Source organism: Coleofasciculaceae cyanobacterium (genome assembly GCA_036703275.1).
GTDB lineage: Bacteria > Cyanobacteriota > Cyanobacteriia > Cyanobacteriales > Xenococcaceae > Waterburya.
This window is the reverse complement of sequence record DATNPK010000070.1, coordinates 115,343-170,073: the sequence shown is the minus strand read 5'-3', so window position 1 is coordinate 170,073 and position 54,731 is coordinate 115,343. Positions and strand designations below refer to the sequence as shown.

General features: G+C 38.6%; 46 protein-coding genes (1 of these 46 cut by a window edge). 19 read left to right on the top strand and 27 right to left on the bottom strand.

Annotated elements, in window-relative coordinates:
* Positions 1-380: 380 nt before the first annotated feature.
* Complete coding sequence (locus V6C71_13300) at positions 381-647, top strand: hypothetical protein (GenBank protein ID HEY9769449.1); 267 nt, start codon at positions 381-383, stop codon at positions 645-647.
* Positions 648-803: 156 nt separating this feature from the next.
* On the opposite strand, the gene V6C71_13295 is transcribed toward V6C71_13300, so the two are convergent.
* The gene (locus V6C71_13295) at positions 804-2,798 is read right to left on the bottom strand and encodes a DNA sulfur modification protein DndB (GenBank protein ID HEY9769448.1); all 1,995 of its coding nucleotides are present in this window, start codon (positions 2,796-2,798) and stop codon (positions 804-806) included.
* A 6-nt stretch (positions 2,799-2,804) separates the two neighbouring features.
* Positions 2,805-3,473: a hypothetical protein gene (locus tag V6C71_13290; protein HEY9769447.1), complete on the bottom strand. Its 669-nt coding sequence runs from the start codon at positions 3,471-3,473 to the stop codon at positions 2,805-2,807.
* A gap of 159 nt (positions 3,474-3,632) precedes the next feature.
* On the opposite strand from V6C71_13290, the gene dndC reads away from it, so the two are divergent.
* From dndC to V6C71_13270, 4 genes are all read left to right on the top strand, one after another.
* Entirely contained in the window at positions 3,633-5,258 is a 1,626-nt protein-coding gene (dndC, locus tag V6C71_13285; protein ID HEY9769446.1) for a DNA phosphorothioation system sulfurtransferase DndC, read from the top strand.
* Positions 5,259-5,280: 22 nt separating this feature from the next.
* Complete coding sequence (gene dndD, locus V6C71_13280; GenBank protein ID HEY9769445.1) at positions 5,281-7,275, top strand: DNA sulfur modification protein DndD; 1,995 nt, start codon at positions 5,281-5,283, stop codon at positions 7,273-7,275.
* Between the two features lie 336 nt (positions 7,276-7,611).
* Complete coding sequence (locus V6C71_13275) at positions 7,612-8,514, top strand: bestrophin family ion channel (GenBank protein HEY9769444.1); 903 nt, start codon at positions 7,612-7,614, stop codon at positions 8,512-8,514.
* Positions 8,515-8,903: 389 nt separating this feature from the next.
* The gene (locus V6C71_13270) at positions 8,904-10,364 is read left to right on the top strand and encodes a pitrilysin family protein (GenBank protein HEY9769443.1); all 1,461 of its coding nucleotides are present in this window, start codon (positions 8,904-8,906) and stop codon (positions 10,362-10,364) included.
* A gap of 129 nt (positions 10,365-10,493) precedes the next feature.
* Here V6C71_13270 and V6C71_13265 read toward each other — a convergent pair whose 3' ends face one another.
* Entirely contained in the window at positions 10,494-11,339 is an 846-nt protein-coding gene (locus tag V6C71_13265; GenBank protein ID HEY9769442.1) for a mechanosensitive ion channel family protein, read from the bottom strand.
* Positions 11,340-11,745: 406 nt separating this feature from the next.
* Here V6C71_13265 and V6C71_13260 point away from each other — a divergent pair, with 406 nt between their 5' ends.
* Positions 11,746-12,021, top strand: a complete 276-nt coding sequence (locus V6C71_13260; GenBank protein ID HEY9769441.1) for a hypothetical protein — start codon at positions 11,746-11,748, stop codon at positions 12,019-12,021.
* A 416-nt stretch (positions 12,022-12,437) separates the two neighbouring features.
* Here the strand turns inward: V6C71_13260 and V6C71_13255 are convergent, their stop codons facing one another.
* From V6C71_13255 to V6C71_13220, 8 genes are all read right to left on the bottom strand, one after another.
* Positions 12,438-15,557 carry a tetratricopeptide repeat protein gene (locus V6C71_13255; GenBank protein ID HEY9769440.1) on the bottom strand — a complete coding sequence of 1,040 codons (3,120 nt, stop codon included), beginning with the start codon at positions 15,555-15,557 and terminating at the stop codon, positions 12,438-12,440.
* Positions 15,558-15,744: 187 nt separating this feature from the next.
* Positions 15,745-16,959 carry a putative peptidoglycan glycosyltransferase FtsW gene (locus tag V6C71_13250; protein ID HEY9769439.1) on the bottom strand — a complete coding sequence of 405 codons (1,215 nt, stop codon included), beginning with the start codon at positions 16,957-16,959 and terminating at the stop codon, positions 15,745-15,747.
* A gap of 171 nt (positions 16,960-17,130) precedes the next feature.
* A complete protein-coding gene (locus tag V6C71_13245; protein ID HEY9769438.1) occupies positions 17,131-17,334 on the bottom strand; it encodes a phycobilisome linker polypeptide in 204 nt (67 codons plus the stop codon).
* A gap of 284 nt (positions 17,335-17,618) precedes the next feature.
* Positions 17,619-18,104, bottom strand: a complete 486-nt coding sequence (gene apcB, locus V6C71_13240; protein ID HEY9769437.1) for an allophycocyanin subunit beta — start codon at positions 18,102-18,104, stop codon at positions 17,619-17,621.
* Between the two features lie 107 nt (positions 18,105-18,211).
* A complete protein-coding gene (locus V6C71_13235) occupies positions 18,212-18,697 on the bottom strand; it encodes an allophycocyanin (protein HEY9769436.1) in 486 nt (161 codons plus the stop codon).
* 648 nt (positions 18,698-19,345) lie between these two features.
* Positions 19,346-22,051 carry a phycobilisome rod-core linker polypeptide gene (locus V6C71_13230; GenBank protein ID HEY9769435.1) on the bottom strand — a complete coding sequence of 902 codons (2,706 nt, stop codon included), beginning with the start codon at positions 22,049-22,051 and terminating at the stop codon, positions 19,346-19,348.
* A 338-nt stretch (positions 22,052-22,389) separates the two neighbouring features.
* Positions 22,390-23,376 (bottom strand): apocytochrome f, encoded by a 987-nt coding sequence (petA, locus tag V6C71_13225; protein ID HEY9769434.1) that lies wholly within the window; start codon positions 23,374-23,376, stop codon positions 22,390-22,392.
* Between the two features lie 139 nt (positions 23,377-23,515).
* Complete coding sequence (locus tag V6C71_13220) at positions 23,516-24,073, bottom strand: cytochrome b6-f complex iron-sulfur subunit (GenBank protein HEY9769433.1); 558 nt, start codon at positions 24,071-24,073, stop codon at positions 23,516-23,518.
* A gap of 268 nt (positions 24,074-24,341) precedes the next feature.
* On the opposite strand from V6C71_13220, the gene V6C71_13215 reads away from it, so the two are divergent.
* From V6C71_13215 to V6C71_13185, 7 genes are all read left to right on the top strand, one after another.
* Positions 24,342-24,662 (top strand): DUF3067 family protein, encoded by a 321-nt coding sequence (locus V6C71_13215; GenBank protein ID HEY9769432.1) that lies wholly within the window; start codon positions 24,342-24,344, stop codon positions 24,660-24,662.
* 187 nt (positions 24,663-24,849) lie between these two features.
* On the top strand, positions 24,850-25,977 hold the full coding sequence (locus V6C71_13210) for a 5-(carboxyamino)imidazole ribonucleotide synthase (protein ID HEY9769431.1): 1,128 nt from the start codon (positions 24,850-24,852) through the stop codon (positions 25,975-25,977).
* A 39-nt stretch (positions 25,978-26,016) separates the two neighbouring features.
* Positions 26,017-26,952 carry a chromate resistance protein ChrB domain-containing protein gene (locus V6C71_13205; GenBank protein HEY9769430.1) on the top strand — a complete coding sequence of 312 codons (936 nt, stop codon included), beginning with the start codon at positions 26,017-26,019 and terminating at the stop codon, positions 26,950-26,952.
* 74 nt (positions 26,953-27,026) lie between these two features.
* Positions 27,027-28,229: a chromate transporter gene (locus V6C71_13200; GenBank protein HEY9769429.1), complete on the top strand. Its 1,203-nt coding sequence runs from the start codon at positions 27,027-27,029 to the stop codon at positions 28,227-28,229.
* A 190-nt stretch (positions 28,230-28,419) separates the two neighbouring features.
* Complete coding sequence (pds, locus tag V6C71_13195) at positions 28,420-29,838, top strand: 15-cis-phytoene desaturase (GenBank protein HEY9769428.1); 1,419 nt, start codon at positions 28,420-28,422, stop codon at positions 29,836-29,838.
* Positions 29,839-29,963: 125 nt separating this feature from the next.
* Positions 29,964-30,893 (top strand): phytoene synthase, encoded by a 930-nt coding sequence (locus V6C71_13190; protein HEY9769427.1) that lies wholly within the window; start codon positions 29,964-29,966, stop codon positions 30,891-30,893.
* Between the two features lie 80 nt (positions 30,894-30,973).
* Positions 30,974-31,432 (top strand): hypothetical protein, encoded by a 459-nt coding sequence (locus V6C71_13185; protein HEY9769426.1) that lies wholly within the window; start codon positions 30,974-30,976, stop codon positions 31,430-31,432.
* A 2-nt stretch (positions 31,433-31,434) separates the two neighbouring features.
* Here V6C71_13185 and V6C71_13180 read toward each other — a convergent pair whose 3' ends face one another.
* From V6C71_13180 to V6C71_13170, 3 genes are all read right to left on the bottom strand, one after another.
* The gene (locus V6C71_13180) at positions 31,435-31,713 is read right to left on the bottom strand and encodes a YggT family protein (GenBank protein ID HEY9769425.1); all 279 of its coding nucleotides are present in this window, start codon (positions 31,711-31,713) and stop codon (positions 31,435-31,437) included.
* 260 nt (positions 31,714-31,973) lie between these two features.
* On the bottom strand, positions 31,974-33,308 hold the full coding sequence (locus V6C71_13175) for an FAD-binding oxidoreductase (GenBank protein ID HEY9769424.1): 1,335 nt from the start codon (positions 33,306-33,308) through the stop codon (positions 31,974-31,976).
* A 58-nt stretch (positions 33,309-33,366) separates the two neighbouring features.
* Entirely contained in the window at positions 33,367-34,599 is a 1,233-nt protein-coding gene (locus V6C71_13170) for a serine/threonine-protein kinase (protein HEY9769423.1), read from the bottom strand.
* 168 nt (positions 34,600-34,767) lie between these two features.
* On the opposite strand from V6C71_13170, the gene V6C71_13165 reads away from it, so the two are divergent.
* The 3 genes from V6C71_13165 to V6C71_13155 all read left to right on the top strand — a co-directional run bounded on the left by V6C71_13165 (position 34,768) and on the right by V6C71_13155 (position 36,450).
* Complete coding sequence (locus tag V6C71_13165; protein ID HEY9769422.1) at positions 34,768-34,923, top strand: hypothetical protein; 156 nt, start codon at positions 34,768-34,770, stop codon at positions 34,921-34,923.
* Positions 34,924-35,199: 276 nt separating this feature from the next.
* Positions 35,200-35,709: a DUF192 domain-containing protein gene (locus V6C71_13160; GenBank protein ID HEY9769421.1), complete on the top strand. Its 510-nt coding sequence runs from the start codon at positions 35,200-35,202 to the stop codon at positions 35,707-35,709.
* Positions 35,710-36,240: 531 nt separating this feature from the next.
* Positions 36,241-36,450, top strand: coding sequence for a DUF2949 domain-containing protein (locus V6C71_13155; protein HEY9769420.1), 210 nt, complete (start codon positions 36,241-36,243; stop codon positions 36,448-36,450).
* 204 nt (positions 36,451-36,654) lie between these two features.
* Here the strand turns inward: V6C71_13155 and V6C71_13150 are convergent, their stop codons facing one another.
* The 4 genes from V6C71_13150 to V6C71_13135 all read right to left on the bottom strand — a co-directional run bounded on the left by V6C71_13150 (position 36,655) and on the right by V6C71_13135 (position 41,404).
* On the bottom strand, positions 36,655-38,073 hold the full coding sequence (locus V6C71_13150) for a hypothetical protein (protein ID HEY9769419.1): 1,419 nt from the start codon (positions 38,071-38,073) through the stop codon (positions 36,655-36,657).
* Between the two features lie 146 nt (positions 38,074-38,219).
* On the bottom strand, positions 38,220-38,672 hold the full coding sequence (locus tag V6C71_13145; GenBank protein HEY9769418.1) for an EamA family transporter: 453 nt from the start codon (positions 38,670-38,672) through the stop codon (positions 38,220-38,222).
* Between the two features lie 393 nt (positions 38,673-39,065).
* Positions 39,066-39,962 carry a CoA-binding protein gene (locus V6C71_13140; protein HEY9769417.1) on the bottom strand — a complete coding sequence of 299 codons (897 nt, stop codon included), beginning with the start codon at positions 39,960-39,962 and terminating at the stop codon, positions 39,066-39,068.
* Positions 39,963-40,120: 158 nt separating this feature from the next.
* Positions 40,121-41,404 (bottom strand): ATP-grasp domain-containing protein, encoded by a 1,284-nt coding sequence (locus V6C71_13135; protein ID HEY9769416.1) that lies wholly within the window; start codon positions 41,402-41,404, stop codon positions 40,121-40,123.
* Between the two features lie 609 nt (positions 41,405-42,013).
* Here V6C71_13135 and V6C71_13130 point away from each other — a divergent pair.
* On the top strand, positions 42,014-42,766 hold the full coding sequence (locus V6C71_13130) for a hypothetical protein (GenBank protein HEY9769415.1): 753 nt from the start codon (positions 42,014-42,016) through the stop codon (positions 42,764-42,766).
* A 90-nt stretch (positions 42,767-42,856) separates the two neighbouring features.
* Here the strand turns inward: V6C71_13130 and ruvX are convergent, their stop codons facing one another.
* From ruvX to V6C71_13110, 4 genes are all read right to left on the bottom strand, one after another.
* Positions 42,857-43,300: a Holliday junction resolvase RuvX gene (gene ruvX, locus V6C71_13125; GenBank protein ID HEY9769414.1), complete on the bottom strand. Its 444-nt coding sequence runs from the start codon at positions 43,298-43,300 to the stop codon at positions 42,857-42,859.
* A 121-nt stretch (positions 43,301-43,421) separates the two neighbouring features.
* Positions 43,422-44,717, bottom strand: coding sequence for a GNAT family N-acetyltransferase (locus V6C71_13120; GenBank protein HEY9769413.1), 1,296 nt, complete (start codon positions 44,715-44,717; stop codon positions 43,422-43,424).
* 10 nt (positions 44,718-44,727) lie between these two features.
* Positions 44,728-45,003 (bottom strand): hypothetical protein, encoded by a 276-nt coding sequence (locus tag V6C71_13115; protein HEY9769412.1) that lies wholly within the window; start codon positions 45,001-45,003, stop codon positions 44,728-44,730.
* Positions 45,004-45,104: 101 nt separating this feature from the next.
* A complete protein-coding gene (locus V6C71_13110; GenBank protein HEY9769411.1) occupies positions 45,105-46,514 on the bottom strand; it encodes a tetratricopeptide repeat protein in 1,410 nt (469 codons plus the stop codon).
* 121 nt (positions 46,515-46,635) lie between these two features.
* On the opposite strand from V6C71_13110, the gene V6C71_13105 reads away from it, so the two are divergent.
* Positions 46,636-48,849: a DNA polymerase III subunit gamma/tau gene (locus V6C71_13105; GenBank protein HEY9769410.1), complete on the top strand. Its 2,214-nt coding sequence runs from the start codon at positions 46,636-46,638 to the stop codon at positions 48,847-48,849.
* Positions 48,850-48,868: 19 nt separating this feature from the next.
* Here V6C71_13105 and V6C71_13100 read toward each other — a convergent pair whose 3' ends face one another.
* Positions 48,869-50,059, bottom strand: a complete 1,191-nt coding sequence (locus V6C71_13100) for an LL-diaminopimelate aminotransferase (GenBank protein ID HEY9769409.1) — start codon at positions 50,057-50,059, stop codon at positions 48,869-48,871.
* Between the two features lie 907 nt (positions 50,060-50,966).
* Here V6C71_13100 and V6C71_13095 point away from each other — a divergent pair.
* Positions 50,967-51,770, top strand: a complete 804-nt coding sequence (locus V6C71_13095) for an MOSC N-terminal beta barrel domain-containing protein (protein ID HEY9769408.1) — start codon at positions 50,967-50,969, stop codon at positions 51,768-51,770.
* A 159-nt stretch (positions 51,771-51,929) separates the two neighbouring features.
* On the opposite strand, the gene V6C71_13090 is transcribed toward V6C71_13095, so the two are convergent.
* The 4 genes from V6C71_13090 to V6C71_13075 all read right to left on the bottom strand — a co-directional run.
* Positions 51,930-52,181 carry a hypothetical protein gene (locus V6C71_13090; GenBank protein HEY9769407.1) on the bottom strand — a complete coding sequence of 84 codons (252 nt, stop codon included), beginning with the start codon at positions 52,179-52,181 and terminating at the stop codon, positions 51,930-51,932.
* 360 nt (positions 52,182-52,541) lie between these two features.
* Positions 52,542-54,098 carry a metallophosphoesterase gene (locus V6C71_13085; protein HEY9769406.1) on the bottom strand — a complete coding sequence of 519 codons (1,557 nt, stop codon included), beginning with the start codon at positions 54,096-54,098 and terminating at the stop codon, positions 52,542-52,544.
* Positions 54,099-54,223: 125 nt separating this feature from the next.
* Positions 54,224-54,493 carry a hypothetical protein gene (locus tag V6C71_13080; GenBank protein ID HEY9769405.1) on the bottom strand — a complete coding sequence of 90 codons (270 nt, stop codon included), beginning with the start codon at positions 54,491-54,493 and terminating at the stop codon, positions 54,224-54,226.
* A gap of 86 nt (positions 54,494-54,579) precedes the next feature.
* Positions 54,580-54,731, bottom strand: partial view of a TspO/MBR family protein gene (locus V6C71_13075; protein ID HEY9769404.1) — the 3' end only. 325 nt of this gene lie beyond the right edge of the window; only the last 152 of its 477 coding nucleotides appear in the window; its start codon lies beyond the right edge, outside the window — the gene reads right to left on this strand; the stop codon is at positions 54,580-54,582.

Genomic DNA, 54,731 nt, shown 5'->3' with positions numbered 1-54,731 from the left:
CCTGACAAGGATGGATGTAATGTCTGAAATATGCGCTCCGTGCAGCCCTGAGTCTGACTAGGGAAATAAGTAGTTCTTAATGACTAATACAGCTTGCCTGTGGTTTATAGAACGAAATACAAAGTACCGAAAAGCCAGGAGGAGCCGTGTGCGGTGAAAGTCGCCAGCACGGTTTTGTATGGGAGTGTCGAGGAGCGATCCTCGGCTCGACCCCTAACTAGCTATTACTTATAATTGATTTAAAAGGCGATCGCCTTTTCGCTTTCTCATGCCAAGACATTTATCCCACTTAGTTTGAGACGCAAAGTGTAATTGCAGTTAGTTTTGATAAATTATTTGGGCAATCTATAATTAGACTTAATCAAAGAAATATTAGGAGATTGCTAGCTAGATTAATTGGTTTAGGTTTATTATTATTAGGAATTTACTTTTTAGGACAAAATATTTACTTTGCTAATAATGTTTATCCTTATTGGTGGCGTGGTGTGGCAGCCGATACTTCTATTTTGTTTTTAACCGCAGGAGTATTAATGTTTTTTGTTTTACCTCGTGGTAATAAAAGTCTAGCAGTAATAGCGATCGCTCTTGGTATTGTTGCGGCTTTTGTGAGTAGTAGAGCGATTCTTCAAGCTACTAGTTTTTGGTAATTTATGCTTTCTTTGGCTAGTTTTGTTGAAGGCTGTCAATTGTTTACTACAGGAAGACTCAATATTTAATTATTTATTGGAATTTTAAAAATTGAATTTAAAAAATATAGATATTAAAGATCATTATCGTAGCGATCGCAATATAGAAATCAAACTTTAATCTAATTCCTCATCTTCTAAAGAAGCTTCATCAACTTTATTAGCTAACTCTGGAATTCCAGCAGCTAATACTTTAGAAAAATGCTCTCTAATTAATTGCTTTTGTTTATCTTCAAATAATTCGTTTTTGTCTTGTCCGTATAAGTCATAAAAATTTTTTCCGCTAAATCCTTTTTCAATGGCATTATAAGCATCAGTACAACCAGGCCATTCAGCTTTGTTGATTTGTCCTCTGAAAAACACTAGCAATTTTCGACTGCTAGATATTGAGTTATTTTGTTTTTTCTCTTGTTGTAATTTACGACTTCCATAGTACCAGAGTAACAATATAGAAAAAATTCTATCTTCTACGGGTTTACTAACTTTGATTTTTTGATCGCCTCGATTTAAAGCAATAAAAGTCCATAAACTTGATTTTAAATTTGATATTTCTCGTCGAACTTCCAAGATTCTTTGATCGTATAGGTGATCTAAAAACGATAAAATATTTTCAATATTACCTAAATTTTCATCTTCACCATTGTATTCAAATTCTACAATTTTACCCAAACGTACTATGGCTTTTTGAAAAATTGCTTTAAATGCCCACTGATTGTCTTTCATTGCATAAATATGCTTTTCTGGTGTAACTATCTCTCTTTTAAACCAGTCACTATCTACTGCAATTTTCTCTCTTTTAATCATAGTTTTATGTTTAGTTGTTTGTGCTTGAAACTGACCAAAAGTCCCTTCAATTAGATTATTTTCTCTTGCATATTTTAATAAATTACGATAAGGTTTAAAATCTATTAATAATTTAATTAACCAAGGACTAAAATTATTCTCAAAACCCTTGATTGCTGAGCCGAGATAATATTCTGGTAACCTTGAAAAAGGTGTTTCTGGATTACCATCTTCATCACGACAATCTTCTTCGTAATATTGAGTTAACGTACGTCCTTCATATTCAACTTCTTTTCCGTCAATGCCAAGGGTTTGATTAATATCTTTTATATAATTTTTAATCTGCTTTTCTTCCATTGGATCTTTTGGTTCATTTAAATCTAATAATGCTTTAACCAAGAGATCTAAATGAACTAAAGAATTTAGATAGTAAGAGTTATCAAATTTATTAACATCATCTTGCCAACGTACTAGAGATAAAGGAAGCTGATTTTGTATGTCTTTACTTGTACTGTCTGTTAATAAAGTTCTAACGCATCTGGCATGAATGCTTTTATCATCTAATATAAGTTCTCTTGCCCTGTCAACAGTTTTGGCATTTTTATTTAAATCTGTAAAAAGCTCACGAGAAATACTTCTAATAGAGTGATTTACTTGATCTTGTTCATTAATAAAACCAGCTTTCGAGTGAAGCAATATAAATATCACGGGAATTCGCGTCTTTGTTTCAGCTTCTCTCAGTACACCATTACGAAACTCTTCATTTTCTCTAAAAGTACGTAATGCCCATAGACGGTGCTGCCCATCAACAGCAACAGCCAAGATTTTATTTGCATCCCAACGCAAACGAGCTTGTTCTCCTATATGAACAAATTGCACGCCACCGAAATCAGCTTTCTTAGCTTCTGGGCAATCCCATTGTGCATCTTCTGTATCACTACCATCCCAAGGAATAGGTGGTGGATTTTCTTCTTCAGTATCTTGGAACTGATCCTGAATTTTTTCATCTTTTCCTATTGGCATTAGAACAATCGTAATAGCATTAAAAAACTTTAACTTCTTACTATCTAACAAATAGCTTTTTATAATGTCATTTTTAACTCTGTCTTCGTCAATTTCTCTCTGAAAAAGTTCTTTAAGTGACCATTCTGCTTCCAAAGAAGCTGGAACTTGTTCCGCAATTTTTAATTCATTAATAACTCTTTCTATAGGCATATTACATAAAAAATAAGGTAGAGATACACCTTCTGCTAAAGTATATTGACCCTTTAATCCGATTAAAGGTTTATTGAATTTATTTTTGCTTTCTCCACTTGAAATAATAAGCATAGTCAATTATCCATATTTGTTAGTAAAAGATGGTAAAAATAATCTAGATAAAATATCTTCGATCAAAGCTTCTGGCTCTAGTTGAGGAAATTCACTTTCATTGTTTTGTTCAGCTTCAATATCTTCTGAACTACAGTAATTTAAGTTTTCTGAACAACTTAAGATTAATAACCTACATTGTTCCAAATTGTGTTCTGCATCTTTTAATCTTTCTCTCAAAACACTTTCTACACCGAGATGATTACGAATTCTATTTTTTAAGTTGCTAGCTTTTCCTATATATAAAGGTTGCTGAAATAATAGACAGTTATTTAGCAGCGTGATCAAAAGCTCTCGAAACAAATCATTATTGGCATAATCTTTCAAAGCTTTTTGTTTATGTTCAGAAAAGATTGTTTCTGGCTTAACTATCAATCTATGAGATGGAGGAAGGCGAGTTTCTCTGGTAACACCATGAGGTTTGTATAATTCTTGAAGAATACTTGATACAAACACTTCTGGATTGTTTATCGCGGAATCATCTATTTTAAAATTACGATACCAAGCATATACCCCTGACATATTATCTGGAATACGGTTTAGGATAGCTGAAACACCACGAATTTTTGATAAATCATATAAGAAAGCATTCTCTCCTAGCCGCTGCACTACATCATTTCCGTAAAGCCATGACACTAATACATTCTCCTTTTTGAAATATTGTTGCACACACTAAATAATAGTATTCCCATCAAGAGTATTAAAGTTAAAGTTCTTTGAAAGATATGTTTAATTATCGTTAGGATATTGTAGTGTTATAACTACCTATGCTTCAGCACTTAGAAGGGAATGAGCTTGGCAAAACAAACAAAAAATAAATTAAATAAGCGCGATACCCCTGAATTTATAGAAAGTATCGGATTTCTTACTGCTGAAATTCAAGAGTTGTACTGTCAAGATGAAATCCCCTGGATAATTGGTGTTTCTTGGGGAAAAGACAGTAGTTGTGTGTTGCAATTAATTTGGAATGCGATCGCAGCGTTACCATTAGAAAAGCGCAGCAAAACTGTTTATGTTATCTCTACTGATACTCTTGTAGAAAACCCTATTGTTTCGGCTTGGGTAAGAAATTCGATAAAGAAACTAGATGAAGCAGCAATAAAACAAAAAATGCCGTTTATGGCAAATTTACTTAATCCAGAGGTGAAAAATTCTTTTTGGGTTTGTTTGATGGGAAAAGGTTATCCTGCCCCGAGAAATCAGTTTCGTTGGTGTACGGAGAGAATGAAAATCAAGCCAGCAAATCAATTTATCAGACAAACGGTTCGTTCTCATGGCGAGACAATATTAGTATTAGGTACTCGCAAAGCTGAAAGTGCTAAGCGTGCTGCAACAATGAAAAAGCACGAGCAAAAAAGAGTACGCGATCGCCTTAGTCCAAATGCTAGTTTACCTAATTCATTAGTATACACTCCAATTGAAGAGTGGACTACTAACGAAGTTTGGATGTATCTTATGCAGTGGGATAATCCTTGGGGAGGAAATAATAACGATTTATTTACTATGTATCGTGGTGCAACTGCTGATAACGAATGTCCAATGGTAGTTGACACATCTACGCCTAGTTGCGGAGATTCTAGATTTGGCTGTTGGGTATGCACTATGGTAAATAAAGATAAGTCGATGGAGGCAATGATTCAAAATGATGAAGAAAAAGAATGGTTACAGCCTCTATTAGATATTCGTAACGATTTGGATATGAGAAACGATCGCCATCGGCGCGATTTTCGTCGTCTCCGTGGTAACGTGCAGTTGTTTGAACGTAACCAAGATGGAGAAACTTCGATTGAACCTATCCCTGGCCCTTATACTAAGAAATGGCGAGAAACTTGGTTAAGACGGGTATTATCGGCACAAGTCGAAGTTAGGCAGAATGCGCCTGAAGAATTTAAGGATATTAGTTTAATTACTTCTGAAGAGTTGAGCGAAATCAGAAGAATTTGGCTAGAAGAGAAACACGAATTTGATGATAGTTTACCCCGCATTTATCAAGAAGTAACAGGGGAAGTATTTAAAGATATCAGAATTGGTGCTGATGAAAAGTTATTAGGTAATGATGAATGGGAAACTTTGGCGGAAATATGTGATGATGAGATGCAGTTGGAATTGATGTCGAAGCTGTTAGATACAGAAAGGCAATTTTATACTAAAAATCGCCGTACGGGTATTTATGATAGTTTGGCAAAATGCTTTGATACTAGTTCTAGAAGCAAGGAAGAAGCGATCGCAAATGCACATCAAAAGTACGATCTAAAAACTGCTGTTGAACAAGGTGATATTGAAGCGGTAAGGGAACAAGTAGAACAATTAAACAAGCCAGGTAATAACTTAGAAGAAGAGAATCAAGCTAATTGGGGAAGTATTAAATTTGCTAGTCACTCCGTTGAAGGAAGTGGCGAGGTTGCTGCTAATAACAAATAAATATTCAATGATCAATGTTTAAATGATTTTTACCGAGTTAGTTATCGAGAACTTTGGTGCGTATGCAGGCAAACATACGATTAATTTACGCCCCGAAAATAATGGTATCATTCAACCAATTATCTTGTTGGGAGGGATGAATGGTGGTGGAAAAACTACTTTGATGGATGCAATTCGTTTGGCTTTATATGGACAACGGGCTAAATGTTCGACGCGGGGTAATTTAGGGTATGCTGATTTCTTATCTCAGTCGGTAAACAGTCAAGCAACTTCGGCAGATCTGACACAAATACAGTTATCTTTTGAGTATATTTTTGAAGGTCATTGGCAACAGTTTAAAATTATTCGTGCGTGGCAAAAACCACCTAAAGACGGCAAGGATAGTCTTAGTATTGAAAGAGAAAACCAATTTGATCGCAATTTGGAAGAAAATTGGGATGAGTATATTGAAAATATTCTACCATTAGGTATTTCTAGTCTATTTTTATTTGATGGTGAACAGGTCAAAGAGTTAGCTGAATTGGATACACCTCCTCCTGCTGTCGTGGAAGCAATTAATAATTTATTAGGCTTAGAATTAGCCGAAAAGCTAGCTATAGATTTGACAGTATTAGTAAATCGCAAGCGAAAAGCGATCGCTAGTAAAACTCAGTTATTAACCATAGAAGAAATCGAAAATAAGTTGGCAGCTAAAAAAGCTGAAAAAGCCAAGGTTAATCAGGAAATAGCCGAACTACAGCAGAAGTTAAAGCAAGCTAATCAAGAATGCGATCGCGCCCGTCAAAAGTTTAATCAAGAAGGTGGTAAAATTGCTAGCAAAAGGGAAGAAATTGAAACCAAACTTAAAGAGCTAAATATTCAACTAGAAGCGAAAAGACAAGAGTTAATTATTTTAGCTAGTGAGAGTTTACCGTTACAGTTAATTACCCCTTTATTATCCGCAGCAGCTACTCAGTCTAGGCAAGAAATTAAAATTCAACAGTTTAAACAAGCTCAAGGGGTTTTGCAAGCTAGAGATAAGAAATTATTAGATTATTTAAATAGCATCTGTTTATCAGCCGAATCAATTAGTAAAGTTAATTTTTTTATTGAGCAAGAAAATCAAGCGATCGCCGATTCAATTGAAAACGAACCAAATAGTTTTCTGCATTTAACTGAATCTCAATTACAGCAGTTAATTAGTATTTCTCAAGTTCGTTTACCTTTTCAAGTTAAGCAAGTTCAAAATATTATTGAATGGATCGATCGGCTAGAAACAGAAATAAATAATACTGAATCTCAGTTAGCGCTCGCAGCATCCCCTGAAGATTATCAGCAACTAGTCTTAGCAGTTGAGGATACACAACAAGAAGTAAGTAACTGCAAGGCCTTATATAAAATTAAACAGGAAAAAGCTGAAAGTTTAGCCAAGGAAATTGAACGTATCCAACAAGAATTAAACCGTAAGCTAAAAAACTTTAGCGAGGATGCGATTGTCAATATTAATGATGAACATATTATTAAATCGGTCGATCGGGTACAAAAAACTCTCAAGCTTTTTAAAGAAAAACTTACTCTTAAAAAACTTAATAAGTTAGAAACAGAAGTCAAAGATTGCTTTTTATATCTTTTACATAAATCTAATTTAATTAACCGCATCACTATTGATAGCGATCGCTTTAAACTGGCTTTGTACGACACTGATGGTCAACCTTTCCCGAAACAGCGTTTATCCGCAGGGGAAAAACAACTACTGGCGATCGCTTTTTTATGGGGGCTTGCTAGAGTATCTGGTCGTAACTTACCGATCGCGATCGATACCCCTTTAGGTAGGCTAGATTCTTCCCACCGTAATAATTTAGTTGAGCGATATTTCCCCACCGCATCTCATCAGGTAATATTGCTTTCTACTGATACGGAAATAGGCGAAAAAGAAATAACCCTGTTAAGAGAGCAAGAAGCAATTTCCGCCGAATACTTGCTTAAATATAATGCCAATAGCCGTCAAACCACGATAGAAAAAGGCTATTTTTGGTAAATTATCTTGCCAGAAACTCGTGCCTTACTGTCTGGCTATTTTTTTGCTCGCAACTATAATTACTGGACTCAGGTTCGCATTGCGCACTATTTTCGACTATGTATAGAATATCATGTCAAGCACTATTTGATCGAGATTTTTTATTTAATTATTTCTGATTACACCTGGAGATAAAAAACCCAACTAAAAAATTGAAATTGTAAGATATACAGAATCTAAGTTTTGAAAGAATTTGATAGACAATACATTTTGATGGCGAGCCACGGTCGGGAAACCCGACCATGTGGAATCGCCATGTTGATAAAATTATAAGTTTAAGTTATTTGGATGTTTTAAATGTCTACAGAACGAAAGTTAAGCTGGTTGGAAATCACATTTCAATTAGAAGGTTCGGTAATTAAAACTATTTTGCCGCGAATTTTGATGTTCACTATTTTTGCTGCTTCTATATGTTTGTTGCCCTACTGGAAAGAACAACCATTTATTTTACATATTGGGGAGCTAACTAATAATGTTGTTTACAATTTAGTTTTAGGTTTACTATTAGTGTTTCGTACTAACACTTCTTACGAACGATTTTGGGATGGTCGAAAATCTTTAGGAATGCTGGTGGTTAATATTCGCAATTTAGCTCGTTTTATCCGTTTGAGTGTACCTGAAAAAGACGAAGAAGATCGAGCAAAAAAAGCTGCGATTTTAAAACTTTTAGCTGCTTTTGCGGTTGCTACTAAATTACAGTTAAGAAATGAGCCAGTTAATGAAGAACTTAAAGCCTTACTAAGTAAAAAACAAGCTGTAGAAATAAATAATGCTAAACGCTTATCGTTACAAATTGCTTTATGGATCGGCGAATATTTGCAACAACAGCTTAAATTGGGGACAATTGATAGCTCTCAAATAGTTGAGATGAATAGTATGCTCAACAATATGGTAGAAGGACTTAGTAGTTGTGAGCGTATTTCCCAAACACCACTACCAATTGCCTACCGTATTTATCTAAAACGATTAATTTTAATTTACTGTCTGGGTCTACCATTTAACTTGATTCAAAAAATGGGATGGTGGGCAATACCAGTAGTTGCTATTGTTAGCTTTATTTTGTTAGGGCTAGAAGAAGTAGGCAAAGAGCTAGAAAACCCTTTTCTTTACGGTGTTAACGATCTACCAGTAAATGACCTTTGTAACAAGATTATTAACGATGTGGAGAGTATTGCTATATTTCTCTTGCCAAGAGTTTGAACCCTTAATGTCCAGAAAATACGCTTCGCCATAGCTGGAATTTTGGATTAATAAGCTATCTAGTTAATCTAATGCCAAGGCGCGATTACCCTTCGGGTACCCTAAAGGATTAGCCCTAAAGGATTCCCGTGCATGGTATATCCGCAAGTGTATCCGCACAGAGACACCTTCGGACGATGCGAAGCGAGTCCTAAAGGATACCGCTTCGCATATGCTTTAGTATAAGCTTCGCCCTAAAGGATTCCCTAAAGGGTACACCTTCGGATAAGCTTTGCGTCCGTCCTTCGCGATCGCCATAAAGACTAGATCATAAACAGCCGTCCGTCTGCTTTGAGCAAGCTCAATTGCTGATAGATAGAATAGTAAAGCTTCTTTCGATGTAGATATAAATGAGTAGAAAAATATTTTCTTGGTTAAGTTTGGTCTTATTTACAGTTTTATTATCATTTACGGTTCGGCTAACTGCGGCAGCTGATACTCCTAAACACTATACAGAATTGGACTTTGAGCCTCTGCCAGAAATTCAGCTACCTGAATATGAAAGGTATGAACTAGAGAATGGCATGGTAGTATACCTTCTAGAAGATCGAGATTTACCACTGATTAGCGGTACGGCGATAATTCGGACTGGTTCGCGTTATGAACCTGCTAACAAAGTTGGTTTGGCTGAGTTAACAGGAAGACTGATGCGTAGTGGCGGAACCGAAAATCACCCCGCAGACGAGTTGAATTCAATCTTGGAACAAAAAGCGGCCAGTGTAGAAACCAGTATTGATAATACTTCTGGCAATGCTAGCTTTGATACTCTTAGCGAAGACTTAAATACGGTATTTCCTCTATTTACGGAAGTACTTCGTCAGCCAGCTTTTGCTCCTGAAAAATTGGCGATCGCGCTTAAGCAGCAACAGGGAGCAATTGCTCGTCGTAATGACGATCCCAATGATATTGCCAATCGTGAATTTAATAAGGTTATTTACGGTGAAACTAGTCCTTATGCTCGGACGATTGAATATAACACCTTAGATAACATTTCGCGTCAAGATGTTACCGACTTTTATCAAACCTATGTTCGTCCTGAAAACATAATTCTGGGTATAGTTGGTGATTTTGAGACTGATGCCATGATCGAGCGGGTACAGGATGCCTTTGGCGATTGGCAAGCAGATACTTCCCTACCGGCTTTAGAAACACCAGCAGCGAGTCAAAAATACGAGCAAGGAATCTTTGCCATCGATCGTCCCCAGCTGACTCAGAGCAATATTCTCTTGGGTCACATTGGCGGTCAGTTTGATAGTCCCGATTACCCAACCCTTAGTGTTCTTAACGGCGTTTTAAACGGTTTTGGCGGACGTTTGTTTAACGAAGTGCGATCGCGTCAGGGTCTAGCCTATAGCGTATATGGCTCTTGGAGTCCTAGCTATGACTTTGATGGAATGTTTATCGCGGGGGGACAAACTCAAACTAATAATACCGTTCCTTTTATTAGATCGACTATTAATGAGATTAAAAAACTGCGCACCAAACTTGTGTCTAAGCAAGAGCTAGACAATGCCAAAGAATCAATTCTCAACTCATTTGTCTTTAATTTTCAAGACCCCAGTCAAACCCTATCTCGACTAATGCGTTATGAATACTTTGACTATCCTGAAGATTTTATCTTTGAATATCAAGAGCAAGTCCAAAATACAACCAGAGAAGATATTTTAGATGTTGCACAAGAATATCTTCAGCCAGATCGGTTGGTTACCCTGGTTGTGGGTAACGTTCAGACCATGAATCCTCCTCTAAACAGTCTGAAGCAAGAAATTAATCTGGTTGATGTTTCTCTGACTGAACCAGGAAGAGGCTAATTAGTCTTATTTTGGCGTTGCTGAATTGGGGTATGAAATGTAAAAGTTGCGGTTGAGTATACTTGTTTAAAAGCTATTAGCTATAAACCGTAATATTTTATATTACATCATACTTAAAATTAGCAACGCCTATTTTTCTCGCTCATAGTAGTAGAGAGTCCGAATGGGGTAAGGGATGCTGATATTTGCACCATCCAAAGCTTTTTTAATCGCAATAATGGCTTTAGTTTGCACATTACGTATCTGTTTTTGCGATGAATCACTCCAATAGCGAACCACAAAATCGATTGAACTCTCGCCAAAGTTCACTACGTCAATTTCTGGAACTGGTTCGGTCATTACTCCAGAAACACTGGCAATAGTTTGTGCTAAAAGTTTCTTAGCTTGTGGCAAAGAAGTATTGTAATCTACACCTACACCCAAATCCGTCCGCCGATAGTCATAAGCGGTGACTACCTTTACGGCATCGGTAAAGACAGTAGAGTTAGGTAACAATACTCTCTCTCCTTTATAGGTACGAATTTTAGTGGTACGAATGCTAATATTTTCAACCTTACCCTCATAGTCACCAATTACCACTTCATCGCCAATCCGAAATGGCTCTTCGACTAACAAAATAATTCCTGCTAAAAAGTTTTTAAATATATCTTGGAACGCAAAACCAATTGCTACAGAACCGACACCGAGAGTAGCAATAATATCTCCCAGTTCAAATCCCGGGAACGCCAAAACGCAAGCGAACAAAATTCCTATTGTCCAGACACCAATTCGACAAACTTTTGTTAGTAGGAGCTTTAGGGAATTGCTCTTAATAGCACGCCTTCCTGTTTCATCAGCAATTTTCAGCACTATTTGTGCTGCATACCTAGTTAAAAACAGCACTACTAAAGCAGACAGCAAACTAGGAAGTGCTTTTATTGATTGAGCAAGTAATTCTAGCAGTACTTTGCTGATAGTGTTAATAATTTCATTCATAGTTTATCTGCAAATTGTGAAATTCAAATATATGTTCTAACATTCTTAATCGCAAATATTGCAGCCTATAAGTACTAAAAATTGAGCCGATCTTACGCAAGAACATTGTTTTTGTAGTTTGATATATTTCCTTAGCTGAAATTGACTAGAAAATAATCATGAAAATTTGGGATTTCAGCTTGTAAAATATAAATAAGCTGGCTTATAGAGAATATATTCTGAGGCAAAGTTACTGCTGCGACTAGTTTTGGGGAGTTTGATGGACAAATTTACATATTGTTTATATAAATACTCCAACAATTACGCAAACTTTATACCATGACCTCATATTCACGGATATACTTGGTTTAAGAAATAAAAACAAGCGCAGTTATTCTGTCATATTAGTCAACATATCAGTAAATTCATGGAAGATATTAATAACTACATCGCATCTATTCAGCAAGAGATTGTTGCTGAAGAAAAAACAGTAAAGGTTGCCAGATTAATTATTCTATTAATTAAAATTGAAAAAGAATTAGCCACTGTCAAAGAAACTTTAGCTAAACTACAAAAACACCAGCAAAAATACAATAAAGATTCTCAGTTATCAGGACAAATAGAAGAAAAAATTGCTACGGTTAATCGCCTTTCGGCTAAGATAAGCAAAGCAAGACTAAATTTGAACTATTACTTTATTTAACGTTTAAATCTAAGCTGAATTTAATTACTCATTAAATTTTTATCGCTAATTAGACTTCGCAAATTGCTAAATAAACTTTTAGAAAACTAAAAAGCTAGTTGATTAAATTATTTTAGATATTAGTTAGCTAATATGCGTATTATTAATACTCTTACTAAATATTATAAGCAGGATGACTTTTAAAAAATAAGCCAAATAATCATAATTGAAAGCAGATAACTTAGCGTATTTGTTTGGGGTTGGAGATACCAACCCTTAGTTATTTGATAGAAAACAAATGAAAGGCTTAACCATCAAATCAAGCTCGAGTAAAATTTAACTATCTCTGCAATATACTGGCTCAAAAATGCGCACCCAAATGGAAAGAAAGGATTTTGCTTGTCGCTTGAAACGCCGTTAGACTAAACACGTAAGCATTAATCCATTCTGCATCCTAATTCCATCATAGAATTAATAATTGCGGAAGAATCAGCAGTAGCTTGGCGAGATTGGCGATATGTGTCGCAAGCTTCATTATATTGACCATTTATGCTATAAATTAGACCTTTTTGACTCCAGAAACGAGAATTTTGAGGTCTGAGTTCAATAGCGCGATTGATAGCAGATAAAGCTTTTTGATTTTGATCCATAGCAGACCAGGCTTCCGCTAATCCCTGCCAAGTACTAGCATCATAGGGCGTAAGATTACTAGCCGTGGTTAGAGATTCAATGGCTTGAATGTATTTTGTTTGTTGATTTAAAGCCAATCCCTGATCGCGCCACAAAGGAGCATAGTTAGGATTAATCTCGATGGCTCGATCGTAGTTGGCGATCGCCTCGGTCAGATTACTTTGATTTTGATACACAGAGCCTTTAGCCTGTAGAGCCAAATAAGATTGACTGCGGATTTGTAAAGCTTTATCCAAGGCGTTTAAAGCTGCTTGATCTTGACCTAACAGTGTCAAAGTTTTTCCTTTGGCTAGCCAAGCTTCATACATATTCGGCTTTAGCTCAATTGCCTGATTATAAGACTCAAGTGCCTTTTGATTCATTCCAGCAGCGGTGAAAAAATCTCCTTGCTCTAGCCAGTGCTGTTTATTGCGGGGTTGCTGTTGCAGCAGTTGAATATAGTTATTATTAACTTCTCGCTGAACTCGTTCTGCTTCTTGAGGGCGATTTAACGCTTTTAATACCAAAAACTTATTCTGCCACAGCTTTAAATTTAATGGTTCAATTGCCTGAACTCGGTTAAACACAGTCAGAGCATCATAATATTCTCCTAACTGTACTAAATTCTGAGCGCGATCGCTCAAAAATTGCGCATCAAGCCGATCTATTTCCAAGGCAGCCTTCTGCATCGTTAAAGCAGCCTGGTATTGCTGAAGTTGATACAAAGCTTTACCTTTGAGATTATAAAGCGAGGCATTTTCTGGTTCTAACTCTAAAGCGCGGTTATAAGCCGCGATCGCTTCGGTAAATCTTTCTAAGCGATATAAAGTATTGCCTTGTTTTTGCCAAATTTCAGCCTTGTTTGGATTTAGCTTTGTTGCCTCAACATATGCTTCTAAAGCTTGAGGATAACGTTCTAGAACATACAAAGCATCTCCTCTACCAGACCAGGCCAGCCAACTTTGAGGTTTTAAATCAATCGCTTTAATAAAAGAGTTAAGCGCAGTTTGAGGTTGCTCTGGTAGTAATTTTTTACCCTGATACCAATAATAAACTGGTCTAACTGTAGGAAAAGCAAATTCTATGCTGCCTAATAAACAGCCTATACCCAACAAACCGACTAAGATCGGTAAAATGCTTATTTTAGTAGCAAATGTCCTTTGCTTGGCCTGAAATGTCACTGGTTGCAGGCGACTCAAAGAATTGTAATTATTGATTCTTTGAAGATCGTGGAGAATTTTCTCGGCAGACTGATAACGCCGTCCTAAATCTAGCTGAACCATTTTGTTGATGATTTTAATCAAACGGCGATCTAGGTCAATATTTTGGCTCCACACCAGCTCTCCTGTCTGTTCTTTTCGGCTCAGAGTAACTGGTTTGGCTTTAGTTAAAGCTTCAATTACCGTCATGCCTAGAGCATAAATATCGCTGGTAATAGTAGGTCTGCCAGCAATTTGTTCGGGAGACCAATAGTTTTGTTTATTCTGATTCTGGCTATAGCCCCTGGTATTAGGCAAAGCCTTGATATCGGCTAAAATACCAAAGTCGGTTAAGATTATTTGCCCATCTTGGTCACGAATTATCAGATTAGAAGGCTTGATATTGCGGTGAATAATGCGATTTTGATGAATAAACCTCAAAATAGACAAAGCACTGACTAAAATTTGAATTATTTGTGAAGTTGATATATTATTCTGCGCTATTTTTTGGGCTAAATTGTCGCCGCGAATATATTCTTGAACCAGATAAAATTCGTCGTTTTCTTGAAAATGATCCCATAGTTGAGGAATTTGCTCATGATATCCTAATCTTTCTAAAACTGATAGTTCTTCAGCAAAATGCCGTTCAATTTTGACTTTGCCACCACCATCTGCCTGGGGCAGTTCAATTTGCTTGAGTAAACAAGGAGATTGATATTGGCGATGCAGGTTATCAGCTAGATAAGTTTCAATTTCCCCGTCTCCACCTAAATAGCGAGTAATTAAATAACGTCCCCCTACTACTTGTCTAATTTTAAGTAATGGTCGCAAATCATACAGCACTTCCAAAGCAGAGCCATAGCGTTGTTCTACGACTGGTGACATCATCTTGAGTAAAATCGCCTCTAATTTAAGACTGATTTGACACTGCTGTTGCCAATTTAGGTTGGTTTGCTCTAGTTCCTGTGGCGATCGCCCTGTTACAGCATATATAGCAGTTCGAGCCAAAGCATAAATATCACTATTAAAGTGAGACTTTCCTGTTTTCTGTTCTGGTGCTATGTAAGACCAATTGTCCAAAGAATTATCAAAAATCAGCTCACCTTGCAGATTTATTTTCGTCGATTCAATCTCACCAATAGCAGCAAAATCAATTAAAACAAATGTATTATCTTGCTTGCGCCTAATCAAGTGAATTGGTTGAATATCGCGATGAATCACATTTGTTTTGTGAATAAAATCGAGGATTCTCAGAACATCTTGAATTAAGTAAATTACATCTGCTTCATCAAATATTTTACGGGTAACTTCCTGCTCTAAATTATCCCCATCAATATATTCACGAACCAAATAAAATTGTCGCTCGTCAACAAAATAATTGTAAAACTGGGGAATTTGTGGATGATCTCCTATTCTCTTTAATACCGCTACTTCATTTTCCAGATGCTGTTGAATTATCTGCCAATTTGCCTCATTATCACAGTTAGGACTTAACCGCTCCACCACGCATCTAGGATCGACCGTAGTCTGCAAATCTTTTGCCAGGTAGGTTTTCCCTTTTTCTAACCTACCTAACTCTTGAATAATTTGATAGCGATTACCAACAACTGAGCCAGGAACGTGCATTATTTTTTTAGAGTTAGTAACTTTGGGGACAGAATTAAGTAGATCCCGCTTGGAAGTAGGCATAATCGATCATGGGTTCAAAAACAAACTAGCAATTTTTGGCAAGATTTAGTTCAGCAACTAGTTTAATTATGAATTCTAAACAGTTCAATCTCACATAAATACCGAACTAGTTCCTAGAACCAAAGATCTTTAATCAAGTGAACGGTACTACGCCTGACGCGGTCATTTTAAATGCCCTATTGTACGATCATTTTTTATTTCCTGGGGAGAAAGTCTGTCCATAATTAGATATCTGCTTGAGAGAAATTACTCTGGTGGTGTTGCTTTCTCTGGCAACTCGTACTAAAAATCCTGCTAATAGCAAAGAAGCAATAATTGAATTAATTCCGTAACTAAAGAAAGGTAATGGTAAGCCTGTTGTTGGCAGAGAACCTGTTGCTACACCAATATTAATTAATGATTGTCCGACCAGAAAAACCATTGCACCTACAGCAACTAACCGAGGAACATTGTGACTGCATTTAATTGCGACTCTCAAAGCTAAAGTGCCGTAGCCGATAATCAACAATAGCAGCAGCAGACATCCTACAAAGCCAAATTCTTCGGCGTAAACTGCAAAAATAAAGTCTGTCGAACTAATTGGCAAGTATGATAATTTTTGTTGAGAAAGACCAAATCCTGTACCGTTTAAATTGCCAGAGGCGATCGCCAGGAGGCTTTGAATTAACTGATATCCTTTATTATGATAATCTTGCCAAGGATTGAGGAAAGAAGTGATGCGATCGAGCTGATAAGGGTTGAGAACCACACTAAGACTGGCTACACCCAAGCCGCCACCAGCAACAGCAATTAGTTGACCCAAAGGTAATTCGGCTGCCAAGGCAATTAGCCACAAACTCATGCCACACAATCCTGTAGTGCTTAGATTAGGCTGTTTTAAGATTCCAGCTAAAACTAGAGTGAACACTATTAACCACACTGAACGCACTTTATTTTGTAGCCGATTCCAGCGAGAAAATAAATAAGCTGCCTGCAACACCAAAAAAGGTTTAATTAGTTCTGATGGCTGTAGTGAAAATGGTCCAATTGCAATCCAACGACTAGCTCCCATAGTCGTTTTACCTAAACCTGGAATCAAAGTTGCAAAAATCAACAACAAGAAAATTAGCACCATCACGGGGGAAATTTTAATCGTTTTACTCAAAGGCTGATTCGCCACAAAATTAAATCCCACAATGCCTACAGCCACACCAATCAATTGACGTTTAAAAATATACAGCCCATCATTATGAAAGCTAATTCCCTCAGGATAAGAGGCAGATACTAAAGTAATTAAGCCAATAATCAACCAAACGTAAGTTAACCAATTTAATAAGCGAGCTTCCCACGTCCAAGACTTCACTTGAGGGGTAATGAAAGGAATAAAATAACTCAGATATTGCTTTACAACTTTAGCTTTCACCAATACTAATATTATTTTTAGGTTTTTGCTTTTTAAAGGTAACAGATGTTTAATGCTAAAGTTTCTGGTTTTAGGTTTAATTTTAAAAGTTTACCGTTTATAACTGACAATAAAAAAGAGGTCAATCAGACCCCTCTCTTGTTTAAATTAAGTATTGCGCTATTTGAGCACCTAAGACAAACCTGTATTCATGCCTTGTTTACCTGTTGCCAACTCAACCTTAATAATTTTGCCACCCATTTTCATAATGCGCTGCTGCTCACGAAACCAATTGTCATAAGGTACGAGCTTGGTAAAAAAGGTATTTTGTAATTCTCTTTGAGTACGAATTCTAGTTTGACTGGGAACACAAGCAGTCACTTTAAACATACGCATGAGATATTTCTCCTGATTAAATAAAAAAAGTTAAATTTTCCTGTAATAAACTTTGCCTAACAAAAGCTATGTTGCTTATTTATGCCACCTTGAGCGATCTGGCTTTTAAAATAGCTGCCTAAAAACACTAAAATTCGGGAGTCAGAAGTCAATACTAGATCTCGTCTAAACTTAATTTTCTTTCGCGCTCGAAAAACTAAGCTTTATTGGAACTAGCACTCACTCTAGACTTCCCGAATCTGTGCGATCTCGCAATCTACGTTCGGCTTAAAATGCTAATTAGATTAGCTTAGGCCAGAGCAGATATAGTCGAAATAAACGCCCATTTCTTTACCAGCATCAGCACCAGTTAAGCTAGCAGTTACTTCTTTCATAGCTTGGATAGCTTGAACAGTAGAAGCAACAGGAACTCCCAAAGAGTTATAAGTTTCTTTCAAACCGTTGAGTACACGCTCATCTAGGATGGAAGGATCTCCAGCTAGCATAGCGTAAGTGGAATAACGGAGATAATAGTCTAAGTCACGAATACAGGCTGCATAGCGACGAGTGGTGTACATATTGCCACCAGGACGAGTTACATCAGAATATAGCAAAGATTTTGCTACTGCTTCTTTAACGATGCTAGCTGCGTTAGCACTAATTACGCTTGCTGCGCGAACTCTTAATTGACCAGTTTGAAAATAGCTTTTTAACTTATCCATAGCAGCACCATCGAGGTATCTGCCTTGAACGTCAGCTGAATTAATTACAGAGGTAATTGCGTCTTGCATAGTTTTATTTCCTTATCTTACCGAGTCTTAAGCTGTTTAACACTGATAAGTTAGTGTATTTTTGAAAAAGTTTGTTACTAGTTATATTAGCAGCAGAGTATTATCTCTTACTGCATAGCTCCGATCACATAATCGAAGTAGGAAGCAGCTTCACCAGTGTCTTCAGCAGACATCATCGAAGTAGCTACATTTTTCATCTCACGAATGCTTTGAGCCATAGCGCCTACATCGGTTCCCAAAGACTTGTACATTTCTCTGGCACCAACTAAACCAATTTCTTCAATTGGAGTGATATCACCAGCTACCACACCATAAGTAATTAGGCGCAGGTAGTAGTCCATGTCACGTAGACAAGTTGCAGTCATTTCTTCACCGTAAGCGTTACCGCCAGGAGAAACAACGTCAGGACGCTTTTGGAATAGCTGATCTCCAGCTTGCTTAACGATGCGCTCGCGAGACTCAGTCAGAGTTTGAGCGATACGTAAGCGGCTTTCGCCAGTAGTTACAAAAGATTTAATTCTTTCTAATTCGCCAGGACTCAAGTAGCGAGCCTCTGCATCGGCATTCACGATAGATTTCGTGACTATACTCATCGATGGATTCCTCCCAATACAATGAAATAAAATTAATAAACAAACTATCTTTTAAGTCGATAGCTTTAGTTAGAAAAGATTTCCAGCTAACTATCTTAGTTAATAGCTCGATCGCTTTAGCTATTAGATATGGCGCTATTCAACTAAACTAGGCTTTTATAATTCAAATCCGCGCTTAGTTGCTGCTGGTTAAATCTTTCTTATAGATTACTCTGTTTTGTCACCCAGTTTCTAACTTTTGGTTACAAACTTTAGTATTGCAGCTTCGCCAAACTAAAGTGCGAAAACTAGGTAACGTATTAACAAACCTTTACATGAAGTTAATGTCTGGCAACATCTGCTTCCTCGTTAGCCCCATGTAAACTTTTGCTGCTAGAAAAGCCTTAGAGTAAACGCTACTGCCAAGTGCAGTAAAGTATTTTTTACTTAAGCAAGCACCCATACTTAAACTATAATCTGATATTTTGTTGCAGTTAATTACTCTTCCTTAACACAATTTAATGTTACATCTTACTAAGGTAAGAAATTTTGATTATGGAACTAAAGTAAAAACTGTCAACGTAAAAAAAGGTAGACAAAAATAGCTTGCTAATGAGCGATCGCGATTTAACTGAAATTTGCCTACCTTACAAAATTAGCTTTACTTCCCTATCTGAAGTTTGCTTTAGTAGTATCAAAGCTAGGAACAACGATGTCGTCACTTTGCTTGGTTAAGCGATTGTAAAGCTTTTCTGTGTTGGGGAAATTGGCCGCGGGTAAAGTAGGGAAACGACGGAAAGGAACAGTGTCCTCACCAAATACTTGAATATATTCCATACTATTAACCATTGCGCTGATAAACGCCTTTAATCCTTGAGACGCTAGAATTTTATTGTATTTCTGAATCTCTTTTTGATTGACTGGCGCACGTCCCAAGAAGTGTTTTGTCCCCAACTCGATCGCCTTGGTATTAGGATAAGGAGTATAAAATTCCTTGAGGTATAGCTCAGAACAACCTAAACCTTCAATAAACTCTTTAAGGTTAATTTCTCTATTACCCAAACGGCTTTCCAAGACAGAAAACTGTGTTTGTACTACATAAGGATCGATATCACGCTCAAACACCTGACGATAAGCAGCCTTAATTACATTTTTTACTGCTACTTTATCAACAGTAGTCGTGAGTTTGAAGACCTTGCTTTGCTCACGCTGCACGCTTACACCCTGAGCTATTTTTTGTCGAACTTCGGGAGTAGTACGCATACTAACTTGACCCAATTCTACAAAGCGGGGAGTGGCTTCTTGCTTTATGTTCGCACCAATGCCTGCTTCAATTGCACCAGGACGAGTTTTGCGTAGTTGTACGCCACCTGCCGTCAAATAACGTTCATAAGGAACAGTATCCTCACCAAACGCTTCCAAGTACTCTTGAGAGTCAATCATCGCATCAACTAAAGCATATAAACCTTTCTTGGAACAAATATCAAAGTACTTGTTGATTTCCTGACGACCATAGGTAGGACGACCCAAAAGGCGACGATGAATGTATTCAACCGCTTTAGTTACATACAATGATGTCCAGTACAGGTTACGAAAAGTGTCAGACTTAGCCAGCATTCTGACAAACTCGCGCACTGGAATATCGCCATTTTCTAGCTTGATTTCTGCTACTTTCAGTTCCTGACCCTGATAAACATCCCGACCAAATACTTGACGGTAACAAGCGCGAATTACAGCTTGAGTTGAATTTTCCGAAAATTTAACGCTGCTGCCGTTACTAGAACCAGGAAGTTGGTTATTAAGCCGAAATACTTTTGCTCCTAGAGAACCAGGTAACTCTGCTCTGGCTGCGGGGTTACTGTTTTGATTGTTAATGCCTGCACCACGATGAATCAATAAGCGTTTAGTGTCTTTGTTAAAGGGTGCAGGACTAGTGCTAGGATTGCGGGTTGCTTTGGGGAAGATTGCCCCAAACTGAATTTCTAATGGGTCATTACCCGAACCATAAACGTGCTGGTCTGGTAAGGGGCGATCGTAGCGAGCAAAGGTTGTAACAAATTGGGGTACCTTACGATAAGGTGCGCTGTAGTTCAACAGGTCTTGCTGCATCCCCCAGTTACGGCATTCTTGAGCCTCTTGACCTAGACCTCTGAGGTAGGGAACAGTTTCTTCACCAAAATAGTCCGCGTACTCTTGAGAATCAACTAAAGCATCGACTAAACCAGCCAACCCTTCTTCAGAAACAATCGAGAAGTAGTCTTGGACTTCTTCGCGAGAGGAAGGACCACGACCCAAAATATGACGAAAAGCCAATTCTAAAGCTCGACTATTGATGAACGGCTCAAAAAATTGCTTGCGGTATAGCTCAGATTTACACAGGCGACGAACAAACTCTTTCATTGAGATGTCGCCATTTTTTACCTGAGACTCTAGATAAGAGATGGATTGACCATAAGCACGGGTAATATCCCGTTCAAAGATTTGTCTATAGGCTGCTTTGATTACTGTCAGCTTTTCAGTAGTAGATAAACCAGTCTTCATGACAAACTTTTGGCGATTTTCCGCAGCATTAAAATAGCTTTGAGGAAGTTGCAAGCCTTGTTTGTCAGAATCCGAACGCTGGCGCAGTTTATCCGCCGGAGTAGGAGCTTTAAACTCACTAATAGCAACGTCAAAATATTGAGTAATAATGTCTGTTGCTGCTTCATCCTTGCGGAAATAGTCTTTGGCTGCCGATCGCATTTCTTGCAATGCCACGATAGTTGCTGCCGAAGAACAGGCTCTTTCAATAATTTCTCGCAAACCTCTAATGTTTACTACCAGAATATTGGGATCGCCTGCGACAATTGCATAGCCAATGTAGCGCAAAAACCACGCCATATCTCGTAAAGACTTCTGCATATTAGCAGGACCATACTGAGATACGCTAATTGGTCTAAAATTGGCGGGAACAGGGCCTGAACCTCCCGAAAATAGCGATTTAAAAGCTTTTAAAAGTCCTGCGCTGGTGCCATCACTACTGTTTTTCTCAGCTTTTTGCTCGACAATCAGCTCACTAGGAACATTGGTATTTCCGCTAGGAGTACTAATTGCCATTTCTTCGACTTCTACGGGCTTTTCCAAATATGACATTGGTGAGCCACCTGTGAAGATGCGGTTTGCTGCCCGTGAAACAATGATATCCGCATTGTTGGTTATGGTTTGAGCAATGTTTATACGTTGAAAACCAGATTTATAATATGCTGTTAATTCTTTGAGTTCGCCCTGTTCTAAGTAGCGATCTTGTTGCTCTGCCTGCAAGATTGTAGACACCGCTACTGTTTGATAGAGTTGAGGACGGGCTAATGAACTGCCACCACTTGCCGTTACACTCATGTTTATTTTAATTAGTTGTTTACTTATACTTCAGCTTTTAGATTAAAACGTTTCGGGCTTTGTCAGGGGAATTATTAAGAAGTATGTACACTTAATGCAAGTCTTAAATAAAGCGATCGCATTTTGTATTGAGCCAGTTTTTAGCAATATTTACTTATGTTTTATCAGTTTTAGCCTGTGGTAAATTTCAGCGTAGCTATTGAAAATCAATTATCAAACATTAACTTGTGTTAAGTTTGCTAATTATATAGTTTTGCTAAAAGTGTAGTTAATCAAAAAAAAAGACAGGTATCAGACCTGCCTTAATAGTTATTCAATTCAAACTGCAAATAAATAAATTAAAAATTCATTTCGGCAGCTTGGACTCTTTCTACTTGTTTTTTCTTAATTACTAGTAGAATTTGGCAAATCATAATACCGCCAGCAAAAGCCATTAAGCCAGCGATACGAGCAGGACTTTGTAGAACTACTTCCGTATCTTTTTGACCAAAACCGCCAACGTTGGGATTGTTAGTCAAAGCTTCACCCGCAGCAATTTGCTGTCCTTCGGCAACGATTAATTCAGGACCTAGGGGAATAGTATCTGTTGCTGTGCCAGTTTCAGTGTTAATAGTCACTTCGTAGCCACCTGCTTCTTGCGGAGTGATGGCGGCAATTGTACCTGCGACAGAAGCTTTTATTTGGTTGTTATTGCTAGCTTCACCTGTGGGATATATCTGTCCGCGTCCTCGGTTAGCTCCTAGGTGAACTGGATACTTACCAAAACGGACATTTTTGTCTGTTTTAGGATCGGGAGAAAGTACTGGAAAAGTTATTTCTTGGTATTGGTCTCCAGGAAGAGGCCCGACAAGAACCACGTTATTTGCACCTTCTTTATACTCTTGGAAATAAACCCCACCAGCTTTTTCCTTCATTTCTTCGGGTATACGGTCTTCTGGGGCAATTTTAAAGCCTTCAGGCAGCATTAGCACTGCACCAACGTTTAAGCCACCTTTAGAACCATCTCCCAGTATTTGTTGGCTGGCTAAGTCATAAGGAATTTTGACTACAGCTTCAAATACGGTATCGGGCAATACCGACTGAGGAATTTCTACTTCTGCTTCTTTTTGTGCTAGGTGGCAGTTAGCACAGACAATTCTGCCTGTAGCTTCTCTGGGTGTCTCTGGAGCAGTTTGTTGCGCCCAGAAAGGATATGCAGCAGCAGATTGGGACAAGACAAGATCGCTGGCTAAGAAAATAGTCACGGTAGCGATCGCCACAACGGTAGATTTAGCAATTATTTCCTTGGCTAGTCTGATGATTGCCAATGGTTTCAATGTTCTCATTTGTTCGATCGATAATCTCAACAAGATTAATTTTTATGAATAATATTTGTATTGGGCATCGATAAAAAGATTTGAATGATTTGATTTTCCGATTAGGAACTCATTATCTTTCGCAATCTTTCATTCTTGATCTTCTAAGCTATGCCCAATAAGGTTTTTCTCCAGTACGGAAGTCAGTTTCTGTCCACTGACTAAAGATTAGCTTGTCTTCTTTTTCCTCTGCGTGAACTAGTGCCAAAGATAAAGGTGCAGGGCCTCTAACTACCTTGCCAGCTTCGTTGTACTGAGAACCATGACAGGGACAGATAAATTTATTTTCACTATTATTCCAAGGAACTACACAACCTAAGTGAGTGCATACGGCATTGATCCCGTAGTTTCGTAGTGTTGAATCTCCTTCCACCACAATATAAGTAGGATCGCCTTTCAAACCTTGAGCCAAAGTACGATCGCCTGCCTGATGTTCAGCCAAAAATTCGCTGACAATAATATCGTTGCCTAAGGCATCTTTAGCGGTTACCCCACCAGCACCGCCACCACCAGTATTGGGAATAAAGAATTTTACTACTGGATATAAAGCTCCCAAGGCTACTCCTGTAATCGAGCCAAAGGTAAGCAAATTCATAAATTGTCTGCGTCCCAAATCGGGGACATCATTGTCGTCCATGTTAGGGACGTTACCAGAAACTTGAGCCATAACTATAGATAAATCGTATTTTTTTTGTAAACTATGATAATAACAGGGGAATGTTTATACTCTTCTATTCCAAAGAATTTGCGCAGTTCTCCTGGTTTAAAAGTTAACAGTTGCGTGTATTTTTTTGAAGCTTGCTTTAAAGTATTTGTCAGAATCAATTTGACATTACCAATTCAAGCTTGATTTAAAACGCAAGGCAAACCAATGTATTAAATTATTACAGAGATTGAGTATACGTTCCACTCATTAGTTTTTCTTGGGATAAAAAATGATCACAGGCGAACAATTACACCAGCTTTTATTGTCAAAATGGGGCTGTTCTTATGATGTGCAGCTGAGAAAAGTTAAGGGTAAAATCTTTGTCCAGGTGATGTGGAAATACTTGGAACAAGCCTCTTTTCCCTTGTCTCCTCAAGAATATACGGAAAATCTCAACGCGATCGCACTTTATCTCAATGCTTGGAACGGTGTAGAGCAGATACAGTCTTTTATTGAGAAAACTCGTGAGCGTCCCAGATTAGGTAAAGCTGTTAGCATTCAACTCGATCTTGGTGAACGTAGTTCTGAATGGATTTTAGACGATATTTAAGTAATGTTAAGAAATATTGCAGCTAAGACGCTCCAAACAAAATTAGTCAGTTATGGATGTCAGTTGTAATTAGTCATTTGCTTAGTTATTTGCAGCGTCTGGTCAAAAATGACTGACTTTTTTTCTCAGCATCTTCCTGACTAGCTAGTAAACTGGTTAATTGTTGAGGAAAACAGCTAGAGGAAGCATGGACAAGCGAGTCGGGGTGATTGGTGGCGGGCAATTGGCTTGGATGATGGCAGAAGAAGCAGCCAAATTAAATATTGAGTTGATTGTACAGACCTCAAGTCAAGATGATCCAGCCGTTAGCAGAGCGAAACAGATTATTCTGTCTGATATTGATGATGCTCATGCTACCGCCAAGCTCGCTACTTTATGCGATGTAATTACCTTTGAGAATGAATTTATTAATTTAAACGCGTTACAGCAACTAGCTCAACAGGGAGTGTGTTTTAAGCCAAGTCTAAATGCCCTTGCTCCTTTGCTAGATAAATACGAGCAGCGCAATTTTCTCAAAAATATTGGCTTATCTGTGCCTAAGTTTAGTCTCTGGTCGTCACCTCAGAATCTCGCTTCTAATTATGGATTTCCTCTAGTTCTCAAAGCTCGTCGTCATGGTTACGATGGACAAGGAACTTTTATTGTCAAAGACGCTCAGACTTTGGATAATCTTTCTCAATGTATTCCCGTTGCCGAATTAGTAGTTGAAGAATTTGTTCCGTTTGAACGAGAATTAGGCATCATAGCTGCTCGTAATGCGTTGGGAGAAATCGCTATTTATCCTGTTACCGAAACCTTTCAAAAAAATCAGATCTGCCACTGGACAATTACCCCCGCAAGTGTCGATCAACAAGTGGCGCAAGAAGTGAAAGCGATCGCCCGTACTATTTTAGATAAGCTAGAAGTAGTTGGAGTATTCGGCATCGAGTTTTTTCTGACCAAAGATAACCGAGTCTTAGTTAACGAAATTGCACCCCGCACTCACAATTCAGGACACTATACTCTAGATGGCTGTAATACTTCTCAGTTTGCGATGCAGTTAAGGGCAGTTACGTGTTTGCCTTTGGGAGATACAAGTTTAAAATCGGCTGGGGCGATTATGGTTAACTTGTTGGGTTTTGAAGAATCTGATTCTGACTATCAAGAAACACGAAATTGCATTTTAACTATTCCTAATTCTTTCTTACATTGGTACGGGAAAACTTCACGCTTAGGTAGAAAGCTAGGTCACGTTACAGTCATTCTCAATCAAGAAAAACTAACTCAAGCTAAATATATTATCAGCAAGATAGAGTCTATTTGGTATGGAGAATAGTGAGCGTAGAATTATTTCAATAAGTTGGTGAATAAGTCGATGAAATGGCTAGTATTTTCCTATTCTTTGCCTTCTAAATCTAGTTCAAGTCCCCGTGTAACCCTTTGGCGAAGATTACGCCGTCTTGGTTCGATCTCGGTCAAGACAGGAGTATACATTTTACCTGCAAAAGATGAATGTATTGAAGCTTTTCAATGGTTAATGCAAGAGGTTCAACAGGCAAAAGGAGATGCTTTAGTATTCTATGTAGAACAGTTTGAAGGATTGAGCGACCAACAACTAATAGAGATGTTTCGCCAAGCTCGCCAACAAGATTATCTAGAGATTGATACTCAAACAGAAGAGCTAGAACAAAAAATTAATACTCAGCCAAAAATTGAAGTTGCAGAAATCAAAAATGCGATCGCAAAATTAAGAAAACGCTACAGTGAAATTCTGACCCTCGATTTTTTTGATTGTTCTGATGCTCAACCAGTAGCAGCCAGATTAACTAGAATTGAACAATATCTTCAACAACCTAATTCCGAAAACTTAGTTAGCGTTAATGTTACAGAATATCAACATAAACGCTGGGTTACTCGTCCGCGTCCATTTGTAGATCGTCTTGCTTGTATTTGGTTAATCCGTAAGTTTATCGATTCTGCGGCTATCATTCGCTATTCCCTGCAACCAGAAGCGGATGAAATTGCCTTTGATATAAAAGAAGCGGAATTTGGACATCAAGGAAATTTATGTAGCTTTGAGACGATGATGCTGCGATTTGGTTTAGAACAATCTGGAGTATTTGCGATCGCCCAAATCGTTCACGAACTTGATTTGCGAGACGGACAATATATATCTCCAGAGGCAATCGGTGTCGAAACTATTCTCAAAGGATGGTTACTAGCAGGCTTAACAGATATAGAGCTTGAATCTTTAGGAATTAAGCTTTTTGATGGACTTTATCTAGCTTTAGCCAAAACTCAAAATCGATAGGCTTTGTAAAAAGTATTGCTTTTCTAAGAAACAGATATTACATTAAAGATTGTTCATCAATCTAATGATTAGTCATGAGTAAATCTGGTCTAGAAGATCATCAAGATACAGGAACAACCAAAATCAATTATTCCTTGTGGGACATGGTTTTATATATGCTCAAGCTGGGAACGATTGGGTTTGGAGGACCGATCGCTCTGGTAGGATATATGCACAGAGATTTGGTTGAACAGAAAAAATGGATTTCTGAAAGTGAATATGCTGAGGGATTAGCACTGGCACAACTTGCACCTGGTCCTTTGGCAGCGCAATTAGGAATTTATCTTAGTTATGTTCATTACGGCATTTTAGGGGCAACCATAGGCGGTATTGCCTTTACTTTGCCTTCTTTCTTGATAGTAGTTACTCTGGGGTGGATCTACACCCAATATGGTGGTATTAGCTGGATGCAAGCCGTCTTTTATGGAGTAGGTGCTTGTGTAATTGGCATCATTGCCAACAGTGCGTACAAACTTACTCAGAAAATGATTAAAGGCAAGTTAGTCTGGATTATTTATCTGATTAGTATATCCATCACAGTGATCACTGAATCAGAGATTATCTGGACGTTTCTTTTGGCTGGTATCTTAGTTTGGTTTGCTGAAGCACCTCCCAAAAATTGGTTTAAAGGTAGTACTAAATCCTTAAGTATTACTCCTCTATTCTTTTTGACTCAGACAACTGCAACTATTGCTCACAAAGGAATTCTTTGGAAGATTTTACTTTATTTTTCTCAAGCAGGTGCGTTTGTCTTTGGTAGTGGTTTGGCGATTGTGCCTTTTTTATATGGCGGAGTAGTAAAAGACTTTCAATGGTTAACTGATAAACAATTTGTCGATGCCGTGGCAGTGGCGATGATTACTCCCGGTCCAGTGGTAATTACTACAGGTTTTATTGGCTTTTTAGTCGCAGGGTTTTCAGGCTCTGTGGTAGCTGCTTTAGGAACTTTTATACCCTGCTATCTCTTCACGATTCTTCCTGCACCATACTTTAAGAAATACGGTAAACAACCAGCGATAGCCGCTTTTGTTAAGGGTGTAACTGTGGCAGCAACTGGAGCAATTACCGGGGCAGTAATTGTTTTAGGCAGGCGATCGCTGATTGATATTCCTACTATTGCGATCGCCTTGGTCAGTGTTGCTTTACTCTGGAAGTTTAAGAAAAAATTACCTGAACCAGTATTGGTTTTAGCTGCTGCAATACTTGGCTTAATTTTATATCCTCTAGTCCAATCGTAGAAGTCTCAATTATTTCGTGATGCTGAATTATGCAACTTGGTACAAGAAAACTAATGGGTAATTGCTGAGTTCGTCAAGTTGATCTGAGAAAACTAGAGCAAATGTAACGAAATGCAAAGTATAATGATTGAATTAAGTCGTCAATATGGCGACTTTGTGTAAAACCATTATTTGAGAATAGTATTTGTAAATGCGAGTTGCGATCGCCGGAGCAGGATTGGCAGGATTAGCCTGCGCTAAGTATTTAGTAGACCAAGGACATCAGCCTATCGTTCTTGAACGTCGAGATGTTTTAGGTGGCTTAGTAGCTGCCTGGAAAGATGAAGATGGAGACTGGTATGAAACTGGTTTGCACGTCTTTTTTGGCGCATATCCCAACATGATTCAACTATTTAAAGAATTGGGCATTGAAGACAGATTACAGTGGAAAGAACACGCTTTGATCTTCAACCAGCCAGAGAAACCAGGGACATATTCTCGTTTCAACGTTCCCAATATTCCTGCACCCTTTAACGTCATTACCTCCATTATTCGTAATAACGATATGTTGACCTGGACACAGAAGTTCAAGTTTGCTGTTGGGTTGCTACCCGCTATTATTCGGGGACAGCAATATGTAGAGAATATGGACAAATACGATCTGCTTGCTTGGTTAGAACAGCAGGGAATTGATGAACGGGTTAACAGTGATATTTTTATTGCTGCTTCTAAAGCATTAACCTTTATTAACCCCGAAGATGTTTCTGCCAGTATTCCTTTAACTGCAATCAACCGCTTTCTTAAGGAGCGTTACGGTTCAAAAGTCGCGTTTCTCGATGGCTCACCTACGGAAAGATTGTGTCAACCAATGGTGGACTATATCACTGCAAAAGGAGGCGAAGTACGTCTTAATGCTCCTCTTAAAGAAATTATGACCGAGGCAGACGGTAGGGTGAAAGGTTACGTGATTCGCGGTTTAAATGGTGCTGAGGATGAAGTAATAACTGCCGATGCCTATGTCTCAGCTATGCCTGTCGATCCGTTAAAACCAATGCTGCCTAAAGCTTGGAAAGAAAAAACTTTCTTCCAAGAAATGTGTAAGTTAGAAGGGGTAGAAGTAATTAATCTACATCTTTGGTTTGATCGCAAGATTACCGAAATAGATCACCTGTTGTTTTCGCGATCGCCTTTACTTAGCGTCTATGCCGACATGAGTAATACCTGCAAAGAATATGCCGATCCTGATAAGTCGATGTTAGAACTGGTTCTTGCTCCTGCAAAAGACTGGATTACTAAGTCCGATGAAGAAATCATCGCAGCAACTATAACAGAACTGGGAAAACTGTTTCCACAGCACTTTGATGGCGATAATCGGGCAAAAGTGCTTAAATCTAAAGTAGTTAAGACTCCTAAATCTGTCTATCGCGCTTTAGCTGGTACACAGTCCATCAAGCCTACTCAAAAAACTCCTATTGATAATTTTTATTTGGCAGGGAGTTTTACTAAGCAAGAATATTTAGGCAGCATGGAAGGTGCGGTACTTTCTGGTAAACTAGCAGCAAAAGCGATCGCTCAAGATTATCCAGCTTCAAAACAGGTAAATAAAGAAACCGCATTCGCCGCGATTTAATTTTATTACTTGTTATAGAGTCTCTAGTAGCAATAGGATGAGACAATGCTAAATGACTAGAGCAAAATTATGTAGCTCCTTTTAATTCCTGCCCAACAAAAGATAGTATCTCTGCTTGCTTCTGAATGTTGCAATTACCAAAAACAAAAACGCAAAAAAATCTAGTCTCTATAGACGAGGCTTATGAAATTTGCCGTCAAATTACGGCAGAATACGCTAAAACTTTTTATTTTGGCACTTTGTTGATGCCCAAAGAGAAAAGCAAGGCAATTTGGGCAATCTATGCCTGGTGTCGTCTCACAGATGAATTGGTAGATGGTGATAAAGCTAAATACACCACGAAAGAAACCCTCGCAGAATGGGAACAACAGCTAGAATCTGTCTTTGCTGGATATCCGATTGATGACACCGATGTTGCTCTGGTTGACACCATTGAAAGTTACCCGATGGGTATTCAACCTTTTCGGGACATGATTGCAGGGCAAAAGATGGATTTGATTCAAAATCGCTATCAAACTTTTGAAGAGCTTAAGCTCTACTGTTACCGCGTTGCAGGTACGGTAGGTTTAATGTCCAATGCCGTCTTAGGGATTGGGGCTGATTCTAATGGTGTACCTTGGGAGAGAGATAAGCCGATTTATGTCCCGACAGAGGAAGCGATCGCTCTGGGCATGGCAATGCAGCTTACCAACATTTTGCGGGACGTTGGGGAAGATATGCAGCGCGATCGTATTTATCTACCCATAGAAGATTTACACGCCTTCGACTACACAGAGCAAGATTTGATGGCTGGGGTAGTTGATGAGCGCTGGAAAGCAATGATGAGGTTTCAAGTTAAGCGCGCCAGGGAATATTACAAACAGGCAGAAGCAGGTATTCGTTATTTGATTCGTGATTCTCGTTTACCAGTTTGGGCTTCTTTGATGCTTTATCAGGGTATTCTCAACGAGATTGAAGCCAACAACTATGATGTTTTTAATCGGCGGGCTTTTGTCTCTAAACCCAAGAAAACTTTATCGCTTCCAGTTGCCTGGCTGAGAGCGCAGGTATTGTGATTTTCAACTTTTACCCGATAGTTGATTCAGGTTAAGCTGAGAGAAATAATAGAAAAACTATTAGCAACAAGTATTATTTTATGATTCGATTCCTAGCAGGGCTACTATTCTCTATTTCTATCTGGCTGAGTAGTTTTATTGTAACTCCCCCAGCAGCAGCAATGACCTCAATCAAACTATCCAATCTTTCTTATGAGCCTTGTGCAGGAAATGAGGCAGCAGGTAGTGTTACGAGTGGCGATCTTCGACCCGTAAGCTGCTATACCATCAAAGGGAAAGCCAAGAATATATCAGGCAAGACTGTAGTGGATGCAGATGTATTTGGTCGTATCTATGATGCAAATGATAATTCAACCTTTGAGAATCGTGGACGGATTGGCACGATTGAAGAAGTTCCTCCAGGCATTAGTGACTTTGCAATTAGAGTTAGTGTTCCTGCAAATCAGCCAACGCCTCTAAAATTGAAAAATTTTAAAGCTTCTGGGTTTGCAGGAAAAGTCCGTCCATATTATTACGACGATTTTGAATACGATAACTAAGTCTAGAATCCGCTGGCCAATGATGCAGCTGAAAAGGATGCCAGTGAGCTTTGAACAAACTGTAGCAGAACCAGTGCCAAAATCGCCGAGATATCAATTCCACCCAGAGGTGGAATAATTGAGCGAAATATATTGAGATAAGGATCGGTAATAGGACTTAAAAAGGAGATGATTTGTCCCGCCCATTCCGCAGTCTGGAACCAAGACAGTAAAATTCTAACAATTAATAATACCCAGTAAATTTGCAGAAAGCTAAGAAGACTAGTAATGATTAAATTCATAAATTTAACAAACTCCGAAGTGAATTAATATTGGTTTGATGTAATTATCATAACTTTACTTATTTTAGAGGAAAAGTTATGCAGATTGAAATGTCATCAGAGCTAGTGATTACCGACAATTAAAGCATGAGTTATGAGGACGAAAGAAATAAAAATAATCAACTTCCTACGTTGTTGGTATGTAGTCAAATGGTAAAGCAGGCAAATGTCCATCTTTGTCAGGGCATTTGCTTGCTTAGAATAATCTCAGTAATCAGTAATCAATTAAATCCTCGCATTTTGCCTGGATTAAGTAACCCAAAGGGATCTACTCGTTGTTTAAAGGTTACTTTTTGCGGGTTGATTTGTTTGTTACCACCGTCTTCGATCGTATAGACATGGGGATTGGCGATAAACGCACCTTGAGATTCATGATTACGAATAATCTCGTTTAACCGCTCTTGGGTGGTGAAGCGAATTAGCTGCAACCCCGCAGGAACAGCTTTTCCTCCTGCACGCAAGAATTCTAGGTGAATTATAATTTCATCCCCAGCTTGTTGATAGAGTTGTTCAAGCCTTTCGAGAGTGAAATAGAAAGTTTGTAGGTAAGTCAAGTTGCGATCGATTTTGCGAGCATGAAGGGTAGTGTGATTCCAGGTAAATTCTAGTAAACTAGTTCCTTTGCTTGCTTCGGCTGCACTTTTGCTGTAGGTTATTTCTCCCTGGTATTCTCTGACTAAATCCTGGAAAGGAGCAAGATCGTATTCCGATATCATCAATAAAGCGCAATGTTTTGCTTGAGGTATGTAGTTTTGCAACGAAACAAAATATTTGGATATAGGAGCTGCATGAATACTAACTAGCTTTTTAACAATACCATTGCTGTCACTAAGAGCCTGTCCAAATTTAGCAGCAGTCATAAAATCATCGAAAACAACGATCTCCTCTTGCCAAGGGTAAGCAGGTGCGAGGGGAATCTCTAACTCAGTAATAATACCTGTAGTGCCGTAAGCATGAAGTACGTTTTGCACTTCCTCTCCTTTTAATTCTATGACTCTCGGCTCTTCTTCTAGGGTAACTAATCGCACTCGCCGTAGATTACCGCGATCGCTGATTTGTCCATAGTTAATCGAACCCATCCCTACACTACCACCACCAATAAAGCCTCCAATACTTGCTGTGCGGTAGGTAGAAGGAGCCATCCGTAATTCCCAGCCGATTTCTCTAGCCTGTTTGTCGAAGGCTGCCATTTTGACTCCTGGCTGCACACAGGCTATTCCTGGCTTAAGCCACTCGATCCGATTCATTTTACTGGTGTCGAGAATAATCCCTCCCTTTAAGGGGATACATTGACCATAGTTTCCCGTACCTGCACCTCTAACTGTCAGAGGAATTTTATGTTTTACACAAGCTTGAGCAATTTGCAGCACCTCTGCTTCTGTAGTGGGAAATACCGCTAATTCGCCTCGCTTATTTTGTAGTTGCTTCTCGAGAATTGGACTGAAATAATAATAATCTAAAGATAATTTGGTTAAACGATCGCGATCGCAAGTCGTTTCAATTCCTGATAGTTTATTGGCGATCGCCTGATAATTAATATCTGTATCTGTATTCATTAACTTAACTTGTAGTTTCAGTTCTAGGATATAGTGCCTTGTTTTTCTATGGCTATATTTAAAGATTTTTTCTAAATCCTTCTCCCTGCTTCATTCTAGGGGTAGAAGAATTAGGTATTTCCGAAGGTGCAGGAGTATTATTTAATTGAGGCTTAAGAATAGATTGCTGCATTAATAAATAGATACCACCAATAATCATTGTTCCCAAAGCGATCGCGATTGCAGAAATTATCTTGGCGAACTGCGGCTTAATTTCAGAGCTAGAATCAATTTCGGTAGGTGCGGTTTGTCTATTTATTGGGACACTATGACTTTGGCTTTGCTCTATCGAGTTGGGTAAATTAGCATCAGGTAATAGAGATGGTGCGACTAATTCATTTTCCGCTCTGGCTGAGGCAGCGATCGCTGAATGAGTTGTATCCAAATTATTTAATACAGATTGATTGATGGTCGTAATCGACTGAGGCTTAGTTGTGCCAGCCTGAGAGAAAGCTGTTAAAGCCTGTAAAGCTGTCTGTGCAGATTGATAACGATCCTCGAATTGGTAGCGCGTCATTTGAGTCAAGATTTCAGCCAACTGGGGGTCTACTTTAGCCAAATGTGTCCAAATAAGCTCTCCATCATCATCTTCTTCTAGCTCTAGAGGTTCAACTCCAGTAAGAGCTTGAATTCCAATAATTCCTAGGGCATACACATCACTTGTCGGACGAGGTTTTCCTCTAGCCTGCTCTGTCGACATATAGCCTTTCGTTCCTACTGGTACAGTCAGCTGACCTAGATTAGTTTGTCCCTGAAGCAGGTTTTTGACTGTGCCAAAATCTACCAAAACAATTTTGCGATCGCAACTACGGCGAATTAGATTATCAGGTTTAATATCACGATGAATTACCCCTTTAGTATGGATGAAGTCTAAAATTTTTAAGCCGTCTTCTAATAATTCGATTACTTGAGCCTGTGACCAAACTTGCTCGGGGGTTAACTCATGCTCGAGTGTTTCACCTTCAATGTATTGCTGTACTAAATAAAACTTTTCTTCTTCCTCGAAATATGCCAAAAGTTCTGGTATTTGATCGTGAGAACCTAGGCTATGTAGTGCAGACGCTTCTGTTTTAAACAACCGCCGTGCCACTGTCAGAAATTGGGGAGCTTCAAAACTGGGGGAGAGTTGTTTTACTACACACAGATCTTTTCCTGGGAGTTGAGTGTCTTGGGCTAGATAAGTTCTGCCAAATCCCCCTTTGGCAATATATTCAAGAACTTGATAACGAGAGCCTAAAATTTTTCCCTTCACGGTTGAGCGTTGATTCGGATTTCCTAACCATTATTGAAGACAGAAGACAACAGTATTGTAATATCAAACAAATAAATCAAGAATAATTAAATATCAATCATTTGAATAGCTATTGATTAATATGAGGAATTAAACAATAGCTCAAGCAGGGTAAAGAAAAGGTTAATAATGTCGTCAAATGAACTGTTATTAGGTAATCTAATGTTTAGCTTTTTAAGTGGCGATCGCCTGATTGTCCAATGTTTGATTTTTTCTATTGATAGCAACACCAATCAAGCCAACTGTAACGATAATAGAAGTGAAGCCGTAGGTATAGTCAAATAGCTACATTGAAAATAAACTCCAAGCAAAAGAAGCGATCGCCACTATGCTAATTACGACTGCTAAAAGAAAATAACTAAAAGACAATACCAAAGTGGCTATTATTAATACTGTTGTTACGCCGATAGTAGAGACTAAACCACTAATGGCATCATTTTTTTGGCTTTTGTTGCAAACTGGTAACTATAGCCATTCGCAAGTCGAAATTAAAATCAATTTTCTTGATGCTGGCATAGTCTTGAACAGGTGACGATTTAATTTTAGTCAACAATCAAATTAATGAGATTAAATATCAATCTAAGTATAATACTGTTAGTTTTACTATCTAGTTGTTCTACCATTTCGTCTACGGGAAAAGTCATTGCTGATGTACCTCAGGAAATTAAATCGGGTCAAATGCTGCCTATTACCGCGATCGCCAATATTTCAGGAGCAACTATTGAGCTTGAGGTGGCGCAAACTCCCCAGCAACAGGCTACTGGCTTGATGTTTCGCGAAGCTTTAGCTGATAATCGGGGAATGCTGTTTCCCTTTCAATCTGAACGAACTGCTCGCTTTTGGATGAAAAATGTGCCAATATCACTAGATATGATTTTTTTAAATGGCGATCGCGTTGTTGGTCTTGCAGTTGATGTCCCTCCCTGCCAAACAGAACCGTGTCCTATTTATGGTCCAGAGGGTTTAGTCGATCGGGTGGTTGAACTCAGAGGAGGAAGAGCTAAGGAATTAGGCATCAAGGTAGGAGATACTATAAAGATTCAAGCTCTAGATATTAATAAAGAAACATAGTTGAAAAACCAATAATCTTATCTACTCAACACCTCAAATTTGAATTATTAATAAGTAACATTGCTAAAGGTGAACTAGTTTATAAATATTTAATAATTGGCTCAAACAATTATCTATCAATAGAGGGAGTACAAACTAAAGGATAATATCTTATCTTTTTTATATTTGATAAAATTAAATGTTTTTACGTATTAGCATATGTGTGTCATTATAGAAAGTCCTGATTTTCAAGTATAGTGACAGACTTGTTTATTGACGGAAAAAGCCAGTAGTCAATCAGTAGCTATTAATTAAAAACAAGAACATTTTTATTTTAGACCTAATTGCTTAAGTTATTATCTGGATAAAAATTTTAGTTAATGAAAGAATTTAAAATTTTGCTCAAGTGTGATTTGAAACACTGGCAAAATATTATTTATCTTCAACAATAGTAAAAATTTAATTTTGAGTAGTAATGGTTAAAACTAAACTATTCGACCAGCAAAATTACTTATGACCTAATCCGAAAGCCGAAAATAAAGGTAGAGCCAGATGAAACCAGCCATATATGCCAAATTTATCCAGTTTTTAAAGGAAGAATTAGCTCTTTCTAATGATTCGATTGAGATCGTCCAGCGTTCGGTAGAAGATCACCCTGTACCCATACCAATGATTCTTTGGCAATATGGACTGGTAACTTTAGAAGAACTCGATCGTATTTATGATTGGCTTCATAGTAAAACTAAATTGGATTTAGGTTAGAAGTTTATTAGTTGGCTATCACAAATTGATCGCCAATTTTGATTTTTAACTTTTATCGAACCGTAATTGACAGGAATGACTATAGATCACTTCGGGTAGTATTTTGTCGCTTATTTTTTGGGGCTAGGTTTTAACCAAGCAAAACTCAGGCATTCAAGTTGCCAAGCAACTTGCGCCCTCTTAACTATTTTTAACTATTTCGCTTTACAATCCTCTAGATATTTGCCAATATCTCTGAACTAGTTGATAGCGGAAAGCATAGATATTCCCAGAAAGATTATCTTTCTGGATCAAATAATAGTCTTTGAGCAGAAGTCGCAAAACAGTCCTGGCTATTTCCTTGTCTTTGGTTTCAGGTTCGCTTTTTAAGTACTGCCATAGCCGAGAAAACGAGGTAGGAGGATTAATTGAAAGAATATCTAAAATCTCTAGGGCATAAGGTTTTTGCACCTCATTATAATAATTATCAATACGTTCGCGATAGTGATCCATCTTCCACAGGTTTAAGGGACTACGCAAACATTCATCAATCACGTCTGAAATCTCTTCGGCGGTGATTTCTTCAACTGCATCTTTGAATTGATTAATTAAATGATGAATATAAAAAGGAATGCAGTCAACGGCTGAGGCAATATCTGCTGCGGTTTGTTGTAAATCGGCAACAGCGATGTCTTCCCCTGCCAAAAGATTAATCGTTAACTCGGTCGCAGCGTCTAAATCTAGTGGTTGACCTTCTATGGGATACATATCATTGGTCGGATCGTTACTGTAGCCAGCCTTCTGTAGATTCTTAATAATGTGGTGCAAACCAATTGAGCCAGAAAAGATCATCCGTACATCTGGATAAGTTTGACGAAGCGATCGCAAGTTATCTAAAATTTCCATGGCATCGCGATCGCTAAAGTTACCCAACATATGAGGCATCTCATCCCAAATCAGCACAATCTGTTTGTCTTGCAGCGTTACTAAATCTTCAATAGTTTTAGTTAAAAGAGTTTTCCAGTGAACTGCTGATTCGGGAAACTGATAACCATCAAAATAATTACCAGTCAATTCACTCAGATATTCTCTAACTCTTCTGGCTTTACCCGACTCTCTAAGATATGTTTCTGTATCTTGCCATACTGCCTCGACAAACTCAATTGGAGTTCTAATTCCCTCTAAATCTCGATAGATTGGCAGCATATCTACTGGTGCTTCGGCGCTCATTTTTTTTAAGATGCTGCTTTTACCAATTCTTCTCTCGCCACTAAAAATTAGGCTTTGTTGTCTTAGCCTCTCCCACAGACTCTCGATCAACTCTTCTCTACCGACGACTTCATCTGGAGAAATTTGTCCTCCTGGATTAGCTTTAAAGTCTTCTTGCTTAAACTTAAAGCTTTTGATATTATCGTTCCATTCCCTCTCTGGCTCAGAAGCGATCTTCCAATCGAGATCTAATTCTTGACACAGACGAATAAAAACATTCAAAGCAACCGGCTTACAATTGACAAACTTAGAGACTGAAGATCTTGATATTTCTAGGCGTTCGGCAATAGAACGTTGAGTCAATTGCTTGATTGCCAGAGATTCTTCTACTTTCGGTATCCATTCGCTGTTTAACTGTAATGAGCTACGTGCCATATTGCTTTACTTGTGTTGTAAGATAACCGCAGAAATTGAGCTTGGAGGATGCGTGGGCTTCCCGCGCATATCCAACCAAGCTGTTGAGACTGTCTTAAGCTATCACAACTAATCTTACTAAAATAAAATTGTTTAAAATCGTTGCTTTAAGATTCTTTTGCCGATATTGCCAAATAATTAAATAAACTCAACTGTTCGGCAAAGAGTAGCATTGCCAAAATTGCTGCAATTAGAATTGACAGCATTGATACTGCGATAAATCCTGAAGAGAATTTAGCCAAACTATAGGTTAAAAGCCCTTGTCCGATCGCCTGAGAAATTAATCTTAGACCGATAACTGCTAGCCAACCAGTGACAGAAACTGGTCGTAAACGCTCTCTGACAAAGACTAGAGGCAACAGAAATAAACTACCAGTCAGACTCGTCCACTGCATGATTAAAGCAGTAGAAAACTGCACTCTTAACTGTTCTAAGCTTAAAATACTAATCGCGGAAAATATGGCTGCTACTAAAGCTGCTCTATCCCTAGTTAAATGACTTGCTGCTGCCTGTAAGTCTTCAATTCCAATTGCCACTGCGCCTAATACTGCTACTGCCATCCCGAGTAAAAATCGTCGGAAAAATTATTGACGAAAGATGAGCCAGCCCCCCAAAGTAGTGAAGATCGGCATCATATTATTAAGCAAAGTCGAATTAGCGATACTGGTTTGAGTTAATGGCCATACCCAAAGTGCCAATGAAATAGCAAAACTAATTCCAGCTATTAATAGTAGAGCGATCGCCCGACCTGTATAAGCAGGTTGAGCTAAGGTTGTATCTAGATTGTCCTGATTAAATACTTTAAAAGTATTCCAAATGCTAAAAGCGACAGCAGCAATGAATAGGCGATCGCAGGTTATGGCATTAGGCTTAATCTCGGTTTCGGCGATCTCTATAAGAATTGAAGTCGCAGCAATTGCTAATAGTTAGTAATTTTATTTACGCACAAGATCTTATGGCTCTGCTGATAATGCCTTTTGAATCAGCGGCGGAATTTCGCTAGGTTTATTAGCTACTTTAATGCCAATTTTCTTCAATTTGTCGACTGTTTGGCGATCGCGATTGACGGCTGGGATCGAACCAGATAAATAATTGCTAATAATAGTAATCGCGTCATAATAAACTTTTTCTTGCGGTGCTTTTAATCCAGCTAGGTAAATAATTACGGGCTTATTGTAACCATGATTTCTACTGTAGGCGATAATTTCTTCAGTTTCGTTGATTCTTTGCCCGATGGAAACAATTGCCGTGGTGTTAGGGTCTTGATTTAAAATTGATAACCAATAGGTCAAACTAGAACCAACAATACGGTCATCGCCCAAACTAACAACCATTGATTGTCCAAGATTAGCAGCATTTAACTCGACAGCAACTTCATAACAGAGATGTTGACTAGAGGTAATTAAACCGACTGTGCCTGGTTGATAAAACTGCGGCTGTAAATTGCCGAGCCAAGACTGTTGAGGAATTATCATCCCATCGCTACCAGGACCCAAGATTAGGGTGTTGGTTTTCTTCGCGTGCCTAATCAGTTCAATGGTATCTAAAGGGGGTACTTTGGGGGTTAAAATGACAAGCCGATCGATGCCCGCGGCAATCGCTTCTCGAGCAGCATCCAGCACCTGATAGGAATCAACAAATATTAAGCTCATATCTATCTTGTCTACCTGAGCCTGAACCTGTTCGATTAAATCAAATACAGGTATGTCTCCTACTTTTGTACCACCACTGCCAGGACTTATACCCGCCACAATATCGGTACCATAGGCTTTCATTTGCACGGCGCAAAAAGCAGCCCGATTTGAGGTTATTCCTTGAACAATAACTTTGTTTGGGGGAGACCAATTCATAAAATAAGAAGAGTTTTCGGCTGAAAATTGTCAGGTAAATCGAATAAAAAAAGCTAAATCAAAAAACTAGCGCGGTTTGAATCAGGATCACAAAACATCAACTTGGCTATGCCCGAGCGAGTTGCTACAACAGAGAAACTCGCTCGGGCAAAATGTCTTTAATTAGATTTAACCATAGCGATCGCCTCCAAAATTGCTGTTTCTAAATTACTAGCTAGATAAACATTGTCTATTAATGGCAAATCATTAAGATTATCTTTATTTAATAACCGTAGAATAAAGTAAGGTGTAGCCCCAAACGTCCGATCGGATGGCAAATTCTGATAATCTACTTTTTGACTACTGCCGCTGTTTGAGAGAATAGTATTCTTGACCAATACCTGTTCTTCTCTAGAGGGTAAAGTTGATTCCGCCACAGCACGGCAATAGTCGATAATAGTTTGGACAGCTTCAAGACTAACGGCTTCTGATTCCCAAATATTTAAGACAATTACTTTAATTCCTTTGAGCGACTCTAGCTGCGCCAAAATTTCTAATAGTTTTTCTCGATACAACTTTAGATTATCGGCTTCGGCAATAAGATTATTTTCGAGTAGCGCACTGCAAGCAGGAGTAACTTTATGTTGTTTAAATAAGTCCCAGGTTAATAGTGCCGAGTCGAAACTACTGCAAATCATGGCAACTTTACCCGTTTTATACTGCCAATCGAGCCAACGCCAGCTAATTTGACTCAAGTTTTGACTGGTTTTCAAGCAGCTATGATCATTGATTTTTCTTGGCTGTTGGGAAAAGTTTAAGGTTTCGACAATTGGTTGTCTTGCCAAAGCACGATCGTTAACTGTTATTTTGCCATCTAAAGCCATCAGCTCGCCTTTAGTGTTAACTCCCAAAGGGTTAATTTCAATTAAGTCAAGGTCTTTTTCGGCGAACAAACGATACATTTTGCCAATAATTTCGCTGACAGAGCAAATTAGTTTTCCCGATAATCCCATACTGGCAGCTAAACGACGAGCATAAAATGGAGAAAATTCCCCATCAACTACTACCTGCTGTAGATTAGTCAGTAATAAATCTACATTCATCCCCCCAAAGGCCGAACCCAGCAACACGGGCGAGCGTAAATCGTAATCTAGAACAATTGCTAAAAATAGCTCTCTTTCAGTGTTGTAATGGGCTTCTGCTAAAATAACTTCAGGATATTCTCCGAGAATAGACAGATTAAAAATATTGCGTGCAGCAGCGATCGCATCAATTGTATTGGCGACAAAACGCACTCCCCCAGCTTTTCCTCTCCCGCCAGATCTAACCTGAGACTTTAAAACCACAGGATAGGGAATTTGCAACTGCTTAATCTTTCTTGAATCTTTAATTGTCTGAGAAGGTAAAATAGGAATACCTACGATTCTAAATAATTCTTTAGCCTGATACTCTAGTAGCTCCATGTTGTGATTGATATTATGTTCTTGATTATTGATTAAGAATTGACCTAGGTTACATCGCTTTAGCTGGAACTGATGAGCGATCGCAGGTTGAACAACTGGTGATTAAATTGATTCAGGCGATCGCTAAATTAAGACGCTGTTTGGCATAATATTTAAGAAAGATTGGCATAAATTAATTGATTATTTTTTCTTTACAGTTTAAAGTAGCTAATTTATTACTATTAGGTTAATTTGTTATCGTATGTTTAGATTGTTGAATTATTAAATTATTTACCTGCCATCTTGAAAATTCGGTCATGAAGCAATTATGATAGGTACTGCTTAAAAGTCTAACCTTTCTGGATGGAAACAGTTGTTAAAAAGTAGCAAGCGTATATAATAATCACGCCGAGGTTTTAGACTGTTGTGCCAAACTTATGTTTTGGTATCGCTCAAAGTTTGTTGCTTTGGTTGCAACTACTCTCAACTCCTAATATAGATAGATTGACAATTCAACTATGCCCGATAAATATTACGGACTTTTTTTTCACTCGATTACAGTAGCCAGATCAACAATTCGACAACCAAGCATTTGAAAAGAGCAAAAATACTGTTCGGCTCACAACACCGATGGCAAGACATCACAACTCTCATAACTATGGAAGGGGAATGGAAAAAGTTGTAATTATTATTAATGCTGAGGTTAGCGATCAAGGAAAGTTAATTTCAGCGTCGCCTGTAACTCAGAAGATGGTTGAAGCTTTGCAGCGTAGTATTGCAAATTCACCATCGAAGGCTGTAGAAATCATCTCTGCTGCCACTCTTTGGTCGAGAAATTTTAAAACTACTAAAAGAGACAAAAACAACGACTCAACAATATACTGTCCTTTGACAATTCAGCTACCAGATTATTTTAATTTTCCCCAAAGCAGAATATACTCCGCCTGCAAAGACATCAATGCTAGAAGGCGTTGGGTGGAAAAAAATTTAGGATTTAAAACCAGCGTAGGTGATTCATGGCTGGGGCATCTCTGGTTGCCGATAATTATGACCGACAAACCTGTGTTTGCAGAGATAATCAGCGAAGGACCAATGCCTAACTCTTATGAACATCCAGTGAGAATACCAAAAGTTCAGCAAAAATCGCTTCATGGTTTAGCAGAGCAGCTACTAGATTCGTTAGACGCATCACCAGCAACCTACCTACTCCAGTTTAGTCTGTATAATGGCGAGATTGTATTTGACCGACTTTGGCCTTTTCCGGCTGCACCTGCCTTGATTACCCTAAAAACTCAGCAGCCCGATTTGTTTACCTGTCACTGGCATTGTCTAACCAATCAACCCATCGCTAACATCAATATCTCCGATCCAATGCCGATATAGTTGAAGGGATGAATGAATAAGTTATGAGGGCGGAGGCAAAAATAAAGGATAATAAGGATAAGATCGTAATATCTATATTCTCCTCATTCTTTATTCTTCCTCTTTCATTCTCTTAACCCGTCGCATATCAAGCCACTGCTGCAAAATTATGGCTGCCGCAAGGCGGTCAACTGCGCCTTTATTGCGGGTGGAAAAGTTTTTTTTAGCTTTGAGTTGTGCTTCTGCTTCAACAGAGGTTAAACGCTCATCTACGTATTCGATCGGCAGTTGTAAACTACTGGAGATTTTATTAGCAAATTTCTGTACCTGCTTTGCCTGAAATCCTACAGTACCATCTAAGTTATAGGGCAGACCAATGATTAAAATCTTTATTTCTCTTTCTGCGATCAGATCTTTTAACTGCTCAATATCTTCAGCCCATGAAGTTCGGTAAATTGTAGTTAAACCAGTAGCAATTAAACCAGTGCCATCGCACCCAGCCACTCCCATCCGCTTTTTTCCGACATCTAATCCCAAAGCTGAAACTTTTTTCATGCCCAAAAATATTAACTATTTATCGAAAATATCATATTGAGCAGCCAAGCAACATTTAGCTTTAAATGGAATGTCAACACTTAAAAATATAAGCTTGATTTTTCTTGGGCGATCATTAATGCTAAACTAAACCACCGTTAGGAGGTTTAAAAGATTCTCCAGCATTACTTTTTTCTGCACTCACAAACTGGCTAGATTTAGAACGAAAAATATTTTTTTGCCTGACGATATTTTGATAAGAACTAGAAAGAGATTTTAACCAAGATATACGAGAAGGAATAGGTGCGCGAGCGGGTTTGAGCCCCTGAAGAACGTCTGACAACTGTAATCCTTCTAGTGGCTTAGCTTCTTTTATTTTGTGCCATACAGAGCGAGACATTAAAAGAGTATGCTCTACGGAGGTAGCTCCAATTTTATTGAAGTACTCTTCCCTTTCTGGTTGATAATCAGCCGAAACTATCTCCAAAGGCTGAGAATATAGTTGGTTGTCATTAGACAAACCGCGTTTTCGATCTATCGACTCCTGAACGATCTGCGCCATTTTAGCAGTTAGCTTCGGATAAAGCCAAGTGTAAGCAGGATTTACTGTTAACTGCGCTCGATGAGGACGACAACCATCTTTAGAAGATTCAAGTCTAAAATAGCCAATTGCTGCCTTGCGTTGGGGTTCAAGAACATAGCCGCTAACTATATCTGTACCATTAAGCCAGAGTCTGATTTGGCTCACCGCATTTTGCACAATGCTGCTTTTAAAATCCTCTACGTGACGATCAAAAACTTGGCGCAGTAGAGGAGGCATAGATACGCAGTCTAGTTGGTATAAAAGTGGTGCGTCAACGTTACTGATGGGTAAAAAGTTGGGCAAATCGGGATCTTGTTGTGCTAATTGAGCAATTAGTTCTGAAGATATCTGCCAATAAGTCATCTGTGCCAAAGGCTGAAAACCATTTTCTCGATAAAGAGCTAAATGATTTTTTTCATTGACGTTTACCTCCAGCATCCAAGTTCGTGCTTCCCAAATATTCTGTAAGCAGTGACGCAGCAGCTGTGAACCAATTTCTTTCTGAGTTTTGAGTAATTCTAACTGAGGAGAATTGCTGTTGAGCAACACCCTTTCAACTCTCCAAGTGCTACGGGTACTGTTGAGAGAAGCAACCTGAATTAGACCTAAAACTGCATCGAGGTGTTGAGCAACGTAAACTCGCCAACCGTGATAGTAGGAACGAGGCAAAAGACTAAGAAATCTTTTTAGTCCATACCAAGAACCAACTTGTTCTAGTTCTCTATCGATAGTTATCAGACGCTTGGAAGTCTCTTTGGCAACACATTCACTCACCAAAGCATTAATTGCATCCACGTCACGATATTGAAGAGGACGAACTATAAGCTGTTCATTATTAGGTACAGATGAAGTCATGATTTTTTAGTTAATCAACCCTTTCTAATTGCCATAAAATTTGATTGCCTTCTCGTCTTACTCTTGATACAACCCAGTTGCGCCAAGACCAATGATCGCCCCTGCTAGTGACAGCACTGGCGTTGATATCCATAAGATCTGCGAGTTCGGAACTGCTAATCAAATAACCTTTACCAGCTATCTCTTCAGCGATTCTCAAAGTATCAATTAAATTTCTTAATTGAGTTACTCTTTCTTCGCTCGATATTCTGGTTTCTTCCATTGTGCTGTTCGATGATTCAGTCATAGATACCTAGATTTAAATAAATTAATAGCTAAATTCTGAAGATGTAATTACATCTTCAGAATAATAAAGTTTACCCGATATCTTGATTACCGTCATTTTAGCTAATTTGAACGAGAATTATCTGCTACTAGGTTAATATATCTTGAACGTCCTAGCTGAAAATCAGGCTTAATTTCTAAAGCTTTTTCATAGCTAGCGATCGCGTCTTGCCATCTCTCTAGCTGTTCTAAGGCGCAACCTCGGTTGTACCAAAACAAATGATTTCCTGGCATAATTTTAAGGGCATTACTCCAGCTATTAACTGCTTCTGACCAATTTTGGAGCTGGTACAGAGCATGAGCGCGGTCATTCCAAGCTTGATAGTTATCGGGGTCAATAGTCAAAGCATTCTCGAACGAATCTATTGCCGCTTCGTAATTCCCTAGACGGCCCAAAGCACTACCCCGATTGTGCCATGCTTCTGATAAGTTAGGATCGATCTTTAAGGCTTTTTCCCATGAAGCGATCGCTTTTTTAAATTCTCCTGCACTAACTTGTTTTAAGCCCAGATCGAACCAGCTTTCAACCAGCTCTAAACTAGACTCATCAAGTTTATTAGGCACAACTTCTCTACTCTGTTTTGGATTAACCACAGAGAGATTGAGTTTTTGGGATATTTGCTGCGCTAGCTCTTCATCTTCTTGGATTAGTTGCATCACCTGCTGCATATCAATTGCTACGGGATCATTATCTTTAAAATCAGGATGTTTGACCGAAGATAATACATTGAGGTTTGCTGGTGTATTATCTATTAACAATAGCTCTGCTGCTTCTGGCTCGGCTTGGTATTTTGCCGGATTATTTAAATTTTCAAGAAGAGTCGAATCGAGTGCAACCTCTTCTATACTATTAATATTGGTAGTATTAGTTTCACTTAGTTGGGCTAATGGCTCAGAAAACAACTTATTAGGTTCTGTCTCTTCAACCGTAGGAGAATCAAAAGCTGCAAGCTCATTTGGTAATTTAATTGATAATTCTGGTTCTGTTTCTAGCTTTAATTTAGAAGGCTGGGAAACAACATCTGGTCCAACGTATTCCCAAATCATTGCTTGAGTGTTGCCAAATAACAATTCTCTCCCCATACGATATGATGCTGCGCCGATTTGATTAATTTCTTCAGTACTAGATTGAGTTAGTTCTCCTAAACGAATCATTATTGTTCCTAGCTGATGCTTAGACTGAACTGGTAGACTTGATACCCTGGCTTGGAATCGGTTTAACCATGCAACCCAATCTGCCTGTTTACCGCGAGCGCCTAGCTGTTTGAAAAACCTAGCAATTCGCCGATCGTGCCAACCATGAGCAATTCCTTCTAATAGCTGGTTGAATAAAAATTCATAATCGGCATCTGATAAGCAAGTAATAGATTTCAATTTACTGTCTTCAGACTTTGGTAGGTCTTGATTTGCGTGAGATGAGTTGGAGTTTGACTGTTGGTTATCCTGCTTGACTTGTCCAATCGTGTGACTCATTTACTTAGATCAAATATACTGATTTTACAAGTGAAGTTAAACTTATTTCACTAAATACTGCTCAATTGTACAGGGATATTTTTCTACTCACTAGTGGAAAATAGAAAAATCCACCTCAACTATGGCTTACGAACCTCTTCATCATAAATATCGACCACAAACTTTTGGCGATTTAGTTGGTCAAGAAACAATCGCCTTGACCCTCAGCAATGCCCTAAAACAAGCAAAAATCGCTCCTGCTTATTTATTTACTGGGCCAAGAGGAACGGGAAAAACCTCGAGTGCCAGAATTTTAGCAAAATCTCTCAATTGTTTGTCCAGCAGTAAGCCTACTCCTCATCCCTGTGGTCGATGTGAGGTCTGCTTAGCGATCGCTAAAAGTTCCGCATTAGACGTGATGGAAATTGATGCTGCTAGCAACACGGGGGTAGACAATATTCGAGAAATAATCGAGCGATCGCGGTTTGCCCCAGTTCAATGTCGCTACAAGATCTATACGATCGACGAGTGCCATATGCTTAGTACGGCAGCGTTTAATGCTTTACTTAAGACTTTAGAAGAACCACCACCACAAGTTGTCTTTATTTTAGCAACGACAGATCCTCAGCGAGTCCTTTCGACAATTATTTCTCGTTGTCAGCGGTTTGACTATCGACGTATTCCCCTAGCCGATATGACTGCTCATTTGCGACTTATTGCCGATGCGGAGAAGATTGCGATCGCCGATGATGCTTTAACTCTAATTGCTCAAATTGCTAACGGTGGTTTGCGAGATGCCGAAAGTTTATTGGATCAGTTGAGCTTATTGCCTGAAACAATTTCTGTATCTAGGGTATGGGATTTGGTAGGTGCAGTACCAGAGCAAGATTTATTCAAGCTACTTCAAGCAATAAATGACAATGATTCTCTAGCAGTTTTACAACAGTGCCGTAGTCTTCTCGATCGAGGCAGAGAGCCTCTAGTTGTGTTGCAGAATTTGGCTAGTTTCTATCTTAATTTACTGATTGCTAAAACCGCCCCTCAGCGTCTCGATTTAACCGCTGTTACCGAAACCTGCTGGCAACAATTGTGTATCGAAGCAGCTAACTGGGACACTGCTTCAATTTTGCGCGGACAACAACAGCTAAGAGATGCAGAAACTCAACTAAAGCATACTACTCAACCTCGTCTTTGGTTGGAAGTAACTTTATTAGGATTATTGCCTGAGGTAAATACGGGGATTGCTAACCAACCTGTAAAGGTAGTAAATCCAGTAGCTACTCCTAACAACCTTAAATCAACCGCGAATGCTGAGTCAACTCAAAAAATCAACCAGCAGCATAATGTTTCAGTAAACGTTGCTACACCTGAGCTAATTGTCGCCGAAACACCCTTTGCACCTCAGCGGCTACTTGAGTCTGCAGCGTTAGTCGAAGGACATGAGCGACATAGTGCCGAGCAAAATGCTGAGCAAAATAACGCCACAAATATCAAAGCTGCTTTAGGAAATACTACGCCAGTCACATCTGTTCCAGCTTCTGAGTCATTGGCTGAGATTCCGCCTAACTCACAGCAAGATCCTGTTGCTAATCAAGAGATATGGAGTAAGGTTGTTAGCTGTTTGCAACCCCCGACAACTCAAGCATTGTTAAAGCAGCAGTGTCACTTGGTTAGCTTTGATGGATCGAGCGCGATCGTTGGTATTAGTTCTGCCAAGCTACAAAAACTTAATCAAGGGAAAGTTCCTAACATTGAAGCTGCATTTGCTAAAGTATGTCAACGCAAAATTAAAGTTCAGTTGGAAGTCGCTAATCTCAAAGATACTTTAACCAAAAATATGGCATCTACCAGGAATTTTGCTGCTGAGATGCCAAAACCTACACCAAATATAAGTCCTACTTCGCCGCCAACCAACAAACTTACAACATCTGAATCCAAAGCAGTCGAATCTCAGTTTAAATCAAATAGCCTGCCAACCCAAGATCGAGTCGCGCCAAAATTTGGCTCAAATCTAGATCCAGTCAACTCTTCTACCAAAAACAACATTCTTGAGCCCAATAGCAACATAGCCAAAGTTAGAGTTATTGGGCAAAGCACTTCCGTCATAACGTCGACAATCCTACCTGAAAACAACCTTACCGTTTCTCAAGCAACTGGTGAATCGGTCAGCCAAGATTACGCCGATAATGACTTACAACAAGCTATAGATAATTTGACCCAAAGTTTTGAAGGAGAGGTAGTTCAGTTAGACAACATTGCCGAAGAATCTCTCGAAGCGTCTGAAAGGTTGGAACAGTCAGAGGCAAGTTTTTCTAGCCTATATGTAGATGAAGAAGATGATGATGAAGAATGGTAATTGTAGTCATCAGTAATTACTAATTATTAACTAAAAATCGTTGAATTTTGCAGGCTGCTTGGCTTAGGGTTTGGGGATCTTTGACTAAGGCAAAGCGAACATATCCTTCTCCAGATTTGCCAAATCCTGCACCAGGAGAAGCAGCGACGCCAGTTTGAGCTACTAGTTTTGTACAAAAATCAACCGAGCTATTTTGCCAGGGTTCGGGAAGTTTTGCCCAAATATACATTGTGGCTGGGGGTGAAGGTACTTGCCACCCAATTTTATTAAGAGCTTGAACAAAAACATCTCGGCGATGCCTAAAAGTATTAACGGTTTCGATAACCGATTCTTGTGAACCAGACAAAGCTGCGATCGCACCATCTAAAATGCCCCGATATTGATTAAAATCGACTACGGCTTTGATTTGTCTTAAAGCTTGGATTAAAGAGCTATTGCCGATGGCATAACCGATGCGAAAACCACCCATATTATAAGATTTAGATAGAGTGAAAAATTCAATGCTGAGTTTTTTTTGAGGATCGGCTTGAAGAATTGAAGAAGCCAGATTACGGTTAGTGTCTGCATTGTCATTAAACACTAGATCTATATAAGGAAAATCATGAACCAGAACTAGATTGTGCTGCTGGCAAAAGTTTACCGCCTGCTCAAAGAAAGTTAAAGGCGCGATCGCTGTGGTGGGGTTATGAGGATAGCTTAGCACCATCATTTTAGACTTAGCTAAAACAGCAGCAGGAATATCTTCAAATACGGGCAAGAAATTATTTTGGGCTAACAGAGGCATGGGATAAATTGCTCCTCCTGCGAGATAAACCCCTCCTGCATGAGAAGGATAACCAGGATCTAATAGTAAAGCTGTCTCGCCAGGGTTAAGTATTGCCAGAGGTAAATGAGCCGTACCTTCTTGAGAACCAATTAGCTGTAACACTTCAGTTTCAGGATCTACGGGAATGCCAAATCTACTGGTATACCAGTTGGCTACGGCAACACGAAAATCTTTGGTTCCAGCATGAAGTAAATAACCGTGGGTGTTAGGATCTTGTAAAGCAATTTCTATTGTCTTGATGGTTGGCTTAGCTACAGGTAGATCTGATGAACCCAAAGATAGGTCGATAATTTCTTGACCTAATTTTTTCGCCTGAGTTTTGGCTCGATCCATGTCGGCAAATACATTGTGATCTAGATTTTGTAACCGTTTGGCAAACTGCATTTAATTTTCAAAATTTTTTATCGACATACACGAAAATCCGATTCGCCTGTCGGAAACTTATTGATTCTGCTTTTCCTGATGTTCTGGCTTCTCATCCATATTCTATCTATATTCAAGCTGCTCATGATGCTGGATTTCTTCTAACTGGATTTACCGATGGTACTTTTCGTCCAGATCAAGTATTGACTAGAGAATAAGCGAGCCTAAGTTTTCAAAATCTTGGTCAAGCCAAGAAAAAAACTCTACCCGAATGGACAGAGCAATCCGAAAGCTAGGCGCAAGCCTAATCGCTAAACTTAGTTTTCTGTGGTGAATGTTAATTAACTGACGTTAATCGAAAAATTTAAGTTTGTTTTAGCTAAAACAAACTTAATATTAACCAATATTGGCTCAATATATTATGCTGTATAGATTTAAAATTTTTTATCTTTACAGTTTGTCGCAAATGCCTAAATTTACACTCAATACCGCCTAATTTAGGCTAAAAAATTGCTATTATTATAACGGAAATATATTTTTATAAGTAAAAACGTGCATTATTTGGCTAATAATGCACTAATAGGAGTATAGTTTAAACTAATAGCCAAGCTTGGCGGCTGGCAATTTTTAAGTTTACGATTATATTATAGTCTTGAGGATGTTATCTGGCTGGTAACATCCTTTTTTATTAATTATATTGAGCGAGATTTTTTTGTCTTCCGTATAATTACTACAGATCTTTTAGTTCAAGCTTTTTTAAAGCACAAATTATATATTGACTTAATAATGGCAAATTTGGATAAATATAGAGTAAAGATTATGTGAAGATAACATGAAGCGAATTGGCTCTACGTATTTTGTCAACTTGAGTTTGTCTGTGGTTGATAACTTTATAGTTAACTGATTAAAAATTATTAATTCCATTGATATGACCAGTGAAATTATGCCTCGCGTTTGTCAAATATTGATTTATCCAATTAAATCTTTAGATGGAGTCGGCTGCGATCGCGTAACTATTTTAGAATCAGGCGCAATAAAGGGCGATCGCACTTGGGCAATTTTCGCTCAAGACGGCAATTTTGTTAATGGCAAGCGCAATCAAAAGATCCACGCTTTGCGATCGCAATTTGATTTAGAAGCTGAAACCCTTTTCCTACAGATACAGGGACAAGATAAACTAGCGAAATTTAATTTAATCGAAGATCGAGAAGCATTGTCTAATTGGCTGAGCGAATACTTTGGTTTTGCTGTTGAAATGAGACAGAATCTAAATCTGGGGTTTCCTGATGATACGGTTTCGCCTGGAGCAACTATCGTCAGTACTGCAACTTTATCGGCGATCGCCAATTGGTATCCAGAGTTAAACACGGCAGATATTCGTCGGCGTTTTCGTGCCAATATTGAGATTGATGGTGTACCTGCTTTCTGGGAAGATCGATTGTTCACCACTTCAAAACAAACGGTCAAATTTAAAGTTGGTGACGTAGAATTTATGGGAGTTAATCCCTGTCAACGCTGTATTGTTGTCACTCGCGATCCGCAAACAGGAAATGCTTATCCTAAGTTCCAAAAAACCTTTATCGAGCAAAGAAAAAAAACTCTGCCCGAATGGACAGAGCGATCGCGTTTTAATCACTTTTTTCGATTAGCTGTGAATACCAGGTTGTCTCCCACTGAGGCTGGAAAGGTAATCGAGATTGGTGACAAAGTAATAATTAATTCACCAATCTAGTTGTTGTAAGGGCGAATTGCCCTTATTTAAGATTGAGAAAGCAGTTAAATTGTCTTATCGATCATGGTTAATCTATGATAGCCAAGGTAATTTTTAAAATATAGATTGAACTTAGTTAATCAATAATCGCTGCTCTTGGTTAGATTAATTAGATTAATTCTATGTACTACTGAGCATTTGTACCAACTCTCTTAAATTTGCTAAAGCAGCCTCTAAAGATTCATCTCTAGCTGTTTCATAGGATTCAAGTAAAATTTCAACTCTTTGCCAATCTTGTTCCGTCTTACTACTTTTAACATTGATATCCCAAAAAATATTCGTCAATTCCCTGGTTCGTGCCACTTGTTCTAGATGATCGATAGCATCAATAATCAAGGACCACAATCGTTCTCTATCATGATAATTTGTCACAGTATTTTGCCTCCATACTGGCGTGTTCAGTTAGGTGGAATTGTCCGCTCAAAAGTGTTGGTAGCACTTTAATAGTCACTCTGGTAGTTGCTCGTAGTTAATTACTTTTTACTTGCCGCTCAGAGTCAGGACGCTTACCACCCTAATTGCTGCTATGCCTAGACATTCGAGATACTTGTACTGCTATGCTTAAGATATCTAAGATACTTCATTAGTTTGTCACATTTATGAAGTTGGCTTATTGTAACAGATTCAGTCAGCTCGATGTTTAGATTAATAGAATTGTTGTGAGGACTTTTATCAAGTAAGAAAGCGATCGCTTCTGTAGAATAAGAGAATTAATCTAGAGACGTTAACACTTTAAATAGTAAAAGGGTCGAGCGTATATTCCTGCCATTCTTTTTTATGCCATGCGGCTACATAGGGATTGATAGTGAAATTAGGCTTATTGCCAGCCTTGACATCTATGCGTAAAAAAGAATAGGGTAATTTACGGTTTTTGCCTTTACCTTGACGACCAACATACAAATAAGACTCACCGATAGGTTCAGAATCGAGTTCATCATCTTGAAATAAAACTGTTCCTTCTTGGCGTTGACGACGCAAACTGTGACCACTGCCACCACAGACAATCCAGTCAATGTGCGAGTCTGCAAATCCTGTATTTTTCGTATGAAGATGTTCTAAGCAGTGTGCGTGACCAGATAAAACGAGATCTACGATTGAGCGTCCTTGAGGTAACGCACCGATTTCTTGAGCTGCATCATCAAATACTCGACGCAGGCGATCGCGAACCGCCAAAGTCTGTCCCTGATTCCACTTAGTAGCTTCGGTGACGTAAGGAGGATGGTGAAAAAATACAATTCTGCCTCTAACTGTCTCGTCTTGCCAAGATGCGATCAGGCTATCTTTAAACCAATTTAATTGTTGCCAGTCTGTGGTATGTTGTTCTTGGTTTAATTGCTTTTCAATATCTCGCTGACTTTCAGCAATATGCTCTAATCTGGCCTCATAGTCATCTATTTTCTCTGCATCGTCAGAATTATTCGGATTAAGCCGATCGAGCGCAGTCTGAATTCGCTGTTCTTGTTCTTCAAGTTTAATTTTACGGGTCAATAATTTAGCTCTTCTGCTTTCTCCTTCTGCGGTATCAGGTATGATTACGGGTTGGTTGAAGGTATTAGAATCCAAGGCAAAAAAATCGATGCCACCATAGCGGAAAGTATAGTAACGATTGGGCAAACGAGTAAATTTTCCTGGTCGATAATGTAAACAGCGATCGCCTGTATGTTCTGCGGTATAGTTATGGTCTAAATGTCGGTTCAAATTTGATTGATTTTTCAGCTCAATCAAATAATCCAAAAATGCCCTAGCATAAGCATCACCTCGATCTGAACCGTGCCAACCTACATCCAAATTGATTCTGCCTCGCAACAATCGCCGCGGCAACCAGGTAGCCTGTGCCAACACGCCATATATCAAAGGTAAATCGTAGTAGTCATGATTGCCAGGAACAGGAAAAAAAGGAGATTTAAAAATCAGGCGACTGTATTCAAGCTGCTTGGGTTTTTCTCCCCCAACTAAAAATTCTCGATAAGGCTCAATAAAATTTTTTTGATAATATTCCTTAGAGCCTACATTATAGACGACATCCCCAGTATGGATTACGAAGCGAGATGACTCTTGTTGTAACATCATTTCGGCAATCTTTCGCTGCGGATGCTGTTTAAGATGCGATCCACAGCCACTATCACCGATTACCAAAAAAGAAAAATCAGGGTTATCTGTATCCTCACCATCAATTACTAGTTTAGTTTGAGCGATCGCCCTTTCTTTGATTGCTGATTCTTGCCAACGCACTCGGCGCTTCATTTGGTCTATTTTGACCAGTATAGGCGGATCTGAAACGAATTTCATCTAATTCAATCTTTGATAGTAATTACTTAATTCCTGACTTATCTTCATCATAATTCAGCAAATTTTCTTGGTATAGAATATTGGGCTAAATTTCTAGCATATTTTTAAATCTGGATGACTATCAGCTAGTCCCTAAAAGACTGCAAAACTCGTATCGGAGTTACTTCAACTCTCAGATCTATCGGCTTACCAATTTCTTGGGCAATCAAATTCTTATCACGGTCAATTTTCGCTTGGGAAATAGACTCAATTGATGCAGTCAGTTCTATTCTTACTTCTAGATAACCCTGTCGGGGCGTGACTTTAATTGATTGAATCTTACTTTCAGGAGAAGTCTTTATTTGGCTATCAACTAATTCTAATATTTGATAGCCTACATTTTCGGAGATAATCAACTCCTAAAATATCGAGGATTGTAAGTTAATAAAATTGTCATGGCGGTTACAGATAAAAATGCTCGATCTTAACTAAAATTAGAAAATCAAGCATCTAGCGGATTTAGCTTCATCATTTGCCATGTAACTAAAGTTCCAATCGGACTCCAAAGCAAATAGGGAACTAATAGCCAAAAAGCCGTGTTAGATATTGATATAACTATCACCGCCAAAATTGCTCCCAAAAAAAAGCCAGTTC

Coding starts and splice junctions, on each gene's coding strand:
- V6C71_13295 (HEY9769448.1), bottom strand. CDS start 2,798: ATGCTTATTATTTCAAGTGGAGAAAGCAAAAATAAATTCAATAAACCT.
- dndD (HEY9769445.1), top strand. CDS start 5,281: ATGATTTTTACCGAGTTAGTTATCGAGAACTTTGGTGCGTATGCAGGC.
- V6C71_13275 (HEY9769444.1), top strand. CDS start 7,612: ATGTCTACAGAACGAAAGTTAAGCTGGTTGGAAATCACATTTCAATTA.
- V6C71_13270 (HEY9769443.1), top strand. CDS start 8,904: ATGAGTAGAAAAATATTTTCTTGGTTAAGTTTGGTCTTATTTACAGTT.
- V6C71_13265 (HEY9769442.1), bottom strand. CDS start 11,339: ATGAATGAAATTATTAACACTATCAGCAAAGTACTGCTAGAATTACTT.
- V6C71_13260 (HEY9769441.1), top strand. CDS start 11,746: ATGGAAGATATTAATAACTACATCGCATCTATTCAGCAAGAGATTGTT.
- V6C71_13255 (HEY9769440.1), bottom strand. CDS start 15,557: ATGCCTACTTCCAAGCGGGATCTACTTAATTCTGTCCCCAAAGTTACT.
- V6C71_13245 (HEY9769438.1), bottom strand. CDS start 17,334: ATGCGTATGTTTAAAGTGACTGCTTGTGTTCCCAGTCAAACTAGAATT.
- apcB (HEY9769437.1), bottom strand. CDS start 18,104: ATGCAAGACGCAATTACCTCTGTAATTAATTCAGCTGACGTTCAAGGC.
- V6C71_13235 (HEY9769436.1), bottom strand. CDS start 18,697: ATGAGTATAGTCACGAAATCTATCGTGAATGCCGATGCAGAGGCTCGC.
- V6C71_13230 (HEY9769435.1), bottom strand. CDS start 22,051: ATGAGTGTAACGGCAAGTGGTGGCAGTTCATTAGCCCGTCCTCAACTC.
- petA (HEY9769434.1), bottom strand. CDS start 23,376: ATGAGAACATTGAAACCATTGGCAATCATCAGACTAGCCAAGGAAATA.
- V6C71_13220 (HEY9769433.1), bottom strand. CDS start 24,073: ATGGCTCAAGTTTCTGGTAACGTCCCTAACATGGACGACAATGATGTC.
- V6C71_13215 (HEY9769432.1), top strand. CDS start 24,342: ATGATCACAGGCGAACAATTACACCAGCTTTTATTGTCAAAATGGGGC.
- V6C71_13210 (HEY9769431.1), top strand. CDS start 24,850: ATGGACAAGCGAGTCGGGGTGATTGGTGGCGGGCAATTGGCTTGGATG.
- V6C71_13205 (HEY9769430.1), top strand. CDS start 26,017: ATGAAATGGCTAGTATTTTCCTATTCTTTGCCTTCTAAATCTAGTTCA.
- V6C71_13200 (HEY9769429.1), top strand. CDS start 27,027: ATGAGTAAATCTGGTCTAGAAGATCATCAAGATACAGGAACAACCAAA.
- pds (HEY9769428.1), top strand. CDS start 28,420: ATGCGAGTTGCGATCGCCGGAGCAGGATTGGCAGGATTAGCCTGCGCT.
- V6C71_13190 (HEY9769427.1), top strand. CDS start 29,964: ATGTTGCAATTACCAAAAACAAAAACGCAAAAAAATCTAGTCTCTATA.
- V6C71_13185 (HEY9769426.1), top strand. CDS start 30,974: ATGATTCGATTCCTAGCAGGGCTACTATTCTCTATTTCTATCTGGCTG.
- V6C71_13180 (HEY9769425.1), bottom strand. CDS start 31,713: ATGAATTTAATCATTACTAGTCTTCTTAGCTTTCTGCAAATTTACTGG.
- V6C71_13175 (HEY9769424.1), bottom strand. CDS start 33,308: ATGAATACAGATACAGATATTAATTATCAGGCGATCGCCAATAAACTA.
- V6C71_13165 (HEY9769422.1), top strand. CDS start 34,768: ATGTCGTCAAATGAACTGTTATTAGGTAATCTAATGTTTAGCTTTTTA.
- V6C71_13160 (HEY9769421.1), top strand. CDS start 35,200: ATGAGATTAAATATCAATCTAAGTATAATACTGTTAGTTTTACTATCT.
- V6C71_13155 (HEY9769420.1), top strand. CDS start 36,241: ATGAAACCAGCCATATATGCCAAATTTATCCAGTTTTTAAAGGAAGAA.
- V6C71_13150 (HEY9769419.1), bottom strand. CDS start 38,073: ATGGCACGTAGCTCATTACAGTTAAACAGCGAATGGATACCGAAAGTA.
- V6C71_13145 (HEY9769418.1), bottom strand. CDS start 38,672: ATGGCAGTAGCAGTATTAGGCGCAGTGGCAATTGGAATTGAAGACTTA.
- V6C71_13140 (HEY9769417.1), bottom strand. CDS start 39,962: ATGAATTGGTCTCCCCCAAACAAAGTTATTGTTCAAGGAATAACCTCA.
- V6C71_13135 (HEY9769416.1), bottom strand. CDS start 41,404: ATGGAGCTACTAGAGTATCAGGCTAAAGAATTATTTAGAATCGTAGGT.
- V6C71_13130 (HEY9769415.1), top strand. CDS start 42,014: ATGGCAAGACATCACAACTCTCATAACTATGGAAGGGGAATGGAAAAA.
- ruvX (HEY9769414.1), bottom strand. CDS start 43,300: ATGAAAAAAGTTTCAGCTTTGGGATTAGATGTCGGAAAAAAGCGGATG.
- V6C71_13120 (HEY9769413.1), bottom strand. CDS start 44,717: ATGACTTCATCTGTACCTAATAATGAACAGCTTATAGTTCGTCCTCTT.
- V6C71_13115 (HEY9769412.1), bottom strand. CDS start 45,003: ATGACTGAATCATCGAACAGCACAATGGAAGAAACCAGAATATCGAGC.
- V6C71_13110 (HEY9769411.1), bottom strand. CDS start 46,514: ATGAGTCACACGATTGGACAAGTCAAGCAGGATAACCAACAGTCAAAC.
- V6C71_13105 (HEY9769410.1), top strand. CDS start 46,636: ATGGCTTACGAACCTCTTCATCATAAATATCGACCACAAACTTTTGGC.
- V6C71_13100 (HEY9769409.1), bottom strand. CDS start 50,059: ATGCAGTTTGCCAAACGGTTACAAAATCTAGATCACAATGTATTTGCC.
- V6C71_13095 (HEY9769408.1), top strand. CDS start 50,967: ATGACCAGTGAAATTATGCCTCGCGTTTGTCAAATATTGATTTATCCA.
- V6C71_13085 (HEY9769406.1), bottom strand. CDS start 54,098: ATGAAATTCGTTTCAGATCCGCCTATACTGGTCAAAATAGACCAAATG.